Source organism: Lentilactobacillus kosonis, assembly GCF_003864335.1.
Classification (GTDB): Bacteria; Bacillota; Bacilli; order Lactobacillales; family Lactobacillaceae; genus Lentilactobacillus; species Lentilactobacillus kosonis.
In genome coordinates this window covers 403,700-461,370 of the sequence record NZ_BEXA01000002.1, presented here as the reverse complement: position 1 = coordinate 461,370, position 57,671 = coordinate 403,700, and the positions used below count along the sequence as shown (strand labels likewise).

Sequence of the window (57,671 nt, the reverse complement as noted above, 5' to 3'; positions counted from 1 at the left end):
AGGTGGGCATGATTACCTGAACTGCAATCAAAAAGATACCGGATAAGACTACCGAAAGGACGGCTCCAGTAAACTGGCTATTTTGGAACAGTTCCATTGGAATCATTGGTGACTTAGCCTTTCGTTCAACAAATATAAAGATAATCAAGCTGATGATACTTGAACTGAATAAACCCAAAATTGCGAAACTGTGCCATCCCCACGAACGGCCTTGAATTAATCCTAAGGTCAGTGAGAATAACATAATCATTGATAATAGCATTCCCAACCAATCGATTTTTGCTGGAAAGCGAACTTCATTTTTAAAGTTCAAAGTTTTTAGGCATAGTATTAAGGCCATGATTAGAAGTGGTATGTTGATAAAGAAGACCCAGCGCCAACCAAGAAATTGGGTGATCACTCCACCAATAGTTGGCCCTAAGGCGCTAGCCATTCCTTGAGTGATTCCTAATATTGTCAGTGTAACCTTTCGTTGGCTCATTGATGATTCAGAAATGCCAATATTCATACTAGCGGGGAAAACGATTGCGGCACCGATACTTTGGATACCTCGACCGATAATCAGCATGCTGATGTTTAGACTAAAACCAGAGATGATTGATCCAAGGGCAAAGGCAATCAAACCAATTATGTAGAATCGATAACGGCCGTAAATATCGGCCAGCTTGCCTAATGGAATGGTCAATACCGCAAATGTGATTGTATAAATATTAAGGGCCCATGAAAGGGTGCTTAATTTAACATTGAGGCCAGTTTGAATGGCTGGTAATGCGATATTCATAACGGTAGTATCAAGCATACAGACAAAAATTCCGATGACCATCGCTGTTATTAATAATTTTTGCTTTAATTTCAATTTAATTTCCTCCAATATTGTTACTTAATTGCTGAAATGAATACTAGCATGCAGTAGAATATGGGGTAAATATATGGTTGACAGAAAGTTGGTAATTTGTAAACTATGACGCCACAAGAAGTAAAAAAACAAAAGTTAACCGACATTTTTTATGCATTGATGGAACTTGGTCGAGATAAGCCAATAATGGATATTGGAGTAGCTGAATTATGTCGGAATGCAAAGTATCAAGGACATACTACTACAAACGCTTTAGCTCATTTGAACAAATTATTACCGATTATGAGTTCATGAAGATGTCAAAGTATTTAAGAGAATTACCTAATCGTCAGACTATTAAAACTAGTGAGTTAATGAAACATTATTTTCAAATGGTCAGCTTAGATAAGGAAATGCAAATTGGAATGTCTGAAACTGCTAATACCGATTTGTTGATTTCAGCTTTTAAAACCACCCAGATGTATTTAGCAAAGGTTGGGATTATTGGTAAGATTAGGGGCAGTCTTAGCAATGTTAATCAAAGCTATTGGGATGACTTTTTGAGTGGAGCCGTGGTTAATGTGTCTTTAAAATGGCTAAATGATGGGATGAAAGAATCTCCTGAGTATATGGGAAAATTAATTGCCAGTTTTGTTAGTCATCAAGATGCGATTGGTTAATACTCAACAGGGTATGAATACTAATTAGCTCCTGTCCTTGAAACAAGCTGTTTAATTTGGTAAACTCATAGGGTATGTAAACAGTAATTAAATTAAATTCAGAAAAGAGTTGTTAAGGAAATGTCAGGACATTCAAAATGGCATAATATTCAAGGTCGTAAAAACGCTCAGGATGCAAAACGTGGAAAAATCTTCCAAAAGATTTCTCGTGACTTGTACCAAGCCGCTAAAGCAGGTGATCCTGATCCAGACAATAACCCACAACTTCGTTTGGTAATGGATAAGGCTCGTGCAGCCAACATGCCTAAAGATAACGTTCAACGTGCTATTGACAAGGCTTCTGGTCTTGGTGGAGCTAAGTTTGAGGAAATCACTTATGAAGGATATGGACCTGGTGGTACTGCAATCATGGTTTCTGCATTGACAGATAATAAAAACCGGACTGCAGCAGCCGTTCGTTCAGCCTTTACTCACCATGGCGGTTCTCTTGGAGCTAGTGGTTCAGTTTCTTACATGTTTGATCGTAAGGGAATTATCGAAATTCTTCGTGAAGACCTTGATACTGATGAAGACACTATGCTTATGGATGCTTTAGATGCTGGTGCTGATGATATGCAAACAAGTGACGACATGTTTGAAATTTTCACTGACGCACAATCTTTAGCAAGTGCTCGTGATGCGCTTCAAGAAAAAGGTTACAACTTGGAAACAGCAGAAGTTCGTTTGTTCCCTGAAACCACTACTGAAGTTCCGGGTGACAAGATTTCACAATACACCGGTTTGATTGACGAACTTGAAGAAAACGATGATGTTCAAGATGTGTATGAAGCCGCTGTTTTACCTGAATCAGCAGAATAAAAATTAAAATGTTCTAAGCCAACCTTGAAAAAGGTTGGCTTTTTTGTCGGGTTTTAAAAATTTTTTTCGTAATTAATAACTACGAGGTGAAATTATGAAGATTGATAAGTATATAAAAGAAATGTTTACGGTTGCAACCGGTAACCGAAGTTCTGACATTTACTTTCTTTGTCAAAATAGAAAATATCAAATTGTTATGCGCACCAACAAAGGTATAACGGAATACGACACAATTAGTATGAACTTGGCGAGTCAAATTATTAACAGTCTAAAATACTCTGCTGAAATGGCGGTCAGTGAAAAGCGACGCCCTCAGACAGGTAAAGTATTTTGGCGAGATTATCCATTAAGGTTATCGACAGTTGGCGATGTAAATGGTAATGAATCATTGGTAATCAGAATCATATATGATAATGAATCATCAAAATTAAATTTTCAATGGTTGTGAGTACAGTAATATTCGAAAGTTATGTAGAAAACGAGGAATGGTTGTCTTTGCCGGACCAACTGGGTCTGGCAAGACTAGTACCATCTATAAACTAGCTTCTGAATTGAGTGAGGACCAGATAATTATGACAATTGAAGATCCAATTGAAATAAGTAGCGAATCTTTTTTGCAATTACAGATTAATGAAGCAGCGGGCTTGAATTACGCAGAACTGATTAAAGTTGGGTTACGACACCGACCTGACGCTTTTATCATTGGTGAAATTCGCGATTCTAAAACCGCTAATGCGGCAATTCAGGCTGCATTGTCTGGGCATTTAGTCTTAACTACAATTCACGCTCAAAGCCCATCAGGGGTTATCAAGCGACTAAAAAATTTAGGCATTGATAATGAATACATTGACCAAGCATTAACTGGAGTTGCATACCAAAGACTTGTTACTACAAAGAATGATGATCAGCAAGCCTTATTAGTCAGTCACCCAGCTTCTGAACTTAATCAGGGCGAATATGATTGGAGTAGATGGCAATTGTATTTAAAGGGAGGAGTCGATGATGGTTAAATTGACAGCTCTGAAGCCAGCCGCTATCAATTCGGATAGGTGGTCAATTAAAGTCAAGACGCAATTCTTTAAAAGCGTAGGAACTTTAATTTGTTCAGGATTTTCACTCAACCACGCTTTGCTATTCATCTCTGAAACTGAACCGCAATTAACAAGAGCAATTGAAAAAATCACCGCCAATTTGGCTAATGGCGAATCATTTGCGGGCAGTGTCAGACAATTTTTGGACATTGAAACGTATCAACAGATTCTCGTGGCTGAAAAGCATGGCCAATTATCAACAACCCTGAAGGAGTTAGCCAAATTTTTTGATGCTAGGGAACGGCAAGCCAAAAAGATTCAAGAATTATTAGCCTACCCGATTTTTTTGATTGCAATCCTGACATTGATTGTTATTGGAATTAAAGTCATTATCATGCCAAGCGTTTCAGATATTACAAATACTGGAAGTCATGCTAGTAGCAGAAACCTGTTTGGTTGGTTAATAATTCTGGTGGGGATTGTTGTCTTTGGAATGATAGTCGTGTTCATTAGGAAGAAAAATAATTTACAAAGAATAACCATATTGGTGAAATTGCCAATCATGGGCAAAGTGGTGCGGGCATATCTTAATTACTACCTTTCAGGTAATCTGGCCGTGTTATTAAAAAACGGTTTATCAATTAAGAAAATAATTGAGTTACTTCACACATTTGACCAGCAATCATTGTTATATAGTTTGGGTGCTTCATTGAATCGTGATCTGGTCGGTGGAACAGATATTATTGTAGTGGCTTCCCAATATCAATTTATTTCAAGGGAAATGATCAATTTTTTAAATAGTGGAATGACTACTCCTCAAGTGGCACAATCAATGTCCGCATATTCTCAAAATTGCTTTGCTGAGTTTGCTAATCAAATTGATCGTTTGATAAATCTGGTTCAACCAGTAATGTTTTGTGTAATTGGAATCGCGATTGTTGCCAGCTATTTTCAATTACTAATGCCAATTTATGACTCATTAAAGGAGATTTATTAAGGTTGAGAAAGATAGATATACGAAAACAAGTTAATAAACAAAGACAAGGATTTACTTTAATTGAAATGACAATTGTTCTTTTTATTCATTTCATTGTTAATTCTCATTATCATCCCAAACTTATCTACTCAGCGAAAACATGCCCAAGGAATTCATTCGAACGCAATGGTATCAGTTGTGCAATCACAATTGGATGCTTATGTTAGTGAGTTTCCTAAGCAGGATAAGATTACATTTGCTGACTTACAACAAGAAGGTTATTTAAGTAAAAGACAAGTTAAAGAAGCTCAGGACAATGGCATCAAAATTAAGGCAAGCAAAGTTGTCAAGTAGAGCGGGATTTACTATGGCGGAAAGTATTATTGGATTGATGATTTTCTCGATGATCATTGGATTGACCGTTAGTTTAGGAGTAGGAATTAAGAACCAGCATCTGGATAGCAAGACGTTTTTCGAAGAATACAATCGTTGTTTTAAGTCGGCTCAGAATCGTAGCTTACTAAACCATAAGAAAATAAAAATTCAAGTGAATAGAAAAAATCATGAAATTAAATTTTGTGATTTTTATTCAGACAAGAATAACTTTACGATTTCTTATCCAGAAATAATTCAGCCTAATAAATACCAGGAAATTATAATCACGGAAGGTGGATTTACCAGTCCTCGAACAATTCATTGGTTAGATAAAAACGGAAATATAAAATATTCTCAGAAAATACAACTGGGGTGGGGAGGATTTGTCGTTGAAAAGAATTAATCATGATGGATTTACATTGGTGGATTCATTAGTTGGATTGACGATTATCACGCTATTTAGTTGCTTGTATTTATTGGTTAATCATCAAATGTATGTTCAGAATCAGCAAGACCACGTTCGACTGGAACATACTAGAACTAAATTTGAGGTAGCTAGGGATGATAATCAAGAATGATCAAGACCATGGCTTTGTTTTAGCAGAAGCAATTATTAGTCTGATTATTATTTTGTTTGGTTGTAACATTATGCTAGCAAGTTTGAAGGTCGTTAATAAACCATCAAACTATCAGCAAATTTCTTTCTATCGATTAGTTAGCTTACTTGAAAGCGATAAGTTTAATTTCAAGTTTAAGACAGCCAGCAAAGATGCCATTATTTTATCAAGTTCAGTAACTAAAAAGAATTATCGCCTCAGAAAGGTCAATGATGTTGTGTTTCTGGCAGGACATGAGAATGGTTATGTGCCTTTGCTGAATAATGTTAAGGTTATAAAATTTTATGAAGTTCAGCGGGACATACGCCTAAATGTGGAGTTTAACAATGGAGAAGAGTGTCATGCGCAGTTGGATCTGTAAATTTAACAAGCAACCGGGTGGATATTTAACAATAGTAGCAATTATATTTGCGACAATTATTACTTTTTGTTTGGTTATTCAAGTTAACGGATTTTATCAACAACATGCTAATGTCAGTGATTTGATCAAATCATATCAAGGAAGGTAAATGTTTGTGAACTATTATCTTTCTTGAATTAAGTACCCCTTTTCTGGTAGTATTTAACAGTACAAACACTTGTGAAAAGGGGCTGACTAAGCTGAGTGATGAACAGATTACCAAAATTTTTAATGTATTTGACACAATAACTGAGGTTGTTAGAAATACAAGAGATTCATCATGGATAGATGGTTTAATTGAAGCATTAAGTGATATTCTCGAAGGAGAGCCTCAAGGTGGGGAGCTTAGTGATTCTGATGCTAAAAAGATTCAAACTGAAATTGATAAGTTTGATGAAATTGAATATGAACCTAATACCTTGCGAAAAGCTTTGCAAATGATGATCCTAAAAGTATCAAAATCGGATCGATTACAAGCTAATTATCAGTTAACTCCAGATACGATTGGGGATGTAGTTAGCTATATTGCTTCTGGATTATTGGAAAATCGCCAGTCCCTGAGTATCTTAGATCCCGCAATGGGAACGGGTAATTTATTAACCACAGTAATTAATGGTTTAACAAATAATATTGATGTGAGCGTTCATCCATATGGGTTAGAAAATGATGATGCAATGTTTGAAATAGCTGCTGGATCATTTGAACTTCAGCAAATTCAAGCTGATTTATACCATGAAGATGCGATTACTGACGTAATGGTTCCAAAAGTCGATTTGATCGTTTCTGATTTACCAATTGGCTATTATCCAATTGATGAAAATGTTACTAACTTTGAAACCAAAGCAGAAAAAGGGCATTCATTTGTTCACCATTTATTCCTTGAAATGGCAGCTAATCATCTAAGTGATGGCGGAATTGGAATTTTTCTTGTTCCATCTGCAATTTTTAAGTCCGATGAGGCCAAATCTTTGCTAAAATGGATGCAGGGTAAAGTTTATCTACAAGGCTTGTTAAATCTACCGAAGGATTTATTTGCTAATGAAGCGGCTCAAAAGTCGATTTTGATTTTGCAAAAATTGGTGGCAGTGCTAAGCAAGCTGAACCAGTCATGTTGGGTGAATTTCCGTCATTTAAAGATGCTAAGGGCGTTCAAGCGTTTCTTACTGAAGTTGATGACTGGCGGAAAAAGAATATGAATAAATAGAATTGAGGAGTAATTATTGTTATGGGAAAATCGATCGCAATTAATGCTGGAAGTTCAACATTGAAATTTAAACTTTTTGAGATGCCAAACGAAAAGTTATTAGCTCTTGGAGCAATCGAAAGAATTGGATTAGGTAATTCTGACGTTGAAATCAAATATGGTGACGGTAAAAAGTATACTGATACTTTAGATATTAAAAACCATGATGAAGCAATTCAATTGTTGCTTGATAAGTTAATTAGTTTAAAAATTCTTGAAAGTTTTGATGAAATTACTGGTGTAGGTCATCGAGTAGTTGCTGGTGGTGAATACTTTACTGATTCCGTAATCATTGATGACAAAACTTTACAAGAAATTGAATCATTAAGAGAATTTGCTCCACTACATGAGCCAGCTAATGTGCTAGGAATTAAAGCATTTAAAAAAATCTTGCCTGATGTTATCAGTGTGGCAGTATTTGATACGTCATTCCATACCACTTTGCCAGAAGTAAACTATATGTACAGTCTTCCTTATGAATATTACGAAAAGCACAAAGCAAGAAAATATGGTGCTCATGGTACCAGTTACCGTTATGTATCACAAAGAGCTGCTGACATGCTTGGAAAACCTTTGGAAGATCTAAAACTTGTTGTGCTTCATCTTGGTGCTGGTGCATCAATCGATGCCATTAAGGATGGTAAGTCGTATGATACTTCAATGGGCTTTTCACCCGTTGCGGGAATTACGATGGCAACACGTTCAGGTGATGTGGATCCTTCGGTACTTCAATACGTTATGGACAAAGAAAACATTACGAACTTTGATGATATGATTGATATTTTAAATCACAAGTCAGGATTGATTGGAATTTCTGGTGTTTCTGCCGATATGCGTGAGGTCGAAGAAGCTCAGACCGAAAACCACCGTGCTCATTTAGCTCGGGATATGTTTATGAACCGAGTAGTTCGTTATATTGGTAGTTATGTTGCTGAAATGGGCGGAATTGATGCCCTAGTATTTACAGCCGGCATTGGTGAAAACAGTATTACTCTACGCCAAGAATTGACAGATCAATTATCATACTTTGGTATTAAAGTTGATTCAGAAAAGAATAATATTCGTGGTGTTGAACGTGACATTAGTACAAATGACGCTACCGTTAAGACATTGTTGATTCCAACCGATGAGGAATTAATGATCGTCCGTGATATCGAAAGATTACGTAAATAGAATAATTAAGAAAGTCGTGAGGAAATCTCACGGCTTTTTTGATATTTATTAAATATAAATGATACAATGGATTGGTAACTTTAAGTAGCTTATAATTTCGGAGGTGGATTTTTGCAATCTAAGGGTGAAGGTGAACAGCTGTCGCGAGGTTTAAAGAACCGACATGTTCAGTTGATTGCATTGGGTGGTACGATTGGTACCGGACTTTTTCTTGGAGCTGGTCAGTCGATTCAATTAGCTGGGCCAGCAATTATATTTTCATACATAATCGCTGGAATTGCGTGCTTTTTATTGATGCGGGCGCTTGGTGAACTATTAATTTCAGATGTTGATAGTAATTCATTTGTCCACTTTATTAAAAAATATATGGGTGATCGAGCTCATTTTGTGATCGGTTGGACTTACTGGACATGCTGGATTGCTATTGCAATGGCCGAAGTCACTGCATCAGGTTTGTATATTCAGTATTGGTTTCCCAAAATGCCAGTTTGGCTAACCGGGTTGATTATATTGGTTGTGTTATTTTTGATTAATATCTTTGCTGTCGCAGCCTTTGGTGAAACCGAGTTTTGGTTTGCAATGATCAAAGTTGTGGCAATTATCGCATTGATTGTTGTGGGAATTGTATTAGTAGCTATTAACTACAAAACTCCATATGGTTACGCATCATTGGGCAACATCTCTAAGGGAGGCATGTTTCCTCATCATCTTTCTGGTTTTCTTCTATCATTTCAAATGGTATTGTTTAGCTTTGCTGGAATTGAAATGATTGGGATGACTGCTTCTGAAACGCAGGATCCAGAAATAATTATTCCAAAGAGTATTAATGAAGTTCCAATGAGGGTGATTCTGTTTTATGTTGGTTCGTTATTAGCGTTAATGAGCATTTTTCCATGGCAACATGTTTCGCCCACGAGTAGTCCGTTCGTTCAAGTGTTCTCTGGAATTGGGATTAACTCTGCCGCAATGATTATCAATTTTGTGGTTTTGACTGCTGCACTATCGGCATGTAATAGTTCCATTTTTACAACTGGTCGAATGTTGTTTTCGTTAACGTTCGAGAGCAAGTCAAAGTTTGGCCGAAAGGTTGGTAGCCTATCTAAACGTCAAATTCCGGTTAACGCCATCGTATTTTCAACGCTTGTGATTGCGTTAGTGGTGATTATTAGCGTGTTTATGCCTGGAAATGTGTTTAGTTTTATTTCAAGTGTAGCTACTACTTGTTTTTTATTTGTCTGGGGATCCATTGTGATTGCTCATTTAAAATATCGTAAAGAAGTTAAAGCCAATAATGAAGAAAAGTCCTTAAAATTTAAAATGCCTCTCTATCCGTTATCTGATTACTTTGTCTTGGCATTTTTAGCGTTCGTGGGAGTAATTTTGTTCTTTAAGACTGAAACTTTGATTGCCTTGATTGGTTCAGTTGTTTGGTTATTGGCGCTTTATCTTTTTAAAGTATTTTCTGATCGGGTAAAGCAAGATGATGAATAATGGGTTGAATAAAAATAAATGATAACTAATGAGGTACTCGAGGGATTATTATTCACTCCTGTACCTCATTTTTGTATACCTTATCAGGCGAGTGGTGTTTTAGATTACAGCTAGCGTAATCAGGTGGTATCATTATCGTATGAAATAGCATTGGAGACGATAAAATGCAATACTTTACATCGGACACACATTTTTTCATGAACAATTATTGGGAATGAGTGATTTTGCACCTCGACCGTTCTTAAATATTGAAGAAATGAATGATACAATTATTCGTAATTGGAATCAAGCTGTGGGAGAAAATGATATCGTATATCACCTGGGTGATATTGCCATGCTGCATACTCGACCAGCTAAAGCTGCATATGAGCAAATATTTGAAGTCTTAGACTCTCTTAATGGGAGATTAGTTTTGATTAAGGGTAATCATGATTCTCGTGATCTATTTAAATATTTAAATCAGCATAACCATCCAGTTGGTGATGGAATGAAATTTGAATTTCATGACGTTGGGGCGTTAATTAAGATGAATCACCGTCAATATTATTTAACTCATTATCCAATGATGATGGGAATAGTAAAACAAATTATTAATTTACATGGTCATATTCATCACTATGCGGTTCCAATTAAAGAAAATATCAATGTGGGAATCGATAGTCCAGAACTTGATTATCTTTCTGAAAAAGTGCCTTTCGGCGCACCACTATCATCTGCCCAAGTTGAAAAGATAGTAGAACAAAAGGCGATTGATTTGCTAAGAGAGGGTGATCGTTAAGATGAAGGAACAGTTAACCATATTACACACCAATGATCTGCATTCACATCTTGAAAATTGGCCTAAGATTAGACGCTTTTTACTTTCTGAACGAGATACTTTATTGGCAGGTAAGGACAATCACTCGGTAATCACAGTAGACTTGGGAGATGCTTTGGATAGGGCCCATCCATTAACTGAAGTGACCAACGGGCGTGCAAACGTTGAATTGTTAAATCAGATTCATTATGATGCTGTGACCATTGGTAATAACGAAGGATTGACTAATAGTCATGAACAGTTGAATGAATTGTATACCGATGCCAATTTTGATGTGGTTTTGGGAAATATTTTGGATAACCAAAATAATACTTATCCAACGTGGGCAAAACCTGATAAAATTATTACAACTACCCAAGGAACGCGAGTATTGATCTTGGGTATGACCGCACCGTATATTCTCACTTATCCAATACTAGGTTGGCAACCAATCAGTGCGGAAACGGTCATTCCTAAGTTGTTAGAGCAAAATCGTGGTCAATATGATATGGTAATTTTACTAAGTCACTTAGGAATTAATGAAGATCGCATTTTAGCCCGTAAGTTTCCGGAATTAACCGTGATTATCGGTTCTCATACCCATCATCTATTAGTTCATGGCGAGGTTGTTAATCAGTCGCTCTTGGCTGCTGCCGAAAAATGGGGCCACTATATTGGTGAAATCACTTTACAACTTAAAGATCATCAGGTGATTTCAAAAGAGGCTAAAGTGATTAAAACTGCTGAGTTACCTGAATTATCAGATGACGATGCCGAAATCAATGGGTATGAGCAGCAAGGTGAACGGTTATTAGCAAAAAATAAAATTGCCAGGCTTTCGACTGACATGGATACCCATCTGACTGGTCATTCTCGGTTAGTAAATGAAGGGTTATATGCATTGATGGAGAAAGCGAATACTAAAGCGGCAATTTTAAATTCTGGTTTATTCATAACTAACTTGCCAGCAGGGGTTATCGACCGTAATCAATTGCATAAGATGTTGCCGCATGCAATGCATGTAATGAAGGTGACGTTGGATGGTTATAATCTGTGGAGATTGATGAAGGAAATGGAGAAAAATCGTAATTTCTTAGTTAAATTTCCACAAAAAGGCATGGGCTTCAGAGGTAAATATTTTGGCTTGCTTCACTATGGTGGCTTGAGGTTTGATGACGGCGGTCGGCTGTTATTTCATGAGGAACCTGTGTCACCAATTAAAACTTATGAGATAGCAATGCCTGATCACTACTTATTCATACCATTTTTCCAACATTAGATATCATTGGAAAAACGAAATTTTATATGATGAAAATTTACGGGATGTTTTTGGAGATTACTTAGCAAAAAATTACCCATTAACAAAGTAAGCATATTATTTATGGAGGTAAATTATTTGGAAAAAAGTGCGCTAGTTGAACTGCTTGCTGAAAAAAATGATCAGCAGGCTCCAATGGCCAAAATTATTCGTCAGTTCGATACTGAGTTTACGGTTAACGATCACCAATATGAAATTGATCCCAAATTTTTAGAATCGTTTGATTTTGAGGATTTCCGTCATCGATATAATCCAGCTTTAAGTCAATATGATTATATTGTTGGTGATTATAGTTATGATCAGTTAAGAATGAAAGGCTTTTTCGAGGTTGATCGTGCTAACGTTGATGGTCCGTTTGCTAATCAAATTACGGATTATGTATTAGAAATGGTCAACTTTGGGGCCAAATATTTTGTTGTTCATAATTTGGAAGCTCGGCCAATTACTCGGCGGAGCAATTCTGGCCATCAGGATAGTCAAAAAAGAAAGAGAAATAATAATTCTAACAAGAACAACCGACGAAAAAATGCACAAAAAAAACGGTTACGTTAAGCAGAAGGTGACTGCAAAAAAAGCTCCTCTTAACAAACGAAAGAAACGTTACTGTGAGCCAAGAAAAGAAATCATCCACCAAGCATAAGTTTGTGATTAAAGAAAATAAGGATTAACTCAGGAGATTAACATGAATAAGTATAAGGGTTATTTCATCGATTTAGACGGAACAATCTACGCTGGTAAAAAAAGAATTCCTGCAGCAAAGCGTTTTATTGAATCATTACAACAGCAATCGATTCCATTTTTATTTGTAACAAACAATTCTACCAAATTGCCTAAGGATGTTGTCATTGATTTGGCTGATAATCATGACATTCATGTGAGTGAAGATAATGTTTACACATCAGGAATGGCAACGGCTGATTATATCGAAGGTCAAACTGATAAACCTGCTAAGACTTCAGTTTATATTGTTGGTGAAATGGGATTATATCAAGCAATTCTGGCTAAAGGCTTTAAATTAGACAAAGTTAATCCCGATTTTGTTGTAGTTGGTTTGGATTCAGATTTAACCTATGAAAAGTTAACCGAGGCCGTGCTGGCGGTAAGAAATGGTTCCGCATTTATTGGCACTAATCCCGATACGAACATTCCTAAGGAGCGCGGCATGCTTCCTGGGGCAGGAACAGTGGTTAAATTCGTAGAACATGCTACGCAACAAGAGTCAGTGATGATTGGTAAACCAAATGCAATGATTCTTAATAACGCATTGAAAAAAATTGGATTAACTAGAGATGAAGTGATCATGGTTGGTGACAATTACAATACCGATATTATGGCAGGAATTAACGCTGAAATTGACACTTTGCTAGTTTATTCAGGATTATCAACTAAGAATGAAGTTAGTAAGCAATCCATTTTGCCAACCTTCCAAATTGATTCGCTTGATGAATGGGAAGTTTAAAGAATGCAGAATATTTCTAGCAAGCAATGGCTGATTGGTATTTGTATTATATTATTTTCACTTTCATTGGCGATATTTTTAACTGTTAATTCGGTATGGCTTTTTACAATTAATATGCACAGTCAAAATCTGGATGAAGTAACTGGGTTATCATTTTCACAAATGCATCAGGACTATGTTCGAATAGTTAATTATTTGCAGAATCCAATTGTAAGTCATTTAAAATTTATGTATTTTCGAAGTTCTGCAGCGGGAATGTTACATTTTAGAGATGTCAGACATTTAATAATGCTCAATAATATTGTATTGATAATTTTGATTCCATTAACTATTAAATGTCGCCGGCATTTATTGAAGAACAACCTGGGGTGGTTAATTATGAGCCCGATTAAAATCGCCGTGACCGTTTCTGGAATGCTGATAACTTTAATGGCAATTAATTTTGAACAAACGTTTATTTGGTTTCACGAAGTCTTATTTAGAAATGAGGATTGGATTTTTGATCCTAATAAAGATCCTGTTATCAATATGTTGCCCGAAAGTCTATTTCTGCAGCTGTTTTTACTTTTTTTTGGTTTTGTTTTTTGTTTTTCTTAGCAATTTGGTATTGGTGGGCAAAACGCCAATTAAAAAACGCCCAACTTGGGCGCTAATTGATTGGCTATTCTGGATCACGCATTAAAATCCATAGGACTAAGTAAGCGATAATTCCCGGAAACATTGGAGTAATTGCTAGTAATACAAATAAAATTCGAACTAGATTTGAATTCCAATTATACTGTTCGCTAATTCCGCCGATGACACCGGCAATCATTTTATCATTAGCTGAACGGTGAATATTAATTTTCATAAGTTTATCCTCCTAATGATATTTTATAATTTAAGTTTAAAGCTTAGCTAGGGTTATAGCAATTATTGAGTTCCTATGATATATTATTAAACTAGAAAACGATTGGTAGGAGATTAGATGTTAACTTTATATGTAGATGGTAATTTAGGTAATCAAGAGGTAGAACTTTCAGACGGAAGCACTGGTCAATTGTCGGGTGTTAGAATTGGCGGTTCTGTTCTCGGGAATAATGGACTAACTGTTCAATGGACATTTGTTTCAGTTGGTGGGGTCCACGAAGGATTTGTTTATGCTGGTATGTTCAGTGACGGTATGACAATTGAATCAATTAGTGGTAAAGAGAAATACCAAATTAAGATGAAAAAGTAGTTGTTTAGGTACATATGCTGATAAACTATGGTGAGTGGGTTAAACCTTCACCATAGTTTGTTTTATTTTTGGAGGAACCAGTATGAATGTGGGAATTGAAAAAATTGGGTTCTATACGGCACCTTATTACATTGATATGGTCGATTTAGCTAATGCAAGACGGCAAGATCCAAACAAATTTTTGGTTGGAATTGGCCAAAAACAACAATCGGTGATTCCGCCATCTCAAGATGTTGTCACGATGGCGGCGAATGCCGCCGCTGATATTTTGACATCCGATGACAAGGAACTAATTGATATGATTATTTTTGGTAGTGAGACAGGCATTGATAATTCTAAAGCAGCATCGATGTATCTGCAGTCTTTATTAGGTATTTCTGGTAGCGCTCGGGCATTTGAAATTAAGCAAGCGTGTTATGGTGCCACGGCTGGATTGCAGATGGGAATTAACTATCTAACGTTGCATCCTAAGCGAAAAGTGTTAGTTGTGGGAGCTGATATTGCGCGATATGGTTTAAACACTTCTGGTGAAGTTACCCAGGGTGGCGGGGCTGTAGTAATGCTACTTTCAAACAATCCTAAAATCATATCTTTTGATGGTCAAAGCACATTTTATTCAAAAAATATAATGGATTTTTGGCGTCCTATTTACACAAAAGAAGCTAAAGTTGATGGCCATTATTCAAATGATGTCTATATTGATTTCTTCAATCGAACATTTAAGCAGTATTTAGAACGTTATTCGTTAAAGCTTAATGATTTTGCTGCTTTAGTTTTTCACGTGCCTTATCCTAAAATGGGCATTAAGGCCCTTAGAACGGTTGCTGATCAGCATGATCCGCAATATAAATCAATATGGGGCGAGTTTGCCAATTCAATCGTTTATAACTCCAGAGTGGGTAATTTGTATACAGGTCGCTTTACTTGAGTTTGATTTCATTGCTTGCTAACTCAGAAACTTTAACTTCTGGTGATAGAATCGGATTGTTTAGCTATGGCTCGGGTGCCCAAGGCGAATTTTTACGGGCAAATTAAATGACTTTGATAAATCACAATTGAAATCAACAATGGATCAGATTATTGAGTCGCGAGTAAAACTGACAATTAAAGAATATGAAGAGCTGTATAAACAAGGTTTGTTTGATAGCTCAGAACTAACAATCGATGTGTCAAAAGACAGGTCCCAATTTGTTTTAACTGGTAGGTTCAATGATAAGTTGACATATCGCGATCAAGTTAATGATATTAATTTTTAAAAAAGAGGAATGAATTATTAATTCATTCCTCTTAATTAGCTAGTAGATGTCTCCTCTAAATAAGCTTACTACTTTGCCTAATATGCTTACGCGGTTTAAAATAATCGGGGCCATGGTATCATTTTCAGGTTGTAACCTGAAGTGGTCACTTTCCTTGAAAAATCGTTTACAAGTGGCCTCATTTTCATCGGTCATAGCGATCACAATATCACCATTTTCTGCTGAAGATTGTTTTTGGACAATGACGTAGTCGCCATCTAAAATACCAGTATTAATCATACTTTCACCGCGAATTTGTAACATAAATAACGGTTGGTCATAAGTATTTAATGAACTTGGTAATGGAAAATAATCAGTTGCTTCTTCAACTGCCAAAATTGGCTCACCAGCGGTGACGGTTCCTAAAATGGGAATCTGCTTTTGATTAGGTGTAATGCCTAATTCATCCATTCCGGCTGGAGTGACTTCAAGAGCTCTAGGTTTCGAGGGGTCTTTGACAAGATAGCCTTTACGTTCTAATCTAGCAATGTGCCCATGCACAGTTGAAGTCGATGATAAATTCACAGCCTCACCAATTTCACGAACTGTAGGCGGATAGCCATGTTCGTTTACTTTTTCCCATATGTAATGTAAAATCTCTATTTGTTTGCTTTGGGTTGCTTTCATTGAAGACACCTCATCGTTCTTTATTATTGCATTAATCGTAACATAAACCACTAAGGCTTTCAAACACATGTTCGTATGAAGAAGGCCCGTTTAACATTGGAGGAATTAAATTGACTAAAGATAACACTAAGAAACACTCAGTTGAAGAAATCGGCGACGAAGTTTTAAAGAAAATCGTTCCCCGAATTAATGAATTAGCTAAGAAAGCTAAGGCCGAAGGCTTAACTGAAATTGAAAAACTGGAACAGTCTGATTTAAGAAAGAAATACGTTGCTAGATTCAAGGAAAACTTTAGAAGCCAAATCGAAATGATGAAAGTCTATGATGATAATGGTAAGGAAGTTACTCCCGATAAAGTTAAGAAAATTCAACGCAAAAAGGGATTACGAGACGACTAACTAATATATTAAATTCGTTTTTGTACTAAATTATCTTTATATTTTCACGTTTTTTGTGTAAGATTATTGATGATACGTAAATAAGGAGGCCGAAACATTGGCAACTTGGCTTTGGATTTTAATTGTAATCGTTGCGTTAATTGCTGGTTTGTTTGGTGGATTTTTCATTTCACGTCGTTATATGGAAAGATACTTGAAAGAAAATCCTCCATTTAGCGAAGATCAATTACGTCAAATGATGCTTCAAATGGGACAAAAACCTTCCCAAAAGAAACTTCACCAAATGATGAACGCGATGAAGTCACAAAATACTAAAAAATAAAAAGCGGGATGAGTTTTACTCATCACGCTTTTTATTTTTTGACATATCAATGTATTTAAAATCAGGATTTACTTCTTTATCTAGACTATCAAATGCTTGCTGCAATTGTTGCTCAATATTTTTTTGAGCAGCATCATCTAGCTTAGTTTTACGATCGATATAAATTGGCTCACCGAAAGAAATAGTGACTTTTTTTCTAGAAAGTAGATGCTTAAAAGTTAAGGGTCCCTGGTAAACGGTTGGTACGAGTGGCACATTTGCCAATTGGGCAATTAAAGCAGCGCCACCTTTTAAATCGTTGGAGTGTCGAGTTCCTGACGGAAATAAGATTAACGATAAATCTTGTTTTCGCAAGATCCTAACTGGCTGTTTAATTGCAGATGGGCCGGGATTTTCACGGTTAACCGGAAATGCATTAGCATGGACTAAAATGTATTTTAAAATGGGATTTTTAAATAACTCTTTCTTAGCCATAAAACTAAATTTTTTGGGGCTCGCAGCAACTGCGTAATAAATTGGATCAAACCAAGTTCGGTGGGGACCAACTAGAATGTAGTTTCCCTTAGGTAGACGATTTTGTTAATATAATGACCGTTACCATTAATGATGAACAAAATAATTTTGACCACCACACGAGCAAATGAATAAAACAAATCCTGTCTCCTTCTTTCTTGCTATTTTAATAGCCTTATTTTACGTAAAAAGACATGGTTTGGCAAATTAGTATAGGAAATCTAACAATTAACATATAAAAGGAACTATGATTATGAACTCTTATTTAAAAGCAGATGAACGAATTGATCAACTTTACAGTAAAAATATCTCAATAATTCAGAGCAGCAACGTGTTTTCCTTTTCATTAGACGCAGTGTTACTGGCTGAGTTTGCAACGGTGTCAAAAAATAAAACTAAAAAAGTCGTTGATTTATGTGCTGGCAATGGGGGCGGTGGGGTTATTCATAAGCGATCGCACAAATGCTCATATTTTTGAAGTAGAGATTCAGGACCGTTTGGCTGACATGGCTAGTCGCAGTGTGAAACTAAATAATTTAAAAAACCAGGTTACTGTGATTAATGACGATTTAAAAAATACGACGAAATATGTCAAAAAGGATTCAGTGGATGTGGTAACCGTTAATCCCCCATATTTCTTAAATTACGAAACTTCCGAAAAAAATCCAAATGAATATTTGGCTATTGCTCGTCATGAACTGACCACAAATCTATCCCAAGTAGTAGAAACTGCTGGTAAATTATTAAAAATGAATGGTAAATTTTTTTATGGTGCATCGTCCTGACCGGTTAACTGACATTCTAGTTACAATGCGAGAGCAGAGGATTGAGCCTAAATCACTGCAATTTGTCAGGCCTAGCAATGGCAAATTAGCTAATATGGTCTTAGTTTCAGGGATTAAGGATGGTCACTATAATGGTGTTAAAATTCTTGATGACATTATTGTTCATGAGGGTGATCATTATTCTAAGCCAATCGAGATGATGCTGTATGGAGAAAGATAAGTCTTTTTACATGTATGTGCTTTTATGTGAGGATAACACCCTTTATACGGGCTACACTGATGATGTTATACGTCGTTTTAAAACCCATCAAGCGGGTAAAGGTGCCAAGTATACTCGAGCTCACAAACCAGTTGAAATTTTATATCAAGAAGAGTTTTTCACTAAGCACGATGCTATGAGTGCAGAATATCATTTTAAAAAATTGACGCGAACTAAAAAAATGCTGTACATTGAGAATCATGAATGAATTGAGTTGGTTTTGAATACGGTTTCAATGATATAATAATGGCAATTACGTAAGGAGGTAGTTTTTGTGAAAATTATTGCATATGGTATTAGAGATGATGAAAAACCATATCTTGATAAATGGAGCGATGAAAATCCAGACGTTGAGGTAATCTCAACCAGCCAGCTACTTGATGAATCAACGGTTGAATTAGCAAGTGGGGCCGATGGCGTTGTTGCATACCAACAGAAACCATACACTAATGAGGTGCTTGATAAGTTGGGGAGTTTTGGCATCAAGTTCTTATCCCTTCGAAATGTTGGATTTGATAATGTTGATGCAGAAGCTGCCAAACGTAATGGAATTAAAGTTTCTAATGTGCCAGCTTATTCACCAGAGGCCATTGCTGAACTTACGGTAACCCAGCTAATGCGGTTGTTAAGAAAAACGAATATTTTTGATCGAAAGCAAATAAATGGCGACTTGACCTGGGCACCAGATATTGCTGATGAACTAAATCAAATGACCGTTGGAGTGATTGCAACTGGTAGAATCGGCCGGGCAGTAATTAAAATCTATGAAGGTTTTGGGGCTAAGGTTATCGCATATGACGTTTTTCATAACCCAGAATTAGAAAAAAGAGGAATCTATGTCGATACTTTAGATGAATTATTTGCTAAGTCCGATGTGATTTCACTTCATGCACCAGCCACAAAAGATAATGAACATATGCTTAATGCTGAAACCTTTGCCAAAATGAAAGACGGGGTTTATGTCTTAAATCCTGCCCGGGGATCATTGATTGACACAGATGCACTAATCAAAGCACTCGATTCAAATAAAGTCGGCGGAGCTGCAGTCGATGTGTACGAAGATGAAGTTGGGATTTTCAATACTGATTTTGGTAGTTTTGAAAACATTCCTGATGAGCGTCTTAAAAATTTAATGAAGCGGGAAAATGTTTTGGTGACACCGCATATCGCTTTTTATACTAAACGAGCTGTAAAAAATATGGTTTACTTTGCAATGGATGCTAACAAGTCATTAATTGAAACAGGTGAGTCTGATAAATTAGTTGACTTATAATAAAAAAGAGTGAGAAATAAATTCTCACTCTTTTTTTATGACTGTTCTGCAGCTAATTCGGTTAATAATTCTTTCAACTCATCAATATTAGAGACTGTTTGGTCAGGAATCGCAGTTGGATCGCTAATAGTTCCATTAAAGGGGTTATACCATACAGTTTGCCACCCGGCTTTTTTTGCGGGTACAATATCTTCATCAAATGAACTACCAACGTATAGCATCTCACTACCACGAAGATCGAACTTCCGATTCATCATGGTAAAAATCACTGGGTCTGGTTTAGCAACCTTGGCATCCTCAGAGGTGATGATTTGATCCCTGTCAATCCAGTGTTGAAGTTTCAACTTCATAATTTTGGCTAATTGATCCTTATTAGATCCATTAGTGATGATACCTAGCTTATATTTGGCTGATAGTTGATTGAAAATAGTTGACAAGCCATCTGCCAACTGGATGTTGTTACGGTTGTTGAGAAATTCTTCTTCAAATTTGTCGGCCGTTTCTTTAGTTAATCCATTAAGTTCAAATTTCTTGAAGGTGTGGTGCAAACTGTGAAGTTGGCCTCACTATCAGTTAAATTTAAGTTTTCTTGGCAGGCTTTTGATTGAACTTGGTAGAATTGGTTTTGATAGTTAATGTAAATCTTCTTTAGCAAATCGTTATCAATATCAGCATTGAATACTGATCGAAAAGCCTCGTTAAAACTAGGCTCCTGATTGTAAAGGGTATCGTCAACGTCAAAAACGATGGCTTTTATCATTTATATGTTGCCTCCTTGTTTCGAAACAATATTGTAACATGATTAATCAAAATTTAAAAATTTCGCAGGATTTTATCATCAAATCAATAAATAAAGGTTGATTTAATGGCGAATGTTAGATATAATTTTCTAGGTATTTTAAATACACACTCAAAGTAATGAATCGGTTAGTGCCAATTTGGTGTCTGATTCAGTTGATCTTTGAGGAGGAAAAAACTAATGGAGGCTATATCATGGCTGTTATTTCTATGAAACAATTATTGGAAGCCGGAGTACATTTCGGTCACCAAACTCGTCGTTGGAACCCAAAGATGAAGGAATATATCTTTACTGAACGTAATGGTATTTACATCATCGACTTACAAAAGACTGTTAAGCTTATCGACACTGCTTACAACTTTGTTAAAGACGAAGCATCAAAGGGTGCCGTTGTATTGTTTGTTGGTACTAAGAAGCAAGCACAAGATGCAATTGCTGAAGAAGCAACTCGTGCAGGTCAATATTTTGTTAACAATCGTTGGCTTGGTGGTACTTTAACTAACTGGAACACTATTCAAACTCGTGTTCGTAGATTAAAGGAATTAAAGAAGATGGCTACTGATGGTACTTTCGAACGTCTTCCTAAGAAGGAAGTTTCATTGTTAATGAAACAACAAGACAAACTCGAAAGATTCCTTGGCGGTATTGAAGATATGCCAAGAATTCCAGACGTTATGTTCATCGTTGATCCTCGTAAAGAACAAATTGCTGTTAAGGAAGCTCAAAAATTGAACATTCCTATCGTTGCTATGGTTGATACTAACACCGATCCTGATGATATCGATGTTATCATTCCATCAAACGATGATGCAATTCGTGCCGTTCGTTTGATTACTGCTAAGATGGCTGATGCTATCATTGAAGGTAACCAAGGCGAAGACGACGTTAACGAAGAAACTTTTGGTGACAATGCCAAGAGTGATGATTCAATTGAATCAATCGCTAACGAAGTTGAAGGCAAATAATAAATAATTAAGCACTCAGGCTGACTCTATCGCTTCAGACCAATTTGGCCTAGTGTGGAGTCAGTTTTTATTTGAAAAGGGAGGCCAATTAAATGGCAAAGATTTCTGCAGCTCAAGTAAAAGAATTACGTGAAAAAACTGGCGTTGGTATGATGGACGCTAAGAAAGCACTTGTTGAAACTGAAGGCGACTTCGATAAGGCTATCGAAGTATTACGTGAAAAAGGTATTGCTAAAGCTGAAAAGAAGAGCGGCCGGGTTGCTGCTAACGGTTTAGCAAATATCGCTATCCATGATAATACTGCAGCCATCGTTGAAATCAACTCAGAAACTGATTTTGTTGCTACTAGTGATCCATTTAAGGATCTTGTAAACAAAGTTAGTGATGCTATCGCTATTGAAAAGCCTGCAACTGTTGAAGATGCATTAAACATTAAGACAGAAAAAGGTACTGTTAAGGATGATATCGTTGAAACAACTCAAGTTACTGGTGAAAAAGTTACGTTGAGACGTTTCGAAATCGTTGAAAAGAATGATAACGAATCATTTGGAGCATATCTTCATAATGGTGGTTCAATCGCTGCTTTGACTTTGATCGATGGTGCTGATGAAGAAACTGCCAAAGACGTTGCTATGCACGTTGCTGCAATCAACCCAGAATATCTTAACAAGGAAGAAGTTCCTGCTGATCGTCTTGCTGAAGAAAAGAAGACTCTTACTGAAGAAGCTCTTAATGAAGGTAAGCCTGAAAAAATCGTTGAAAAAATGGTTGAAGGACGTTTACACAAGTTCTTGGCAGAAATTTCTCTTGAAGACCAAGAATTTGTTAAAGACCCAGACCAAACTGTTGGTAAATTCGTTGCTTCAAAGAACGGTACTATCCGTAAATTTGTTCGTTACGAAGTTGGTGAAGGAATCGAACAAAACAAACAAAGTTTTGAAGATGAAGTTCGTTCACAATTGAAATAGTGATTTAAAAGACGCCCTTAGAGGCGTTTTTTTTATCGACTAAATTAGTTGATTACTGAGAAGAGTAAAATTAAACAATCCTAAGAATTTCTGAAATTACCAGATGTGTTGTTGTTACCCTTCAGATTATGCTAAAATTATAGTTAACGATTAACAATAGGAGGCACTTTGATGTCTGATATAAAATATAACCGAATCGTGTTAAAGCTAAGTGGTGAAGCTTTAGCAGGTGAAGCAGGATTTGGAATAAACCCACCAGTTATCAAGGACGTTGCAGCTGAAATCAAGAATATTTATGATTTAGGAATTCAAATTGGAATTGTTGTTGGTGGTGGTAACATGTGGCGTGGTGAATCTGGTGCCGCTATGGGTATGGAACGTGCTCAAGCTGACTACATTGGGATGCTTGGTACTGTTATGAATGGACTAGCATTACAAGATAATCTTGAATCATTAGGGGTACCTACTCGAGTTCAAACTTCAATTGAAATGCGCCAAATTGCCGAACCATACATTCGTCGGAAAGCTGTCCGACATTTGGAGAAGGGTCGCGTAGTAATTTTTGCCGGTGGTACAGGTAATCCTTACTTCTCAACCGATACTACTGCTGCATTACGAGCCGCAGAAATTGATGCAAATGCAATTTTGATGGCAAAAAATGGGGTTGATGGAATTTATTCAGATGATCCAAGAACTAACGAAGATGCAGTTAAGTATGATACGCTAACTTATATGGATATTATTAGTAAGGGATTAAAAGTAATGGATTCAACTGCTAGTTCATTATCTATGGATAATCATATTCCATTAGTTGTATTTAATTTAAATGAACCTGGTAATATCCGCAAGGTAGTTACTGGAGAAAATATCGGAACAACCGTTAAGGAGAAATAATTTATGGCTGATGCTAAAACAATTATCAACGAAGCTAAAACAAAAATGCAAAAAGCCCACGAAGCGTTAGATCGTGATTTGGGTGGAATTAGAGCTGGTCGTGCAAATGCCAGTTTATTAAATCGAGTGATGGTTGATTACTATGGTGCCCAAACACCTTTGAATCAAGTTGCCTCAATTTCAATTCCTGAAGCCAGAGTTATCATGATTACTCCATATGATAAGTCAGCACTTGAAAATATTGAAAAGGGAATTTACGAGGCTGATTTGGGAATCAGTCCTACAAACGACGGTAATGCTATCAGACTTGCTGTACCAGCTTTAACTGAAGAACGACGTCAAGAAATTGCTAAGCAAGTTAAGGCGACTGGTGAGCAAGGAAAAGTTGCAATCAGAAATGTTCGTCGTGAAGCTATGGATGCTCTGAAGAAGAGTCATAAAGCGGAAGAGATTACTGATGACGAACTTCATAAATTTGAAGATGAAACCCAAAAGGTAACTGACGACGCTATTAAAGTGGTTGATCAAAAAGTCGCTGAAAAAGAAAAAAGAAGTTGTATCTGGATAGGAGAAATTAATATGGCTGATGATAATCAAGTAGAAGTAGTTCCTGGCACTGATGAATTTGAACATATGTTGTTCAAATTAAATATGGAAGTTACTCCTAATGAAATTACGACTTTAAATTACAATGGTAATGAATTACAACAGGTTCAAGATGGATTGTTTGCAATGCCAGCATATGTTCAGGAAGATTTTAACTTATTCTTTATCGTTTCTAAATTAGTTGAAGATGACTGGGTAATGGCATTTTCAACTGCAACTATCGAAAATGATAATGAAATCACTGATTTATCAGAACCAATGACTACTGGTAAAGGACTTAACGTTTTAGGTGGCGTAAGCCCCGAAGATGCTAATAACCTATTGAAGTACTTTAATACGCTTGCGGATGCTGGTCGTGGCGAGTGGCGAATGGTTGATCGACCTGAAGATGCCTCAAATGAAGAATAATAATTATTTAGGATGAGCAGGCACTCATCCTTTATTTTTGTTGAGTTTTAAAGGTGAAATTATGGATAGAGAAAATAAGCAACAATTAGTTACAAAGATTGATAAAGATAATGTTCCTAACCATGTTGCCATTATTATGGATGGAAATGGTCGCTGGGCTCAAAAACGCCATTTACCACGAATTGCTGGTCATAAAGAAGGTATGCAAACAGTTAAACGGGTGACAATTGCTGCTAGTGATTTAGGTGTTAAGGTGTTAACTTTATATGCATTTTCAACAGAAAATTGGAAACGACCTGATAAGGAAGTTAGTTTCTTAATGAAGCTGCCGGTGACTTTCTTTGGCGATTTCGTTCCAGATCTGATTAAGAATAACGTTAAGGTTCAGGTTATGGGACTAATCGATCAATTACCCAAAGCAACTCAAAAGGCAGTGGCAGATGCAGTTGCACAAACCGCTAATTGTACGGGAATGATTCTTAATTTCGCTCTCAATTATGGCAGTCGAATGGAAATCATCGACGCAGTTAAACAAGTTGCCTCGATGGTTAAACAAGATGAACTGGCCATTGGTGATATTGACGAAACTGTATTTAGCGATAAGTTAATGTCTGCTCCACTAGGAGAGTACGCGGATCCAGACTTGTTGATTAGAACAAGTGGCGAAGAGCGGATATCTAATTTCTTGTTATGGCAAATTGCTTATAGTGAGTTAGCCTTTGTTGATACGTATTGGCCTGATTTTAGTGGTGAAACATTACAAGCAGAAATTATTGAATACCAAGGTCGCCATCGACGTTTTGGCGGACTTGAAACCGAATAGGAAGTGCGTTAATTTGAAGCAAAGAGTTATTACTGCGGTTGTTGCGTTAATTATTTTTATTCCGATAATCATCGCGGGTGGAATTTGGACCGATTTAGCCGCCCTGGTTTTGGGAATCGTCGCAATGTCTGAAATTTTAGTTATGAAGAAAAAGTTACTAATCTCATTTGAGTCAATTCTAAGTTTTTTAGGGGTTAGTACGTTAATCATCCCCGATACATGGTTAAATATGCTACCTGATCATATTGATCGAATGTTCCTGTTTTATATTTTCGTACTACTTTTACTATTGTTAACAGTGTTTTCAAAGAACAAGTTCACTTTTGATGATGTAGGAGTTTTGACGTTAGGAATGATTTATATTGGATTAGGTTTTCACTACTTCACATTAGCTCGTGATTTATCGTTAACTACATTGTTATATGCGTTGTTCATCGTTTGGGTTACTGATAGTGGAGCATACTTATTTGGTCGCTCATTTGGAAAGCATAAATTGGCTCCTCATATTAGTCCTAATAAGACTTGGGAAGGCTCAATATTAGGGTCATTAAGTGCAATTGTGTTATGCTCCTTGTTCTTGATGGTTTATCCAATTAACTCAATGAGTATCGTGCCAATTGTTGTTGTAACGGCATTGTTATCAATTGCTGGTCAATTTGGCGACTTGATTGAATCTGCACTAAAACGGTATTATGATGTAAAAGATTCAGGAAAAATATTACCCGGCCATGGTGGGATTTTAGATAGATTTGACAGCTTATTATTAGTGCTACCTATTCTACATCTAGTCGGAATTATATAAAAAATGGAGGACAACCTCTTTGATAACAACTATCATTGCATTCATTATTGTTTTTGGGATCATTGTTATTTCTCATGAATTTGGGCATTATTATGCAGCGAAAAAGTCAGGAATTTTAGTTCGTGAATTTTCTGTTGGAATGGGGCCTAAACTATTTTATTTTATTAGAAATCACACGACATTTACACTACGATTGTTGCCACTAGGTGGATATGTGCGAATGGCAGGAGATGCTGATGATGACGAAGAAATTAAACCTGGAACTCCGGTTTCCTTGAGATTAAATGATGATGACTTGGTTACCTCAATTAATACTAGTAATAAAAACTCATTGTTCCAGGGAATTCCAGTCACAGTTGTCAAAACAGATTTAGAGAATGAATTATATGTAGAAGGATACGAAAATGGTGACGAATCAGAGCTTAAGCGATATTCGGTTGCTCATGATGCTACAATTATTGAATCAGATGGAACTGAAGTGCAAATTGCTCCAGTCGATGTTCAATTTCAGTCAGCGTCATTGCCACATAGAATGATCACTAACGTTGCTGGTGTATTTAATAATTTCATTTTAACAATCTTAGTTTTTACAATTTTGGCATTTATTCAAGGAGGAGTTGCGAATAACTCAAATCGAGTTAACGTTACACCGACTGATTCAGTGGCCCGTGATGCTGGAATTAAAAATGGCGATAGAATTTTGTCAGTTAATGGAGTTAAGACTACTAACTGGAATGATTTAGCTACTAACATTCAGGATAAAGCTGGCAAAAAGGTCGACCTTAAAGTTCAAAACGATAAGCAGACCAAAAACAATTTCCTTAACCCCTAAAACTGTGACTACTAGTGGCAAAAAAGTTGGTGTTATTGGTATAACTGAGCATTTAGATGATAGTTTTCAAGCTAAAATTTTAGGCGGCTTCACGCAAACTTTCAACCTAGGTGGTCGGTTGCTATCCGCTCTTTGGTCGATGGTTACGGGACATTTTAGTTTAAATGATTTGGGCGGGCCAGTTGCCATCTTTGCCACTACTTCTCAAGCAACGCGAGGTGGAATTGCTGGGGTTATGTACTTCTTAGCGTTCTTATCATTGAACTTGGCAATTATTAATCTAATTCCCATTCCAGGATTAGATGGAGGAAAATTTTTACTGAACATTATCGAAGCAATTAGACATAAGCCAGTTTCTGAAAAAACAGAAACGGTAATTACTTTAATTGGTTTTGCCTTTTTAATGTTACTAATGATCTTAGTTACATGGAATGACATTTCCAGATATTTCTTGCACTAATATCTGAAGGAGAAAAGATAAAATGAAACAATCAAAAGTTTTAATTCCAACCTTAAAAGAAACACCAAGTGGTGCTGAAGCATTAAGCCACCAGATGTTGTTAAGAGCTGGTTATATTCGCCAAGTATCTGCCGGGATGTATGCCTATTTACCGATGGCTTATCGCGTAATCGCAAACATTGAACAAATCGTTCGAGAAGAGATGGAAAAAGCTGAAGCATTAGAAATGCTCGTTCCTGGCGTGTTACCAGCTGATTTATGGCGTGAATCAGGTCGTTATGAAACTTACGGTCCGGAATTATTTAAATTTAAGAACCGTCATGATACAGACTTTATCTTGGGACCTACTCACGAGGAAACTTTTACTCAACTCGTTAGGGATGCAGTTAAGTCATATAAACAATTACCATTTATGCTTTACCAAATTCAAGCTAAATATCGTGACGAAGATCGACCTCGTTATGGTTTATTACGAAGCCGTGAATTCATTATGAAAGATGCTTATTCATTTTCTGCTAACGAAGGTGATTTGGACAAAGCATATCGAGCAATGGAGAAAGCTTATATCAATATTTTTGATCGAATTGGTCTAAACTACCGAGTAATTATTGGTGATGGTGGGGCCATGGGTGGATCTGATTCGAAGGAGTTTTCTGCGTTAGCAAGCATCGGTGAGGATACTATTGCTTATTCAACTAATAGTGATTATTCAGCAAATTTGGAGATGGCAAAGTCCAAAATCTCTGATCGCACTTCACACGCCGAAATCGCTAATTTAGAAAAAGTGGCTACTCCAAATGCAAAAACAATCGAAGAAGTTGCCGAACTGCTTAAGGTGCAACCAGAACAAATTGGCAAATCAATGTTATTTATCGCTGATGAAGAACCTATTTTGGTTGTGGTGCCTGGTGACTATGAAGTTAATGATGTTAAGGTTAAGAATTACCTTAAGGCTGATTTTCTTGAACCAGCAACTGATGAGCAAGCTAAGCAACTAATTGGTGCTGGATTTGGCTCATTAGGACCCGTTGATCTTAATGAAGATGTTAAGATATTGGTTGATCAGCGAATTAAAGGTATGCGTAACATTGTGGTTGGTGCTAATGAAGATGGTTTTCACTATTTAAATGCTAACTTTGATCGTGATTTTAATTCAGATGATATTGACGACTTCGTGTTTGTTAAAGAAGGCGAGACTTCTCCTGATGGTGAAGGAACCCTTAAGTTTACTCGTGGAATCGAAATTGGTCATATCTTTAAGCTTGGTACTAGGTACTCTGATAGTTTAGGTGCCACGGTGCTTGATGAAAATGGCCGAGCAACACCAATCATTATGGGTTCATATGGAATTGGAATTAGTCGTTTACTATCAGCAATTGCTGAACAGTACGGTGATGAAAACGGCCTTGTATGGCCAAGTCGGTGGCCCCATTCATGGTTCACGTTATTCCCGTCAATATTAAAAATGATGTGCAACGAGAATTAGCTGACAAGATTGAAGCTGAATTAACTGAAAGTGGCCTGGCTGTCTTAGTTGATGACCGCAAAGAACGGGCTGGAGTTAAGTTTGCTGATTCAGACTTACTAGGAATTCCAGTTCGGGTAACTGTGGGTAAGAAGGCAGAAGATGGTATCGTCGAAATTAAAATTCGAAAAAATGGCGAAACACTTGAAGCTAAAGTTGAAGAACTTAGTGGTATGGTTAAGATTCTGCTTAATAATTTAGAAGATTAATACAATAGGTTTATAAAAAACTGGGGAACCCCAGTTTTTTCTGGTTAGTGAGGAGGAAGAAGTTTGGCGCTAAATCAGAATGAAATGTTTCAAAAACTTCTTGAACAGTTAAAGTGGTTTGAAATGAAAGATGATCCAATTTTTGAAAATGCTCGTTTAAATAAATTGGAAGTTCATGAAAAGAGTCGCAAGTGGCAATTTGACATTAGCACTAATAATATTTTACCGTTTGAGGTCTTTGATCAGTTTAATGACAGATTACAGGCGGCTTTTAATAATATTGCTAATGTTTCGTTTATTATTCAGCCCGATAGTCAGTCGTTTGATGAACCGTTGCTTAGAGACTACTGGGAATGGATTGTTACCAATTCTGGCGTTACCTCACCGCTGTTGAAAGAGTTGTGTGATAATCATTTGCCAGATTTACAAAATGAACGTGTTCAGTTCGTGGCTGAAAACGAAATTGTTAAAAATTTCATGGCCAATACTGCGCTTGGTCCAATCGAAGATCTTTACCGACGAGCTGGATTTCCTAATTTCACGATCCATACAATTGTTGACGAAACTGCTTCGCAAAAAAATATTGAAGCATTGCGCAAACGGAATGAAGCCAACGGGGTGGAATTGGTCAAGAAAGCTAATGAAGCGATGAAGCTTAATGATTCAAAGCCTAAGAAAAGTAATTCTAATAGTGGTTCAAGCTCAATCGGTAAGAAGATTAATGGTGATATCCCAACGATTAGGATGGATGAAATCGTTGATGAAGAACGTTCAGTTGTCGTTGAAGGCTACGTGTTCTCAAAGGAAATTCGGGCACTTCGTTCGGGTCGGGAATTATTAATGTTAAAAGTTACTGATTATACGTCATCGATTTCAATCAAGAAATTCTCTGGAAAAAATGAACAAGGAGCATTCGATGGAATTGAGGAAGGTAACTGGATCAAAGCTCGAGGCAGCGTCCAGGAAGACAACTATTCTCATGAGCTAACTTTGATGGCCAATGATATCAATGCCGTTAGTCATCCAATTAAGCAAGATAAAGCACCAGCAGATGAAAAGCGGGTTGAACTGCACTTACACACTTCTATGAGTCAAATGGACGCAACTAATAACATTACCGATTTTGCCAAGCGGGCTAAGAAATGGGGACATTCGGCGCTTGCAATTACTGATCATGCTGGAGTTCAAGGATTTCCTGATGCCTTTCATGCTGGCGAAAAGAATGACCTTAAAATGCTTTATGGAGTTGAGGTTAATCTAGTCGATGAAGGGGAACCGATTACTTATAATGACGCGCACGTCCCCTTAAAGGATGCCACATACGTCATCTTTGATGTTGAAACTACTGGATTGTCAGCGATTTATGATCGGGTGATTGAGTTATCAGCAGTTAGAATGGAAAACTCTAACGTGATCGATCAATTCGAGGAATTCATTGACCCAGGCTTTCCGTTGTCAGAACAAACGACTAATTTAACTTCTATTACAGATGACATGGTTAGAGGTTCTAAATCTGAAGAAGAAGTATTCAAACTATTCCGAGAATTTTGTGGTGACGCCATTATTGTTGGCCATAATGTTACCTTTGATGTTGGCTTTATGAATACGGGCTACAAACGACATGGAATGTCAGAAATTTCGAATCCAATCATTGATACTTTGACGCTAGCAAGATTTTTGTATCCTCATTTGAAGGGTTACCGTCTAAATACGCTAGCAAAAAAGTTTGATGTTAGTTTGGAACACCATCACCGAGCGGTCTATGATGCGGAAACAACTGGGCATTTAAATTATCTCTTCTTAAAAGATGCGGAGAGCAATTATGATATTAGATACCATGACCAGCTGAATGATCATATGACAGATAATGATGCTTATAAGCATGCTCGGCCAAGTCATGCGGTTTTACTTGCTCAGACTCAAGCAGGACTTAAAAATATGTTTAAAATCGTTTCATTATCCAATGTTGAGTACTTCTACCGAGTTCCTAGAGTACCACGGAAACAACTGGAGAAGTATCGGGAGGGAATCTTGGTTGGCTCGGGTTGTTCTGGCGGAGAAGTTTTTACTTCGATGATGCAAAAAGGAATGGAACAAGCCCGTGAAAAAGCCAAGTTCTATGATTATCTTGAAGTTCAGCCTCCTCGAGTTTATCAACCATTAATTGACTCGGGTCTTGTTGCTGATGAATCAAAACTACATGAAATTATTCAAAATATTATTGATTTAGGTCAAGAGTTGGAGAAACCAGTTGTAGCAACTGGTGATGTTCATTATTTAGATGAGCATGATTATATCTATCGAAAAATATTAATTAATTCTCAGGGTGGCGCCAACCCGCTTAACCGGCAAACTCTTCCAGATCAACATTTCTTAAGTACTGATGAAATGTTATCTGAATTTGCATTCTTAGGCGAAGAACAGGCTAAGCAAATTGTTGTTACGAATACTAATGCGATTGCTGACAGCATCGATGAAGTTCATCCGCTTAAGGATAAATTGTATACCCCTAGAATGGATGGGGCTGAGGATGAGATTCAAAATAAAACTATGGATACTGCCCATGCAATGTACGGAAATCCATTACCTGAAATCGTAGAAAAGCGACTTGAAAAAGAGCTGAAAAGTATTATTGGAAATGGTTTCTCCGTAATTTATCTGATTGCTCAGCGTTTAGTTCATAAGAGTAATAAAGATGGATATTTGGTAGGATCACGTGGGTCGGTTGGATCCAGTTTAGTTGCAACATTAACGGGAATCACAGAAGTTAATCCCTTACCACCGCATTACCGTTGTCCTAACTGTCAACATTCTGAATTCTTTACTAAGGGTGAGTATAGCTCGGGATATGATTTACCTGAGAAACAGTGTCCTGAATGTGGTACGGAAATGATTGGCGATGGTCATGATATCCCGTTTGAAACATTCCTAGGTTTTACGGGTAACAAAGTTCCTGATATTGATTTGAATTTCTCGGGTGATTATCAACCAATTGCTCATAACTACACCAAGGTGTTGTTTGGTGAGAAGAATGTATTTCGGGCCGGAACTATTGGTACTGTTGCTGATAAGACCGCATATGGTTATGTAAAGGCATATGAACGGGACACTGGAAAAGTATTTCGTTCCACGGAAGAAGATCGCCTATCTAAGGGAGCGACTGGAGTTAAGCGAACGACGGGACAACATCCAGCGGGAATTATCGTTGTGCCGGATTATATGGATATTTATGACTTTACGCCCATTCAATTTCCCGCTGATGATCGGACTGCCGCTTGGAAAACGACCCACTTTGATTTCCATTCGATCCATGACAATATTTTAAAAATTGATATTTTGGGTCATGATGATCCAACGATGATTAGAATGCTTCAAGACTTATCTGGAATTGAACCTAAATCGATCCCAATGGATGATCCAGGAGTGATGTCATTGTTCTCCAGCCCTGAAATTCTTGGGGTAACGGAAGAACAAATTAATTCAAAAACTGGAACCCTTGGAGTCCCTGAATTTGGAACGCGGTTTGTTCGCGGCATGCTTGAAGAAACTCATCCAAGTAACTACTCTGAATTGCTACAAATTTCCGGACTGTCTCATGGAACTGATGTATGGATTGGTAACGCTGATGAGTTAATTAAGAACGGTACCGCCACTATTGCGAATGTTATCGGTTGTCGTGATAATATTATGACCGATTTAATTCATTGGGGGTTGGATTCAGAGATGGCCTTCCAAATTATGGAACATGTGCGTAAAGGTCGGGGAATTCCTGATGAATGGCAAGCAGCCATGAAGGAAGCTGACGTACCGGATTGGTACATTCAGTCTTGTTTAAAGATTAAGTACATGTTCCCTAGAGCGCATGCGGCCGCTTATATTTTAATGGCTTTGCGAATTGCTTATTTCAAGGTATATTTCCCATTGGTATACTATGCTGCCTACTTTTCGGTTCGGGCTGATGACTTTGATATTGTGTCAATGGCTAGGGGTAAAGATGCTGTTAAAAATGCAATGAAGGAAATCAATGACAAGGGAATGGAAGCGTCAACTAAAGAAAAAAACCTATTAACGGTCTTGGAACTTGCTAATGAAATGCTTGAACGGGGTTATGAGTTTAAGATGGTGGATTTAGATAAGTCTGATGCTTCGGAATGGTTAATTGATGGTAATACATTAATTGCTCCATTTGATTCAGTTCCTGGTCTTGGGTTGAACGTTGCTAAGCAGATTGTGGCAGCTCGTGAAGATCGGCCATTTATTTCAAAAGAGGATTTAGCAAAACGTGGTAAGGTTTCAAAAACTTTAATTGAGTTTATGACTGAAAATAATATTTTAACTGGACTACCTGATGAAAACCAACTTAGTCTGTTTGATATGATGTAATGATTTGCTAAACTAGGTATTTTGTGATACATTTATATTACTAAATAACTTGGAAAAGGAGTGAGCGGAGACGCTCGCTCTTTTTATTGGATTTTTTAGGAGGAGAATATTTGAGCAACGTTGTTGAGACAGTAAAAGAACTTGTTGAGCCAATTTTAGAGTCACATTCTTTTTACTTATTTGATGTTGAATTTGTTAAGGAAAACAAAAGCTATTACCTACGAGTTTATATTGATAAACCCGGTGGCGTAACTATTGATGACTGTGTATTGGTATCTGATGAATTGAGCGAAAAAATCGATGCTTTACCGGAGGATCCAATTCCAGAGGCTTACTTCTTAGAAGTCTCATCTCCAGGTGCTGAACGTCCGCTAAGAAATGATAAAGAGCTTAAAGAGGCTGTTGATCAATATATTCATGTGTCCTTATTTAAAAAGCTAGATAATCAAAAAGCCTATGAAGGTACCTTACTAAAGGTTGATGAAGAATCTATTGAACTTAAACTAGATGATGCTAAGCAGACTGTTATTGAAGTACCCCGTGAATTAATTGCCAAGTCAAGATTAGCAATCAAATTTTAAAAGGAGAGTAAAATAATGAGTAGTGAACTTTTAGGTGCACTCTCTTCTCTAGAAGAAGAAAAGGGTATCAAAAAAGAAGTTGTGATTGAAGCTTTAGAAGCAGCTTTAGTTTCAGCTTATAAACGTAATTATGGTCAAGCTCAAAATGTAGAGGTTGAATTTGATCCTAAAAAGGGTAATATGCATGTCTATGCAGTTAAGACTGTAGTTGAAGATGTTCTTGATCCTCAACTACAAGTTTCACTGGAAGACGCATTAGCCATTAATCGTGGATATGAATTAGGTGACGAAATCAAGTTGAGGTTACTCCTCAAACTTTGGCCGAATTGCTGCCCAAACTGCTAAACAAGTTATTATGCAACGCGTTCGTGAAGCTGAGCGCGAAATTGTGTTTAATGAATATAGTAAGTACGAAGACGAGTTGGTAACTGGAACGATTGAACGCCAAGATACCCGATTCGTTTATGTAAGTTTAGATAAGGTTGAGGCTGTAATGGGTGTGAGAGATCAAATGCCTAACGAAGTGTACCGTCCTCAATCAAGAATTAAGGTTTATGTATCTAAAGTTGAAAATGCTACTAAGGGACCTCAAGTTTTTGTTAGTCGGACTGAACCAGGAATGCTTAAGCGATTGTTTGAACAAGAAGTTCCTGAAATTTATGATGGAACTGTTGAAATCGTTTCAATTGCTCGTGAAGCGGGTGATCGGGCAAAGGTTTCTGTAAGAACTAACAACGCTGACATTGATCCGGTTGGTACTGCAGTTGGTCCTAAGGGTCAACGTGTCCAAACTATCGTTAATGAATTAAACGGTGAAAATATGGATATTGTTGAGTGGGATGATGACGATGCAAGATACATTGCTAACGCTTTGAATCCTGCTGAAGTTGTTGACGTAATCTTTGATCCTGATAATGAACGGGCATGTACAGTAATTGTGCCAGATTATCAATTGTCATTAGCTATTGGTAAGCGTGGTCAAAACGCCAGACTAGCTGCTAAGTTAACTGGATTCAAGATTGATATTAAGTCTGAGTCAGAAGCAGCTGCTGAAATGAATTCTGCAACTGAAGAATTCAATGATAATGGTGCAGATGTTGATTCTGATAATGAAACTTTAAACGAAACCGACACAGATTCAACTAACGAAGAATAATCTTTTGTTTGGAGGCGAACTTTTATGAAAAAAAGAAAAATCCCAATGCGAAAAGATATCGTATCTGGTGAAATGGCGCCCAAAAAAGAATTGGTCAGAATCGTTCGTGATGCTGATGGAACAGTTTCAATCGATGAAACTGGTAAAAAATCTGGCCGAGGAGCTTATATTTCAATCGACGTTGACCGAGCTAACCAAGCTAAGCGGGAACACGTATTTGAAAAAGCCTTTTCAGTTAAAATTGACGAGGCATTTTATGATGACCTAATTGCCTATATTGATCATAAGCAAGCTCGAAAAGAGTTGTTTGAAAATGGACAATAAAGAGGCATTATTGAACTTTCTCGGTTTGGCTCAACGAGCACGGAAGACAGTATCAGGTCAGGAAATTTTATTAAAAGAACTCCGGGCGAATAACTTGAAGTTTTTATTTATTGCTAGTGATAGCGGTAAGGATACTTTTAAAAAGTTTACTGATAAGTCCAATTCTTATAATGTTCCTACTAACAATTTGCTTACCAGCGAAGAACTAAGTAATGCTGTTGGCGTAAAACGCAGTATAATTGGTATTAGTGATTCAGGTATGGCGAAGAAAATGATTCAATTAACCAACAAAATCAAGGGAGAGTGATTATATGGGGAAAAAGCGAATTTATGAATTAGCTAAAGAACTCAATGTCTCCAGTAAAGCGATTTTAGATAAAGCTGCAGATGCCGGTTATGACATTAAGAATCACATGTCGACGGTCGACGATCATCAAGAGCAACATTTACGACAAGTACTTGGTGGATCATCACAAGCTAAAAGTCAACCATCAGCTAAGCAAGCAACTAGTAATAAACCGGCTGATCGAAAGGCTCAATCTACAAGTTCAAGCCATTCGAATAATGGTACACGAACTAGTAATAATGAATCAAAGCACCAACAAAATAATAACAATCACTCGACAAATAGTCGTAGTGGTAATTCTGTTAACAATCGGAGTAATAATTTGAATAACAACCATAGCCAGAATTCTAGTAATAATCGTAGCAATGGCAATACTCAAAATGCATCACAAAGCCAAGCTAATAAAACAAATAATCAAAGTAAACCTAAGACTACTCAAGGAAAGTCGAGTAATACTCAAAATAAACCAAGTACCACTCAGTCAAGCTCTAACAATGCTCATCGGAGTAATAATAGTGGTAGCGGTCGTTTTGGCGGTAGCTTAAATCCTTCGAGAGGTAATAATAATTCTCGTAAGGCTAACAAAAAGCGTCAAAAGAAACAACGGAAGCAAAAAATCAACGGATGCGTGAAGTAGAACATCATGGTGCGCCTGAACGTAAGGAACGTCCATTACCAGAAGTATTGATGTATTTTGATGGCATGAACGCTCAAGATTTAGGTAAAGCATTGCATAGAGAACCAGCTGAAGTTGTTAAGAAATTATTTATGTTGGGAGTTATGGTTAACCAAAACCAATCTCTTGATAAAGATACCATTGAAATCTTAGCTGCTGACTACGGTATTAAAGCTGAAGAAAAAGTTCAAGAGGACGTTTCTGATATTGATAAAATTTTCGATACTGAGATGGCTAATGATGAACATTTAGAATCACGTCCACCAGTTGTTACTATCATGGGACACGTTGACCATGGTAAGACAACCTTGTTGGATCATTTGAGACACTCACACATTACCGCAGGTGAAGCAGGGGGAATTACTCAAGCAATTGGTGCTTATCAAGTTCGTCATGGTGAAAATGTCATTACTTTCTTGGATACACCAGGACATGCTGCATTTACTGAAATGCGGGCCCGTGGAGCAAATATTACAGACATAACTGTTTTAGTTGTAGCTGCTGATGATGGAGTTATGCCTCAAACTATTGAAGCTATTAACCATGCCAAGGCTGCCGGCACACCAATTATCGTTGCTGTGAACAAGATTGATAAGCCAGACGCTAATCCAAATCACGTTATCGAACAACTTGCTGAATACGGACTGATTCCTGAAGACTGGGGTGGCGATACCATCTTCGTTAACATTTCAGCTAAATTTGGTAAAAACATTGATGAATTGTTAGATATGATTGTCTTACAATCAGACATGTTGGAACTAAAGGCGAACCCTGATCAACCAGCTGTAGGCTCAGTGATCGAAGCTCGACTTGATCAAGGCCGTGGCTCAGTTGCAACCTTGTTAGTTCAGCAAGGGACACTACACGTTGGTGATCCAATCGTGGTTGGTAATACTTTTGGTCGGGTTAGAACGATGAATAATGAACGTGGCCGTGACTTAAAGAAGGTTACACCATCGATGCCAGTTGAGATTACTGGTATGAACGATGTTCCAGAAGCTGGTGATCGATTTGTTGTCTTTGATGATGAAAAGACCGCTCGTGCTGCTGGTGAAGCTCGTGCTAAGGAAGCTCAAGTTGAAGAACGTCGTAAGACTACACACGTAACTTTGGATAATTTATTTGATTCTCTAAAAGAGGGTGAAATGAAGCAAGTTGATGTTTTAATTAAGGCCGATGTTCAAGGATCCGTTGAAGCATTAGCAAATAGCTTGCAAAAAATTGACGTTTCAGGTGTTAAGGTTAACATTATTCATGCCGCGGTTGGTGCCATTAACGAAAGTGATATCGCACTAGCTGAAGCAAGTAATGCAATCGTAATCGGTTTTAATGTGCGTCCTACACCACAAGCCAAAGCACAAGCTGATAGTGATAATGTTGATATTCGTCTCCATCAAGTTATTTATAATGCGATCGATGAAGTTGAATCAGCTATGAAAGGTATGTTGGAACCAACATACAAAGAAGAAATTACTGGATCAGTTGAAGTTCGTGAAACTTACAAGGCTTCTAAAGTTGGTACCATTGCTGGTGGGATGGTAGTTGACGGAGTAATTAAGAAGGACAGTAAGGTTCGCTTAATTCGTGATAGTGTTGTTATTTACGATGGTGAGTTAAATAGTTTGAAACGTTTTAAGGACGATGTTAAAGAAGTTAAACAAGGTTTCGAATTAGGACTTACAATTCAAGATTATAACGATATCAAAGTGGGCGATGTAGTTGAAGCTTACGAGATGAAAGAAGTTCCTGTAGAATAAGGAGGAATTATCCATGGCTCAATACAGAGTTGGTCGACTTGAACAAGAGATTCAAAAGAAGTCACTGATATTTTGCTGAAGCGAGTTCGAGATCCTCGAGTTCAGGGCGTAACTGTCACTGGAGTAGATGTTACCGGTGACTTACAGCAGGCAAAAATTTATTATAGTATCTTGTCAGATAAAGCATCTGATAAGGAAAAAACTCAAACCGGAATGGAAAAGGCAACAGGCTTAATTAGAAAAGAACTTGGTGCCCGTTTGAGTATCTTTAAAACACCAGAAATTACTTTCGAACAAGATGATTCAGTTCGTTATGGTGACAAAATTGATCGCTTAATTAATGAACTAAATTCAAAACAATAATAAATTTAGAGATTTGGCAGATACATTGGTCAAATCTCTTTTTGATACATATTAATAAAGTAGCGTGGTGCTATGCTATAATTTATTGAATTAAAGCTTATGGGAGAATTACTAATGAACGGTGTATTACCACTTTTTAAAGAAAAGAATATGACCAGCTTTGACTGCATTAGCCAGTTAAGGCGAATTTTGCATACTAAAAAAATTGGACATACTGGAACCTTAGATCCTAACGTCGATGGAGTGTTACCAATTTGTGTTGGTCCAGCCACTAAAATTTCCGAGTTATTAATGCAGTCAGGAAAGGCTTATCGTGGATCAATCACATTTGGCGTTGCTTATGACACTGAAGACCTAGATGGCAATATTATCGATTCAAAGCCAGTTGAAGAACCGCTGACTAATCAGCAAATCAACGATGCTCTTAGCAGGATGGTTGGCGACATTGAACAGATTCCACCCATGTTTTCGGCAGTGAAAGTTAACGGTAGAAAGCTGTATGAATATGCACGTGAAGGAATTGAGATTGAGCGTAAGGCCCGGATAATTCACGTTGATTATTTTAAACAAATAGAACCAGCGACTTATGATCAGGATAATAAGCAACAAACAATTTATTTCGAGGTTGGCTGTTCTAAAGGAACTTACGTGAGGACACTTGCCGTTGATTTAGGAAAGCAATTAGATTGCCAGCAGTTATGTCTTCACTAACCAGAATTAAAGTGCTGGATTTACAATCGATCAATGCGTGAAATTATCCGAGGTTGCAGAAGCGATGGAGGCGGGAATCGTTGATAAATACTTCGTATCACTTGATGATTCACTAGCACAATACCCTAGTATTGACTTATCTGATAAACTTTGGCAGTTGGTTGGTAATGGAGTCTTTTTAGATATTGATGAGCTACAATCTACTGAGAACGTGGTTAAATTAAAGTATGACGGTGAGGTTAAAGCTCTTTATCAGTTTGACGAGCAAAAGAACCAGTATCGACCTTATAAAATGTTCTTAAATTAATTGAAGGTGAATTAAATTGGAAATCGTTAAGTTACATTATCCACTAGCAGAAAATGTTGGTAGTAAAGAAAAAATTGTATTAGCAATGGGATTTTTTGATGGTGTTCACTTGGGACATCAAGATGTATTGCATCAGGCTAAGCAAAAAGCTCAAGAACTTGGAGCTAAGTTTTGCGTGCTAACGTACGATCATCATCCTGCAATTGTTTACAAACAATTAAATGCTCATGAAAAGCGGTATTTAACGCTTTATGATGAAAAAATGCGAATTTTTGAATCATTAGGTGTCGACCGAGTGTATTATACTAACTACACTTATGCATTTCAAAATCAGACAGAACAAGAATTTGTTGATAATTTTATCAAGCGCTTTAATGCCGTAGCAGTTGTTGCAGGATTCGATCACACTTATGGCGGTACTAACACTGCTGATATGAAACATTTGCCCAAATATAGTGATGGCAAATTTGAAGTCATTACGGCTAAGCCAGTTGAATTAGCTGATGAAAAAGTTAGTTCAAGTAGAATTCGTCAAGCACTTGATAATTGTAATATAGAATTAGCTGATCAATTGCTTGGCCGTCCATTTCGTTCTAGTGGGGTAGTCGTGCATGGCCGTGAAGTTGGTCGTCTGTTGGGTTATCCAACTGCTAATGTGGAGCATTCGGAGCTTCAGTGGCTGCCTAACGTTGGTATCTACATCGTTCGGGTTGAAGTAGCTGGTAAACAACACATTGCGATGGCGTCTGTTGGCCATAACGTTACATTTTCTGATACTTTACCAATGACCATAGAAATAAATATTTTAGATTTCAATCAAAATATTTATGGCGAAACATTGATTGTAGATTGGTTATCTCATATCCGGGATGAGGTTAAATTCGAAACAACTGAACAACTAACTGAGCAATTATACGCTGATGAAGTCTTTACTCGTGACTATTTAAAGTTACATCCAGAAATTATTAGCACTCATTAGAATTGTTTGCTAAAAAATTTGCTTGATGTCTTGACTAATAGTTATGGGTTTGATAGATTATATATGTGCCTTAGCACTCGATAGTTATGAGTGCTAAAAAGAGGTGATTTCAAATTGTTAACTGATAGACAAAACGAGATTTTGCAAATTATTATTCGTGATTACACGAAGAATGGAATGCCTGTGGGATCTAAAGTCCTCTCGGATGAATTTCCGACACATGTTAGTTCCGCGACCATCCGAAATGAGATGGCGACTCTAGAAGCTAAAGGCCTGATTACTAAGACTCATTTTTCTTCAGGTCGTATTCCCTCGATGGAAGGTTATCGTTACTATGTTGATAATTTAGTTCAGCCTGATCCATTAGATGATAGTTCTGAAGATTTCATCAAGAGTTCATTTAACGGTGATTTCAACAGGATTGATGAGATAATCCAAGAGTCTGCTAAGGTATTATCAGATTTAACTAGTTATATGGCAGTTTCCTTTAACCCTGAACAAGATAAAACAATCAAGTTATCAGGATTTAGGTTGGTCAAACTTGACGAACGTCAGGTAATGGCAATTATCGTGATTGATAATGGTCATGTAGTTGATAAAGTAGTTAGGTTACATGATGTCACGCCGGAACAGTTGCAAACAATTGTTAATATTATTAATGAAGAGTTAGTTGGTAAGCCGCTTAATGAAGTTGTTAATAAGCTTCAGTTTGAAATTCCAGCGTTAATTGCAAAGTATGTCCAAACGCCAGAAGGTTTCTTGAAAATATTTGATGATATGATCAATGAAGTTGGGAAAGATCGGGTTCACATTGGTGGCAGATTGAATTTACTCCGTTTCGCTGATCGTCAAGATATTGACTATTTGAAGCCGCTGTATAATTTGTTAGATACTGGTGATGGAGTAGCCCAATTAGTAAATCCTGATTCTAGTGATGTTGAGGTTAGGATTGGTAATGAGTTACGAAATGATTTATTGAGAAACTATAGTTTAATTACCGGTACTTATGATCTTAAGAAATATGGACGTGGTGTAATTGCGGTAATTGGACCAACGAGAATGCCATATGCTAAGGTAATTGGAATCGTGGGTGCTCTTAGGGAAGAAATGACTCGCAAGATTCTTGGATACTATGATAACGATGATAATTAATTTAAAGGAGGCGATTTTTGTCAGAAGAAAAGCATGATTCAGCTGAAGAACCAGTAGAAAATAGTGACGCTGTCAATGATGATTCCCACGAATCAACTGATGATCAAGCCTCTGAACAAGAGAGTTCTCCGGAAATTGATCAAGTTGATCAGTTGAAAGCTCAATTAGATGATATGGAAAACAAATATCTCCGAGCTGAAGCTGAAATTAAGAATATTCAGAATCGCGCCAAAAAAGAGCAAGCTGACTTGATTAAGTACGATGGACAGCAATTAGCTCATGATATTTTACCAATTGTCGATAACTTACAAAGGGCTTTGAGTGTTGAAGTTACCGATGAAAGTGGGAAACAATTAAAGCAGGGAGTTCAGATGGTATCTGATCACCTTGAAAAGGCGCTGCTAGATAATAAAGTTGAGAAAATTGATGCTCAGGGTGCAGTTTTTGACCCTAAGTATCATCAAGCGATTCAAACGGTTGATGCAAATGATGACCATAAGGCCGACACAGTTGTTCAGGTTCTCCAAGAGGGATACCGGTTAAATGACCGTGTGTTACGTCCCGCAATGGTTGTCGTTGCAAAAATAATTTAAAAAAAGGATACGATAAAATATGGCAAGTAATAAAATTATTGGTATTGATTTAGGAACTACTAACTCAGCTGTTGCTGTTCTAGAAGGTAGCGAACCAAAGATTATTCCTAATCCTGAAGGTGCAAGAACAACTCCTTCAGTTGTTGCATTTAAAGATGGCCAACCACAAGTTGGTGAAGTTGCAAAACGACAAGAAATTACTAATCCTAACACTGTAGTTTCGATTAAGAGTCATATGGGTGAAGAAAATTACACTGTTGATATCGAAGGCAAGAAGTACACTCCTCAACAAATTTCTGCAATGATTTTACAATATATTAAAGGTTTTGCTGAAGACTATCTTGGTGATACAGTTGAAAAGGCTGTTATTACTGTTCCTGCTTACTTTAATGATGCTCAACGCCAAGCAACTAAAGATGCTGGTAAAATTGCTGGTCTTGAAGTTGAAAGAATCATCAATGAACCAACTGCTGCTTCTCTTGCATATGGTTTGGACAAGCAAGACAAGGATGAAAAGGTTCTTGTTTATGACTTGGGTGGTGGTACATTTGATGTTTCTGTACTTGAATTAGGTGATGGTGTTTTCCAGGTGCTCTCCACAAATGGTGATACTCACCTTGGTGGTGACGACTTTGACCAACGAATCATTGATTGGCTCGTTGCTGATTTTAAGGCTACTAATGGTGTTGACTTAGCCAATGATAAGATGGCTCTTCAACGTTTGAAAGATGCCGCTGAAAAAGCTAAGAAAGACCTTTCAGGAGTTACTGAATCGGAAATCAGCCTACCATTTATTTCTGCAGGTGACAATGGACCACTTCATTTACAAACAACATTAACTCGGGCTAAATTCAATGAATTAACTGCTGATTTAGTTGATAAAACAAAAGTCCCATTTGATAGCGCATTGAAAGATGCTGGTTTATCTGTTAATGATATTGACCAAGTAATCTTAAACGGTGGTTCAACTCGAATTCCTGCTGTTCAAGAAGCAGTAAAGAGCTGGACAGGTAAGGAATCTAACCATTCAATTAACCCTGATGAGGCGGTTGCTTTAGGTGCTGCTGTTCAAGGTGGGGTTATTACTGGTGATGTTAAGGACGTTGTTTTGCTAGATGTTACTCCATTATCATTAGGTATCGAAACGATGGGTGGCGTGTTCACTAAGTTAATCGACCGTAACACAACTATCCCTACTAGCAAGTCACAAGTGTTCTCAACTGCAGCAGATAATCAACCAGCTGTTGATATCCATGTTCTTCAAGGTGAACGTCCAATGGCTGCTGACAACAAAACCTTAGGCCAATTCCAATTGACCGACATTCCTGCTGCTCCTCGAGGAATTCCTCAAATCGAAGTTACATTTGATATCGATAAAAACGGTATTGTGAATGTTTCTGCTAAAGATAAGGGAACTGGTAAGGAACAAAAAATCACCATTAAGGATTCATCTGGTCTATCTGATGATGAAATTGAAAAGATGATGAAGGACGCTCAAGCTAACGAAGAAGCTGATAAGCAACGTAAGGAAGCTGCCGATCTTAATAATGAAGTTGATCAACTATTGTTCTCGACTGACAAGACTTTAGAAGAAGTTAAGGACAAAGTTTCTGAAGATGAGATTAAAAAGGCAACCGATGCTCGTGATGCTTTGAAGAAGGCACGAGAAGATAATAATATTGACGATATGAAGGCTAAAAAGATGAACTTACTAAGATTACTCAAGATCTAGCAGTTAAGTTATATCAAGATCAAGCCCAAGATGGTCAAGCCGCTGATGGGTCCGCAGATGCGGGTTCTGCAGATGGTAACAAAGATGACGGTACTGTTGATGGTGACTTCTCAGAAGTTGACGATGACAAAAAATAATTAATTGTCCAAAAAGTCAAGGCTAGTGAGCTTTGGCTTTTTGTTAAAATATGGTATTCTGTCAAGGATGATAAAGTAACTAAGACGGGAGTTTAGCATGGCTAACAAAGATTATTATGATATTCTTGGGGTATCCAAGGATGCTTCTGACGACGACATTAAGCACGCCTACAGAAAGCTTTCAAAAAAATACCATCCAGATATTAACAAAGCACCAGATGCTGAGCAAAAATTTAAGGATATCACTGAAGCTTATGAAGTATTAGGTGATTCTCAAAAACGAGCTAACTATGATCAATATGGTTCTGCAGAAGGTCCTCAAGGATTTGGTGGCGGTGGCTACTCACAAGGTGGCGCAGATTTTGGCGGCGGTTTTGGATTTGATGATATCTTTAGTCAATTCTTTGGCGGTGGTGGCGGTCAACAAACCGTTGACCCAACTGCACCACGACAGGGTCGAGATTTGCAGTACCAGATGACTTTGGAATTTGAAGAGGCCATTTTTGGAAAGAAAACGCGAATCAAATATAATCGTGAAGCTCAATGTGACACCTGTGGTGGAACTGGTGCCAAACCTGGAACTTCTCCGGTAACGTGTCATAACTGTGGTGGTCGAGGATTTGTGACCGTTGAAACTAATACACCACTTGGAAGAATGCAGACTCGTCAAGAATGTCCAGTATGTAACGGAACTGGTAAAGAAATTAAAGAAAAATGTCCAACTTGTGGTGGTAGTGGTCACGTTGATCAAAGCCATGAGATTGAAGTTACTGTTCCAGCTGGTGTCGACGATGGTCAACAAATGCGATTGCAAAATCAAGGCGAAGCCGGGGAAAATGGCGGACCTTATGGTGATTTGTATATTGTATTTAAGGTTAAGCCTTCAAAGATCTACCAACGTGACGGTGCAACAATTTACATGAACCAAGACATTAGTTTTTCCAAGGCTGCACTTGGTGGTAAAGTTAAAGTTCAAACAGTTCATGGTGATGTTGACTTAACAATTCCCGCGGGAACCCAGAACGGCACAGTATTTAAATTACGTGGTAAGGGTGCCCCACACCTACGTGGTAAAGGAAATGGTGATCAACGAGTTACAGTTAACGTTGTCACACCAAAAGCTCTAAGCAAGGAGCAAAAGGTTGCGCTTGAAGCGTTAGCTGCTGCTTCAGGTGAAGGAGATTTGGGATCAGGTAAGTCAGGAAACCTGTTTGATAAATTAAAGGATGCTTTTGACGGTAAGAAGTAAAGTTTTACAAATTAATTAGCAATTAAAATTGTGCTAATTTAATTCGTCGTTGGTATTTTAGAATGAATAAAGAGACTGCTAGTGATAAACATTTCTAGCAGCCTCTTTTCTTTTGGTGGTTCAATCACTTATAATTGAACTAGTTAGTAATTTGAACGAAAGCGAGATATCAACATGGATATTGAAAAAATGAAAGAGCATCAAAAGTATATCCGTAACTTTTCCATTGTTGCGCATATTGATCATGGAAGTCGACACTGGCGGACCGAATTCTTGAAATGACTGACACCGTGTCTGAACGGGAAATGAAAGATCAACTATTAGATAATATGGATCTTGAACGTGAACGAGGCATTACCATTAAATTAAATGCTGTGGAACTGAAGTATCACGCTGATGATGGAAATGACTATGAGTTTCATTTAATTGATACACCAGGACACGTCGATTTTTCATATGAAGTTTCCAGAAGCTTGGCAGCTTGCGAAGGAGCCATTTTAGTTGTCGATGCTGCTCAAGGGGTTGAGGCGCAAACCTTGGCTAATGTATACTTAGCTTTAGACGACGATTTAGAAATTGTGCCAGTAATCAATAAGATTGACTTGCCATCAGCTGAACCTGATAAAGTTAAAGAAGAAATTGAAAATGTTATTGGGATTGATGCTTCCGATGCCGTTATGGCTAGTGCTAAAAAAGGAATTGGAATTAAAGAACTACTTGAACAAATCGTTGCTAAGGTGCCAGCGCCAACCGGCGATGTCACAGCACCATTGAAAGCTTTGATTTTTGATTCCATTTATGATGATTATCGTGGGGTGGTCCTTAGTGTTAGACTTGAAGACGGAACTGTTAAACCGGGTGATCGAATTAAGTTAATGAACTCTGGCTCAGAGTATGAAGTGACTGAGGTTGGCGTCAATTCACCACACCCAGTTAAGCGTGATTACTTGATGTCTGGGGACGTTGGTTATATTACGGCTAGTATCAAGGACATTACCCAAACTCGAGTGGGTGATACGATTACTAATGCTACTAATCAGGCAGATAAAGCCTTACCTGGTTATCGAGAAATGAATCCAATGGTTTATGCCGGGCTTTATCCAACTGATAATGCTAAATTTGAAGACTTGCGAGAATCCTTAGAAAAATTAAAATTAAATGATGCGGCTTTAGAATTCGAACCAGAAGTTTCACAGGCGTTAGGCTTTGGATTCCGCTGTGGGTTCTTAGGACTCCTGCATATGGATGTTGTCCAAGAACGACTAGAACGAGAATTTAATTTGGACTTGATCACGACGGCACCATCGGTTACGTATAATGTTAATAAATCTGATGGTACTGAGATTGAAGTCGAAAACCCCTCTGAAATGCCAGATGCTTCTGAAATTAAGTCGATTTTAGAAACCCTTTGTCAAGGCTACAATTATGGTTCCAAATGAATATGTTGGGGCAGTAATGGAACTTTGCCAACGACGTCGAGGAATTTTTGAGACTATGGATTATTTAGATGATTATCGGGTTAACGTGATTTATCACATGCCATTATCTGAAATCATCTTTGATTTTTTTGACAAGCTAAAATCAAGTACACGTGGATATGCATCCCTGGATTATGATCTCGAAGAATATCGCCCAAGTGATTTAGTTAAGGTCGATATCTTGTTGAACAGTGATAAAGTCGATGCTTTGAGCTTCATTACGCATAAACAATTTGCTGATAGTAGAAGTCGGGACATTGTGACTAAATTAAAGGGTATTATCCCTCGACAAAACTTCGAAATTCCAATTCAAGCCGCCATCGGTTCCAAGGTGATTGCTAGAACTAACATCAAGGCATATCGAAAAGATGTTACTTCTAAAATTCATACTGGTGATCCAGACCGACGAGCTAAGCTGTTGGATAAACAAAAGCGAGGTAAGAAACGGATGAAGTCCGTTGGTAAGGTCGAAATTCCACAAGCTGCATTTATGGCAGTCTTACAAACCGGCGAAGACGAACAAAGTGATAAATAAAAAAATGGAACTATAATGAAGTTAGTAACTTCTAGTTCCATTTTTTTAGTGTTAACCAATTCGTAGTTCCGTAATTAAATTAGTGTCGATAATAATTTTATTTTCGGCATCTCGGTGATATTTAACCCGGCTAAGTAAGTTGTGTTCAATGACATAATCATTGAATAAATTTTTAGGGGGAACTTGTAGAATTCCAGGATTATGGGAAGCTTCAAAAGCTACCTGTCTAAGGACATATTTATCAGGGATGGCTTTGAAGATAGTGTCCAATGCATCAAGAGCCGCGACTCCAGTTTTTAGTAAATCGGGCTGTAAGTGATCACGGTAAAAAATTTGTTGTCCCTCATAAATTGTGGGACTTAAATTGTTTTCTAGAATTGATGTATAACCAATTCTAATTGTTTCATCAGTGATGCGGTTAATAAATCGGACGCGAAACATTTCCATGTAGGTTCATCTCCTTAGAACTATCATTACAAACAAATTGGAAAAATTCAAATAAATCGTTTGCGTTTTTAGCCGCGTTACATTAGTATATATATTAATTGTTTTTTTATGAAGAGTTTAACAAGCAACAAAAAGCATGCAGGAGGTGTTCATTATTCTCAGTCGCACTAAACAATTTCTTAGAAAAAATGGCTTTTTCTATAAAAAAGAGTATATGCGCCCCTTGTTGACACCCGAAAATATCTATATTTTTAAGTTTGGAAAAAAGCAACTTGATAATAGACTGATAGTTAGGTACAGTCACAAGTGGACTGGAAGACAGCGGATTAAAGAAATCGATTTACGACTTCATAAACAAAAGCATCCGCGTGTATTCCGCACAGAAGCCGAATTATTAGAATACTTAAAATCTCGTCTACTTAACCACGATGCCAAAGTGCATGATGATTTTGATGAGGAAGAAGAAGTATCAAATGGCGCATCCAAATAGGATGCTTTTTTGTATCAGAAAGGAATTTATTTATGAATTGGACACAGGTTTCTGTATTAACAACTAGCGAGGCCGTTGAAGCGGTTGCCAACATTTTTATGGACTTCGATGCAAGTGGCGTTAAAATCGAGGACGCTGAAGATTTTAAGCAAATTAATCCGCAAATTGAGGCGGAACACGGTCGATTATTTGATATTAAAGATATTCCGCATATTACTAATGGGGCTATTGTAAGCTCATACTTTCCTGATAGTGAAAAGATTGCGGCGAAGATTCCGCTAATTGAGGAACGAGTTAGAAATCTAAGCAGTTTCGGCTTAAATCCTGGACCAGCTGAAGTTAAGTCTAACCTGGTCGCAGATGAAGACTGGTCTACGGAATGGGAAAAGTACTATCATCCAGTCAGACTTACCAGATACTTAACGATTGTTCCAAGCTGGGAGGGTTATAATCCAACTACTGGTGATGAACAAGTAATTCGTCTTGATCCAGGTATGGCCTTTGGCACGGGTACTCATCCAACTACCCAGTTATCATTGCAAGCCCTCGAAACGGTCATTCGTGGTGGTGAATCAATGATTGATGTTGGAACCGGCTCAGGAGTTTTGAGTATTGCTGCTAGACGTTTAGGCGTTGGTGATATTTTTGCAACGGATGTCGATGATATCGCAGTTAGATCAGCTAAGGATAATGTTCGGCTTAATTTCGATGAGGATTCTATGGAGATCGTTGCGAATGATTTATTAAACGGGATTCATAAGCAAGTTGATATTGTAGTAGCGAATATTTTAGCAGAAATTCTAGTACCATTAGCACCGCAGGCATTCGAAAATTTAAAGCCAGGTGGAATCTTTATCACAGCTGGAATTATTAACTCTAAATTAGATGTCGTTCGTGAAGCAATTAAATCTGAGAACTTTAAAGTCTTGCAAGTTTTAAATATGGGTGATTGGTATTCAATTATTGCCCAAAAACCTAGTGCAGATGGAGAATAGTTATGCAACATTATTTTATTGATAGTAGTTTACCAGATGATCATAATATTGAGTTACCAGCGGATGTTGCTAAACATTTTGTCAGAGTTTTGAGAAGTGACGTTGGTGAGCAAGTAGAATTAGTTCTAAACGATCATCGTGTATACTTAGCTGAATTAAGTCAAATTAAGGAACAACGAGCAATTTGCCACATTATTCGTGATTTAAATCACAATGTTGAATTGCCCGTTAAAATTTCGTTGATTTGTGGATTACCTAAACAAAGTAAGCCAGAAATTATCGTTCAAAAGGCAACTGAGTTGGGAGTATCCGAAATTGTTTTTACGGAAATGCAAAGATCGGTGGTTAATTGGAATGATAAAGCCCCTAAGAAGTTAGTCGGCTCCAAGAAATCGCTAAGAGTGCTGCTGAACAATCGCATCGGAATATGATTCCAGAAATTAAGTATGCGGATAAAATTACAGATATTTCGGTTTCTGGCTATGATGCCCGTGTGGTAGCATATGAGGAATCCGCTAAGCAAGGGGAACAATCAAAATTAAGTAAAGTATTTGCAGATATGAACATAGGACAATCCGCGGTATTTGTAATCGGACCTGAAGGTGGTGTTTCTGACGATGAAATTAACCAACTAACGGCACACAATTTTATTTCCGCGGGATTAGGTCCACGAATTTTGAGGACCGAGACTGCCCCATTTTACGTGTTGGCAGCCGCATCATATCATTTTGAATTGAGTCATTAATCAATTAATTGTAGAATAGGGCTAAGTATTTACCAAGAAAGTAAGTGATTTTATGGCCACAAAAATATGGACTGCCGATGAAGTTATCAAGCAAGCAGCCGAATATATGAACGATGAGCATGTTAGAGAAGTAGAAAAAGCATATCAGTTTGCTAAAGTTGCCCACGCCGATCAACAGCGACAATCCGGTGAACCATACATCACGCATCCAATTCAGGTCGCCGGGATCTTGGCTGATCTTCATATGGATCCAGCCACTGTTTCGGCTGGCTTTTTACATGATATTGTCGAAGATACGGGAGTAACCTTGGCCGACGTCAGGGAACTGTTTGGCGATGATGTTTCGCTTATCGTGGATGGAGTTACTAAGTTATCTAAAATTAAATATAAATCTAGCCAAGAAAGATTAGCTGAAAATCACCGAAAGTTATTATTAGCAATGTGCCAAGATATACGAGTTATGCTTGTTAAGCTAGCAGATCGTTTGCATAATATGCGAACGCTTAAATCGTTACGTCCTGATAAGCAACGGCGCATAGCTAAAGAAACGCTAGAAATATATGCACCAATTGCTGATCGTTTGGGGATTGGAACGATTAAGTGGGAGCTAGAGGACATTAGTTTACGTTACTTAAATCCGCAACAGTACTATCGAATTGTTCATTTAATGAACTCACGGCGAGATCAACGAGAAGATTATATTCAAAAGGCGATTAGTCAGATTGAGGACTCAATTGCTGATTTACACTTAAAAGTCGATATTTATGGTCGGCCTAAGCACATTTATTCTGTGTATCGAAAAATGGTCGATCAGCATAAGCAATTTAGTCAGATTTATGATTTATTGGCAATTAGGGTAATTGTGGATTCAATCAAAGACTGTTATGCAGTGCTGGGAGCTATCCATTCGGAATGGAAACCCATGCCTGGTCGGTTTAAAGATTACATTGCGATGCCTAAGGCCAATATGTATCAATCTTTGCATACCACCGTCATTGGTCCTGAAGGCAAGCCGTTGGAAGTGCAAATTAGAACTCAAGAGATGCACCAAGTTGCTGAATTTGGTATTGCTGCTCATTGGGCATACAAGGAAGGCATTAAAGATGGTGTGGATGGTTCAAACGATAATAATAAACTAAATTGGTTTAAAGAAATAATTGAACTTCAAGAAGATACCGATGATGCTGCTGACTTCATGGATGGCGTTAAAGGTGAATTATTCGGTGACCGAGTATATGCATTTACCCCTAAGGGAGACGTTTTTGAGTTACCTAAGGGCGCTGGACCATTAGATATGGCATACATTATTCACACCGAAGTTGGTCACCATACTACTGGGGCAAGGGTGAATGGTAAAATTGTGCCGTTGGATTTTGAAATCTCAAACGGAGATATCGTTGATATAATCACTTCACCTAATTCAACTGGTCCAAGTCGTGACTGGCTACAACTAGTGCAAACTAGACGGGCGCGGAACAAAATTAAACAATTCTTCCGTCAAGAAGATCGAGAACAAAATATCGAGACGGGTCGGGATATGTTAGTTCGTCATCTGCAAAATGCTGGATTTAATCCTAAGATGGTTTTAACGGATGGTAAATTGGATTCAGTTGCCAAAGGTATGAATTATCAGCATGGTGATGACTTATTGGCAGCAGTCGGTTTTGGTGATTTACAACCAACCGGAGTTGTTAATCGAATTACTGAGGATATTCGGGCGCAACAAAAGAAAGAACGTCAAGATCAGGCTGAACGAGAAGTGTTGGAAAAACATCAGACAATTTCTGAGAAAACCGAAACTAAGCAACAAAAGAGTTCTCGGCAAGCATCATCGTCTAGTAGGGTCATTATCGAAGGCGTTGAAAACATGTTGGTTCGCTTAAGTCACTGTTGTACCCCAGTTCCGGGTGACCAAATTGTTGGTTATATTACTAAAGGACGGGGTGTTTCAGTTCATCGGGTCAATTGTCCCAACATCAAAAAGGCCGAAGAGAATGGTGAACGTCTAATTGAAGTGTCATGGGAAAATCCTGAGACAGGCAAAGAAACATACCCAGCAAACCTATCAGTTTCTGGATATAATCGTTCTGGAATGTTAACTGATGTTTTAAATGCGGTTGGGAATGTTACCAAGGATGTTTCTTCAATCAATGGCCAGGTTGACCATAATAAGATGGCTACGATTTCAATTTCTGTTGGAATTCATAATTTGGAGCAGTTAGATCGATTAACGAATACCATTAAAAATATTCCAGATGTCTACGTAGTTGAAAGAATCTTTAGATAGGGGTCATGTAAATTGAGAATTGTTCTTCAAAGAGTTAAGCATGCGACAGTTAGAATCGATGAGCAGATCTATAATCAAATTGCTAATGGGTTTGTATTACTCGTTGGTGTCAATGATAACGATGGTGATACAGAGATTGATTATTTAGTTCATAAAATTAGTAAATTACGGATTTTTGAGGATGATAATCAAAAGCTTAATTTAGATATTAAGCAAGTTGGCGGAGCAGTTTTATCGATTTCACAATTCACGTTATTTGCTGATACGAAAAAGGGTAATCGCCCTAGCTTCACTTCTGCAGGTGAACCTGAGCACGCAAAACAGGTCTACGAGCAATTTAATGAACAGTTAGCGTCTACCGGTTTAACGGTTAAACCGGGGATATTTGGAGCAGATATGTTGGTCAGTATTGAAAATGATGGACCAGTAACGATTTTGTTTGATACTGAGAATAAATAGTTGCTAGGAGTTTAGAATGATTAATAATTTAATTTGGGATTTTGATGGTACTTTGTTTGATACTTATCCCCAAATGGTTCAAGCCTTCACGAAGGCACTAAATGATTTGGATATTGATAGCGTTGAAATCGATGAACACGATATTTATGTGGTGATGAGACAGCATTCAGTTGGTGCCGCTTTAAAAAAGTATGCAGCTTTTTATGGCATTAATGAAAGTGAATTAGCGGAAATTAATGCGCAATATCAAGCTGAGATGGTTACTGCTTCAAAACCGTTCATTGGGTCAAAGGAGTTACTAGATTTCGCTCTGGATCATGACGGAGGAAATTATTTAGTAACTCATCGAAATGAACAAGCTAAGACACTATTAGCTAACTACGGTTTGCTTGATAAATTCTCGGGATTTGTTACTTCTGCCAATGATTTCCCAAGAAAACCAAAGCCTGATTCGTTGAATTGGTTAAAGCAAACGTACGATTTAGTTTCTAATCAAACAATGATGATTGGCGATCGGCAGTTGGATGTCGAGGCCGGTAATAATGCAAATGTTAATACAGCTTTATTTGATGTTGATCACACGATTCTGCATACAGGGAACCCGGATATTCGAGTAACATCATTACCAGAGCTACTAGATTTTTAACTGGTAAATAAAAAACGCCAAGGATATCAATTTATCCTTGGCGTTTTTAATTGCTATTAATTATTATCTTTAAAGTAATCATTGATGCCACCAGTTACGTCGTTAGCATACTGCCTTTGATAATTTGCAGATGTGATCTGTTTAAAGTCATCATCGTTATTAATGTAGCCCCCTCAATCAATATTGAGGGAATTGAAATATCGCGTATAACTAAAAAGTTTCCAAATTCAGCTCCTCGATTAGGTAATGGTAAATTGGTTAGCCGCTTATTCACATCCTTAGCTAAATTTTTAGATTGGCCAGGATGATAGTAATATGTGGTAACTCCAGTTGCGTCATTAGCAACATCAGATGAATCAAAGTGAATACTAATAAATAGGTTTGCTGAGTTTTTAGTGGCGATTTTTGGCCGGTCTGCTAACGCAACTGTCTTATTGCTATCTCTAGTCATAATTACCCGCGCGCCTTTAGCACGTAAAGTTCTAGCGAGTTTTGTGGCAAAAATTAGTGTATATTTTTTTTCTTCTTGACCGGTGGTGGATAACGCACCAGAATCACTACCACCGTGCCCAGGATCAATTACAATCGTTGCTTCAGCCAAGCTAGAAACATTATTGGTCTTGGGATTATCAACCAGCCAGGAAGCAACCCAGCCGATATCTTTATGATGAGCAATAACTTTAATCCAGTCATTTTTCCGGTCAATTACTTGGAGGCGTTCTCCTTGATGAATCTTTTCCTTAACGGAATATGTAATTGCGGGTCCAGTTCGTAAATTAAGTGAAGTGACTTTAACCGTCACAGAGTTAGCATACAGGGCAATTAGCATAATTGCTAAGGTGGTAATAATAGTCAATGTGGTGATTATCCAGCTACGATTTTGTATAATTTTTTTCAATGTCTTTCATCCTATTCATTCAGTAATTCTATTATAAAGTAAGCCACCGTTTAAGCAATTGATTTATCATCTTGACATTAATGAAAATCTCGACTAAGGTTATATTTAGTTAAATAAACAACCGATGGAAAGAACAGTAAGGCTTATATTGTTTGCAGAGAGCGTCTGGGTGGTGCGAAGACGTAACAAAAATCCTGAATGACACTTTTTAGTTAAGGTTAATGGTGTAACTACTATTCGCGCGAGCGTTATTCTTGAGTTTTATTAAGGTGGTACCGTGCGAAGAGCACCCTTGTCGATGACAGGGGTGCTTTTTATATTTAGGAGGGCTTATTCATGAGATATCAACGACCAAAAGGAACGGCCGATATTTTACCAGATGAAGCGAAAAAATGGGGTTATATTGAAGAAACTGCCAGAATGATCTTCGATAATTACCGTTATCGTGAAATTCGAACGCCAATGTTCGAAAATTTTGATGTGTTTTCAAGGACTAGTGGAGATACATCTGATGTTGTTACTAAGGAAATGTATGACTTTCACGATAAAGGCGATCGGCATATTAGTTTACGTCCTGAGGGAACAGCTGGCGTTGTGCGGGCATTCGTGGAAAATAAATTATATGGTCCAGAGCATCAAAAACCCGTTAAAGTATTCTATATGGGTTCGATGTTTAGATATGAACGTCCTCAATCTGGTCGACAACGTGAGTTCCATCAAATCGGGGTTGAAGCTTTCGGTAGTAATGAACCAGAATTAGATGTAGAAGTAATCGCAATGGCGATTACTTTCCTTAAACGGCTTGGTTTGACTGGCTTACGGCTGGCTATCAATACTTTAGGTGACCAAGAAACTCGGGATAATTACCGTCAAGCGCTGATTGATTACCTTGATCCATACTTTGATGATTTAAGTGATGACTCAAAGTCAGATTGCACAAAACCCACTACGAGTTTTGGATAGTAAGGATAAACGGGACCAAGAGATCGTTAAGGGGGCCCCTTCAATTCTCGATTATCTTTCAGATGATTCACAGGCCCACTTCACTGCGGTTAAGCACTTGTTAGATACATTGGACATTGAGTATGATGTTGATGAAACAATGGTTCGAGGGCTTGATTACTATACACATACCATCTTTGAAATCATGGTTGACTCAAAGTCGCTGGGTGAAGGATATACTACGATTTGTGCTGGTGGTCGCTATAACGGGTTAGTTGAGGAACTTGGTGGACCAGAAATGCCAGGAATTGGATTTGGGCTAGGAGTTGAAAGACTAATGGTTCTCTTAGATGCTCAAAACATCGAGTTACCAATTCTTGATCAGTTAGATGTTTATGCAGTTGGAATTGGTGAGGGCACGAGCGAAGTTACACTAAAAATAGTACAAGCATTGCGAGATGACGGCTTTTCTGCAGATCGGGATTATCTTGATCGGAAGCCCAAAGCGCAGTTTAAAGCAGCTGACAAACTAAATGCTCAATTTACCATTACCATTGGTGATCGAGAATTAGAAAGCCAAACCGCTAATGTTAAGTCGATGGTTTCGGGTAAAGAAGTTAGTGTGCCAATTAGTGAAATCATGACCAACTTTAACACTGTAATTACCAATAATTTTGATGAGTAAGGAAATGACAAAATGAAAAGAACAACATATGCAGGATTAGTAGATGAAAATTTAATCGGCGAAGAAGTTGTCCTTAAGGGATGGGTTCAAAAGCGTCGGGATCTCGGTAGTTTAATTTTTATCGATCTTAGAGATATTAAAGGAATCGTTCAACTTGTGTTTAGCGAAGAATATGGTCAGGAAGCTTTAAAGGTGGCTGATCAGCTTCGTGGCGAATACGTCATTGAAGTTCGAGGTAAGGTTGTTGCTCGGTCAGAAAAAGAAGTTAATGATCGAATGAGAACTGGAAAAATTGAGGTGGATATTGTGGAGGCTAAGATTCTGGCTACTGCCAAAACTCCACCATTCTATATTCAAGATAATATCAATGTTTCTGACGAGCTAAGATTAAAGTACCGTTACTTAGATTTACGTCGTCCAGAAATGCAACGTAGTATTTTGATGCGTAATCGTATTATTCAATCTGTTCACAGCTTCTTTGATTCACAAGAATTTATTGATATTGAAACTCCAACGCTGACGAAATCAACTCCAGAAGGGGCTCGAGATTACTTAGTGCCATCAAGAGTTTATCCTGGTTCCTTCTATGCGTTACCTCAGTCACCTCAACAATTTAAGCAATTGTTAATGGGAGCTGGATTTGATAAATACTACCAAATTGCTCGGTGTTATCGTGATGAAGATTTACGTGGTGACCGGCAACCAGAATTTACCCAAATCGATATGGAAATGTCATTTGCCGATCCCGAAGAAATCCAAGAAGTTACTGAAGGCTTAATTGCTAAAGTAATGAAGGATGCTTTAGGCGTTGAGGTTAAATTACCATTTACTAGAATGAGTTGGGATGAATCGATGGCTCGCTTCGGAACCGATCAACCAGATGTTAGATTTGGTATGGAACTAAAGGACCTCTCTGAAATCATGAAGTCAGTTGACTTTAAGGTATTCTCTTCGGCTGTTGAAAATGGTGGTCAAGTTAAAGCAATTGCCGTTCCCGGGGGGGCAGAGCTTTACTCACGAAAAGACCTTGATGCGTTTGGTAAGTACGTTGAAAGATTTGGGGCCAAGGGACTTGCATGGTTGAAAGTAACTGATGATGGTTTCTCAGGACCAATTGCTAAATTCTTTACTGATGACAGTGTTAAAGACCAAATTCTAGCAACTACTGAAGCAAATGTTGGCGACCTATTATTATTTGCTGCCGATAATAGCCGCGTCGTGGCTAACACTTTATCTTACTTACGGGTTCAAATTGCTAAGGAACAAAATATGATTGATGAATCTAAGTTTGCTTTCCTTTGGATTGTTGACTGGCCATTATTCGACTACGATGTTGATTTAAAGCGTTATGTTGCTGCCCATCATCCATTCACAATGCCTAATG

At 37.6% G+C, this 57,671-nt stretch carries 47 protein-coding genes and 18 pseudogenes (2 of these 65 running past the window's edge); 57 read left to right on the top strand and 8 right to left on the bottom strand.

Annotated elements, in window-relative coordinates:
* Positions 1 to 823 (bottom strand): annotated as a pseudogene (locus NBRC111893_RS12295) (MFS transporter); it reaches 832 nt to the left of the window's first position.
* 138 nt (positions 824 to 961) lie between these two features.
* On the opposite strand from NBRC111893_RS12295, the gene NBRC111893_RS05250 reads away from it, so the two are divergent.
* From NBRC111893_RS05250 to NBRC111893_RS05170, 20 genes and pseudogenes are all read left to right on the top strand, one after another.
* Positions 962 to 1,150, top strand: a complete 189-nt coding sequence (locus NBRC111893_RS05250) for a hypothetical protein (protein WP_125008250.1) — start codon at positions 962 to 964, stop codon at positions 1,148 to 1,150.
* Positions 1,147 to 1,515, top strand: a complete 369-nt coding sequence (locus NBRC111893_RS05245; RefSeq protein WP_160114449.1) for a TetR-like C-terminal domain-containing protein — start codon at positions 1,147 to 1,149, stop codon at positions 1,513 to 1,515. Before NBRC111893_RS05250 ends, NBRC111893_RS05245 begins: the two co-directional genes overlap by 4 nt.
* Positions 1,516 to 1,635: 120 nt before the next feature.
* Entirely contained in the window at positions 1,636 to 2,373 is a 738-nt protein-coding gene (locus NBRC111893_RS05240) for a YebC/PmpR family DNA-binding transcriptional regulator (RefSeq protein WP_125008248.1), read from the top strand.
* Positions 2,374 to 2,467: 94 nt separating this feature from the next.
* Positions 2,468 to 2,821: an ATPase, T2SS/T4P/T4SS family gene (locus NBRC111893_RS11810; RefSeq protein WP_261341427.1), complete on the top strand. Its 354-nt coding sequence runs from the start codon at positions 2,468 to 2,470 to the stop codon at positions 2,819 to 2,821.
* Between the two features lie 37 nt (positions 2,822 to 2,858).
* Positions 2,859 to 3,383: a GspE family protein gene (locus tag NBRC111893_RS11805; RefSeq protein WP_261341426.1), complete on the top strand. Its 525-nt coding sequence runs from the start codon at positions 2,859 to 2,861 to the stop codon at positions 3,381 to 3,383.
* The gene (locus NBRC111893_RS05230; RefSeq protein ID WP_160114448.1) at positions 3,376 to 4,401 is read left to right on the top strand and encodes a type II secretion system F family protein; all 1,026 of its coding nucleotides are present in this window, start codon (positions 3,376 to 3,378) and stop codon (positions 4,399 to 4,401) included. The genes NBRC111893_RS11805 and NBRC111893_RS05230 overlap by 8 nt, the downstream gene beginning before the upstream one ends.
* Positions 4,402 to 4,403: 2 nt before the next feature.
* A pseudogene (locus NBRC111893_RS12290) lies at positions 4,404 to 4,469 on the top strand (hypothetical protein); the annotation flags it as partial.
* Between the two features lie 25 nt (positions 4,470 to 4,494).
* A complete protein-coding gene (locus NBRC111893_RS05225) occupies positions 4,495 to 4,734 on the top strand; it encodes a competence protein ComGC (RefSeq protein WP_439957177.1) in 240 nt (79 codons plus the stop codon).
* A gap of 13 nt (positions 4,735 to 4,747) precedes the next feature.
* A complete protein-coding gene (locus tag NBRC111893_RS05220; protein WP_125008246.1) occupies positions 4,748 to 5,158 on the top strand; it encodes a hypothetical protein in 411 nt (136 codons plus the stop codon).
* Positions 5,145 to 5,333, top strand: coding sequence for a type II secretion system protein (locus NBRC111893_RS05215; RefSeq protein WP_125008245.1), 189 nt, complete (start codon positions 5,145 to 5,147; stop codon positions 5,331 to 5,333). The genes NBRC111893_RS05220 and NBRC111893_RS05215 overlap by 14 nt, the downstream gene beginning before the upstream one ends.
* Positions 5,317 to 5,733 carry a ComGF family competence protein gene (locus NBRC111893_RS05210; protein ID WP_125008244.1) on the top strand — a complete coding sequence of 139 codons (417 nt, stop codon included), beginning with the start codon at positions 5,317 to 5,319 and terminating at the stop codon, positions 5,731 to 5,733. Before NBRC111893_RS05215 ends, NBRC111893_RS05210 begins: the two co-directional genes overlap by 17 nt.
* A 161-nt stretch (positions 5,734 to 5,894) precedes the next feature.
* Positions 5,895 to 6,164 (top strand): annotated as a pseudogene (locus tag NBRC111893_RS12115) (hypothetical protein); the annotation flags it as partial.
* 27 nt (positions 6,165 to 6,191) lie between these two features.
* The gene (locus NBRC111893_RS05205; RefSeq protein ID WP_225417598.1) at positions 6,192 to 6,968 is read left to right on the top strand and encodes a class I SAM-dependent methyltransferase; all 777 of its coding nucleotides are present in this window, start codon (positions 6,192 to 6,194) and stop codon (positions 6,966 to 6,968) included.
* Between the two features lie 29 nt (positions 6,969 to 6,997).
* Positions 6,998 to 8,188, top strand: a complete 1,191-nt coding sequence (locus NBRC111893_RS05200; protein WP_125008243.1) for an acetate/propionate family kinase — start codon at positions 6,998 to 7,000, stop codon at positions 8,186 to 8,188.
* Positions 8,189 to 8,299: 111 nt separating this feature from the next.
* On the top strand, positions 8,300 to 9,679 hold the full coding sequence (locus tag NBRC111893_RS05195) for an amino acid permease (protein ID WP_125008242.1): 1,380 nt from the start codon (positions 8,300 to 8,302) through the stop codon (positions 9,677 to 9,679).
* Positions 9,680 to 9,843: 164 nt separating this feature from the next.
* Positions 9,844 to 10,457: pseudogene (locus tag NBRC111893_RS05190) on the top strand (metallophosphoesterase).
* 1 nt (position 10,458) lies between these two features.
* Positions 10,459 to 11,754, top strand: a complete 1,296-nt coding sequence (locus NBRC111893_RS05185; protein WP_439957173.1) for a bifunctional metallophosphatase/5'-nucleotidase — start codon at positions 10,459 to 10,461, stop codon at positions 11,752 to 11,754.
* Positions 11,755 to 11,871: 117 nt separating this feature from the next.
* The gene (locus NBRC111893_RS05180; protein ID WP_160114447.1) at positions 11,872 to 12,345 is read left to right on the top strand and encodes a YutD-like domain-containing protein; all 474 of its coding nucleotides are present in this window, start codon (positions 11,872 to 11,874) and stop codon (positions 12,343 to 12,345) included.
* A gap of 130 nt (positions 12,346 to 12,475) precedes the next feature.
* Complete coding sequence (locus tag NBRC111893_RS05175; RefSeq protein WP_125008240.1) at positions 12,476 to 13,252, top strand: TIGR01457 family HAD-type hydrolase; 777 nt, start codon at positions 12,476 to 12,478, stop codon at positions 13,250 to 13,252.
* A gap of 3 nt (positions 13,253 to 13,255) precedes the next feature.
* A complete protein-coding gene (locus NBRC111893_RS05170; protein ID WP_225417597.1) occupies positions 13,256 to 13,849 on the top strand; it encodes a TIGR01906 family membrane protein in 594 nt (197 codons plus the stop codon).
* Between the two features lie 64 nt (positions 13,850 to 13,913).
* Here NBRC111893_RS05170 and NBRC111893_RS05165 read toward each other — a convergent pair whose 3' ends face one another.
* Entirely contained in the window at positions 13,914 to 14,102 is a 189-nt protein-coding gene (locus tag NBRC111893_RS05165; protein ID WP_125008239.1) for a PspC domain-containing protein, read from the bottom strand.
* Between the two features lie 117 nt (positions 14,103 to 14,219).
* Between NBRC111893_RS05165 and NBRC111893_RS05160 the strand changes: the two genes are divergently transcribed.
* Positions 14,220 to 14,471, top strand: coding sequence for a hypothetical protein (locus NBRC111893_RS05160; RefSeq protein WP_125008238.1), 252 nt, complete (start codon positions 14,220 to 14,222; stop codon positions 14,469 to 14,471).
* Positions 14,472 to 14,553: 82 nt separating this feature from the next.
* Positions 14,554 to 15,727, top strand: a pseudogene (locus NBRC111893_RS05155) (hydroxymethylglutaryl-CoA synthase).
* Positions 15,728 to 15,766: 39 nt separating this feature from the next.
* On the opposite strand, the gene lexA reads toward NBRC111893_RS05155, so the two are convergent.
* On the bottom strand, positions 15,767 to 16,393 hold the full coding sequence (gene lexA, locus NBRC111893_RS05150) for a transcriptional repressor LexA (RefSeq protein WP_125008237.1): 627 nt from the start codon (positions 16,391 to 16,393) through the stop codon (positions 15,767 to 15,769).
* Between the two features lie 149 nt (positions 16,394 to 16,542).
* On the opposite strand from lexA, the gene NBRC111893_RS05145 reads away from it, so the two are divergent.
* Together NBRC111893_RS05145 and NBRC111893_RS05140 are read left to right on the top strand one after the other, a co-directional pair.
* Positions 16,543 to 16,791, top strand: coding sequence for a DUF896 domain-containing protein (locus tag NBRC111893_RS05145; RefSeq protein ID WP_125008273.1), 249 nt, complete (start codon positions 16,543 to 16,545; stop codon positions 16,789 to 16,791).
* 97 nt (positions 16,792 to 16,888) lie between these two features.
* Positions 16,889 to 17,113: a YneF family protein gene (locus tag NBRC111893_RS05140; RefSeq protein WP_125008236.1), complete on the top strand. Its 225-nt coding sequence runs from the start codon at positions 16,889 to 16,891 to the stop codon at positions 17,111 to 17,113.
* A 15-nt stretch (positions 17,114 to 17,128) separates the two neighbouring features.
* Here the strand turns inward: NBRC111893_RS05140 and NBRC111893_RS05135 are convergent.
* A pseudogene (locus tag NBRC111893_RS05135) lies at positions 17,129 to 17,766 on the bottom strand (lysophospholipid acyltransferase family protein).
* 113 nt (positions 17,767 to 17,879) lie between these two features.
* Between NBRC111893_RS05135 and NBRC111893_RS05130 the strand changes: the two are divergent.
* The 3 genes and pseudogenes from NBRC111893_RS05130 (at position 17,880) to NBRC111893_RS05120 (ending at position 19,943) form a co-directional block, all read left to right on the top strand.
* Positions 17,880 to 18,631: pseudogene (locus tag NBRC111893_RS05130) on the top strand (tRNA1(Val) (adenine(37)-N6)-methyltransferase).
* Complete coding sequence (locus NBRC111893_RS05125; RefSeq protein WP_125008235.1) at positions 18,618 to 18,878, top strand: GIY-YIG nuclease family protein; 261 nt, start codon at positions 18,618 to 18,620, stop codon at positions 18,876 to 18,878. Before NBRC111893_RS05130 ends, NBRC111893_RS05125 begins: the two are co-directional and overlap by 14 nt.
* 66 nt (positions 18,879 to 18,944) lie before the next feature.
* Entirely contained in the window at positions 18,945 to 19,943 is a 999-nt protein-coding gene (locus tag NBRC111893_RS05120; RefSeq protein WP_125008234.1) for a D-2-hydroxyacid dehydrogenase, read from the top strand.
* Between the two features lie 35 nt (positions 19,944 to 19,978).
* On the opposite strand, the gene NBRC111893_RS05115 is transcribed toward NBRC111893_RS05120, so the two are convergent.
* Entirely contained in the window at positions 19,979 to 20,491 is a 513-nt protein-coding gene (locus tag NBRC111893_RS05115; RefSeq protein ID WP_225417596.1) for an HAD family hydrolase, read from the bottom strand.
* Positions 20,452 to 20,703, bottom strand: a complete 252-nt coding sequence (locus tag NBRC111893_RS11215; RefSeq protein ID WP_225417594.1) for an HAD family hydrolase — start codon at positions 20,701 to 20,703, stop codon at positions 20,452 to 20,454. Before NBRC111893_RS11215 ends, NBRC111893_RS05115 begins: the two co-directional genes overlap by 40 nt.
* Before the next feature lie 233 nt (positions 20,704 to 20,936).
* On the opposite strand from NBRC111893_RS11215, the gene rpsB reads away from it, so the two are divergent.
* The 22 genes and pseudogenes from rpsB to lepA all read left to right on the top strand — a co-directional run bounded on the left by rpsB (position 20,937) and on the right by lepA (position 47,693).
* Positions 20,937 to 21,707, top strand: a complete 771-nt coding sequence (gene rpsB / locus NBRC111893_RS05110; RefSeq protein WP_125008233.1) for a 30S ribosomal protein S2 — start codon at positions 20,937 to 20,939, stop codon at positions 21,705 to 21,707.
* Between the two features lie 92 nt (positions 21,708 to 21,799).
* A complete protein-coding gene (gene tsf, locus NBRC111893_RS05105; protein ID WP_125008232.1) occupies positions 21,800 to 22,675 on the top strand; it encodes a translation elongation factor Ts in 876 nt (291 codons plus the stop codon).
* A gap of 171 nt (positions 22,676 to 22,846) precedes the next feature.
* A complete protein-coding gene (gene pyrH / locus NBRC111893_RS05100; protein WP_125008231.1) occupies positions 22,847 to 23,569 on the top strand; it encodes a UMP kinase in 723 nt (240 codons plus the stop codon).
* A gap of 3 nt (positions 23,570 to 23,572) precedes the next feature.
* A pseudogene (gene frr / locus NBRC111893_RS11210) lies at positions 23,573 to 24,118 on the top strand (ribosome recycling factor); the annotation flags it as partial.
* A gap of 526 nt (positions 24,119 to 24,644) precedes the next feature.
* Positions 24,645 to 25,406: an undecaprenyl pyrophosphate synthase gene (uppS, locus tag NBRC111893_RS05090; RefSeq protein ID WP_125008229.1), complete on the top strand. Its 762-nt coding sequence runs from the start codon at positions 24,645 to 24,647 to the stop codon at positions 25,404 to 25,406.
* A gap of 13 nt (positions 25,407 to 25,419) precedes the next feature.
* Complete coding sequence (locus NBRC111893_RS05085) at positions 25,420 to 26,208, top strand: phosphatidate cytidylyltransferase (RefSeq protein ID WP_125008228.1); 789 nt, start codon at positions 25,420 to 25,422, stop codon at positions 26,206 to 26,208.
* A 19-nt stretch (positions 26,209 to 26,227) separates the two neighbouring features.
* Positions 26,228 to 27,500, top strand: a pseudogene (gene rseP / locus NBRC111893_RS05080) (RIP metalloprotease RseP).
* Positions 27,501 to 27,522: 22 nt separating this feature from the next.
* Positions 27,523 to 29,234 (top strand): annotated as a pseudogene (locus NBRC111893_RS05075) (proline--tRNA ligase).
* Between the two features lie 84 nt (positions 29,235 to 29,318).
* The gene (locus NBRC111893_RS05070; protein ID WP_439957176.1) at positions 29,319 to 33,617 is read left to right on the top strand and encodes a PolC-type DNA polymerase III; all 4,299 of its coding nucleotides are present in this window, start codon (positions 29,319 to 29,321) and stop codon (positions 33,615 to 33,617) included.
* A gap of 110 nt (positions 33,618 to 33,727) precedes the next feature.
* Entirely contained in the window at positions 33,728 to 34,198 is a 471-nt protein-coding gene (rimP, locus tag NBRC111893_RS05065) for a ribosome maturation factor RimP (protein ID WP_125008226.1), read from the top strand.
* 15 nt (positions 34,199 to 34,213) lie between these two features.
* Positions 34,214 to 35,354: pseudogene (nusA, locus tag NBRC111893_RS05060) on the top strand (transcription termination factor NusA).
* 24 nt (positions 35,355 to 35,378) lie between these two features.
* The gene (gene rnpM, locus NBRC111893_RS05055) at positions 35,379 to 35,678 is read left to right on the top strand and encodes an RNase P modulator RnpM (RefSeq protein WP_125008225.1); all 300 of its coding nucleotides are present in this window, start codon (positions 35,379 to 35,381) and stop codon (positions 35,676 to 35,678) included.
* A complete protein-coding gene (locus NBRC111893_RS05050) occupies positions 35,668 to 35,985 on the top strand; it encodes a L7Ae/L30e/S12e/Gadd45 family ribosomal protein (RefSeq protein WP_125008224.1) in 318 nt (105 codons plus the stop codon). Before rnpM ends, NBRC111893_RS05050 begins: the two co-directional genes overlap by 11 nt.
* A 4-nt stretch (positions 35,986 to 35,989) precedes the next feature.
* Positions 35,990 to 38,457, top strand: a pseudogene (gene infB / locus NBRC111893_RS05045) (translation initiation factor IF-2).
* A 13-nt stretch (positions 38,458 to 38,470) separates the two neighbouring features.
* Positions 38,471 to 38,820 (top strand): annotated as a pseudogene (gene rbfA, locus NBRC111893_RS05040) (30S ribosome-binding factor RbfA).
* Positions 38,821 to 38,934: 114 nt separating this feature from the next.
* Positions 38,935 to 39,838 (top strand): annotated as a pseudogene (gene truB / locus NBRC111893_RS05035) (tRNA pseudouridine(55) synthase TruB).
* 16 nt (positions 39,839 to 39,854) lie between these two features.
* Positions 39,855 to 40,817, top strand: coding sequence for a riboflavin biosynthesis protein RibF (gene ribF / locus NBRC111893_RS05030; RefSeq protein WP_125008222.1), 963 nt, complete (start codon positions 39,855 to 39,857; stop codon positions 40,815 to 40,817).
* Positions 40,818 to 40,931: 114 nt separating this feature from the next.
* A complete protein-coding gene (gene hrcA / locus NBRC111893_RS05025) occupies positions 40,932 to 41,969 on the top strand; it encodes a heat-inducible transcriptional repressor HrcA (RefSeq protein WP_125008221.1) in 1,038 nt (345 codons plus the stop codon).
* Between the two features lie 17 nt (positions 41,970 to 41,986).
* Positions 41,987 to 42,562, top strand: coding sequence for a nucleotide exchange factor GrpE (gene grpE, locus NBRC111893_RS05020; RefSeq protein WP_125008220.1), 576 nt, complete (start codon positions 41,987 to 41,989; stop codon positions 42,560 to 42,562).
* Between the two features lie 19 nt (positions 42,563 to 42,581).
* Positions 42,582 to 44,431: pseudogene (gene dnaK, locus NBRC111893_RS05015) on the top strand (molecular chaperone DnaK).
* A gap of 97 nt (positions 44,432 to 44,528) precedes the next feature.
* Positions 44,529 to 45,680 (top strand): molecular chaperone DnaJ, encoded by a 1,152-nt coding sequence (dnaJ, locus tag NBRC111893_RS05010; RefSeq protein WP_125008219.1) that lies wholly within the window; start codon positions 44,529 to 44,531, stop codon positions 45,678 to 45,680.
* Positions 45,681 to 45,854: 174 nt separating this feature from the next.
* Positions 45,855 to 47,693: pseudogene (lepA, locus tag NBRC111893_RS05005) on the top strand (translation elongation factor 4).
* Between the two features lie 51 nt (positions 47,694 to 47,744).
* On the opposite strand, the gene NBRC111893_RS05000 reads toward lepA, so the two are convergent.
* A complete protein-coding gene (locus tag NBRC111893_RS05000) occupies positions 47,745 to 48,140 on the bottom strand; it encodes a hypothetical protein (RefSeq protein WP_125008218.1) in 396 nt (131 codons plus the stop codon).
* 136 nt (positions 48,141 to 48,276) lie between these two features.
* Between NBRC111893_RS05000 and NBRC111893_RS04995 the strand changes: the two genes are divergently transcribed.
* The 6 genes and pseudogenes from NBRC111893_RS04995 (at position 48,277) to NBRC111893_RS04970 (ending at position 53,762) form a co-directional block, all read left to right on the top strand.
* Positions 48,277 to 48,630 (top strand): hypothetical protein, encoded by a 354-nt coding sequence (locus NBRC111893_RS04995; protein WP_225417591.1) that lies wholly within the window; start codon positions 48,277 to 48,279, stop codon positions 48,628 to 48,630.
* A gap of 32 nt (positions 48,631 to 48,662) precedes the next feature.
* Positions 48,663 to 49,625, top strand: a complete 963-nt coding sequence (prmA, locus tag NBRC111893_RS04990; protein WP_125008217.1) for a 50S ribosomal protein L11 methyltransferase — start codon at positions 48,663 to 48,665, stop codon at positions 49,623 to 49,625.
* A gap of 2 nt (positions 49,626 to 49,627) precedes the next feature.
* Positions 49,628 to 50,370, top strand: a pseudogene (locus tag NBRC111893_RS04985) (16S rRNA (uracil(1498)-N(3))-methyltransferase).
* Between the two features lie 52 nt (positions 50,371 to 50,422).
* On the top strand, positions 50,423 to 52,657 hold the full coding sequence (locus NBRC111893_RS04980) for a RelA/SpoT family protein (RefSeq protein WP_125008216.1): 2,235 nt from the start codon (positions 50,423 to 50,425) through the stop codon (positions 52,655 to 52,657).
* Between the two features lie 12 nt (positions 52,658 to 52,669).
* Positions 52,670 to 53,116, top strand: coding sequence for a D-aminoacyl-tRNA deacylase (dtd, locus tag NBRC111893_RS04975; protein WP_125008215.1), 447 nt, complete (start codon positions 52,670 to 52,672; stop codon positions 53,114 to 53,116).
* A gap of 16 nt (positions 53,117 to 53,132) precedes the next feature.
* Positions 53,133 to 53,762, top strand: coding sequence for an HAD-IA family hydrolase (locus tag NBRC111893_RS04970; protein ID WP_125008214.1), 630 nt, complete (start codon positions 53,133 to 53,135; stop codon positions 53,760 to 53,762).
* Positions 53,763 to 53,856: 94 nt separating this feature from the next.
* Here NBRC111893_RS04970 and NBRC111893_RS04965 read toward each other — a convergent pair whose 3' ends face one another.
* Positions 53,857 to 54,660 (bottom strand): N-acetylmuramoyl-L-alanine amidase family protein, encoded by an 804-nt coding sequence (locus NBRC111893_RS04965; protein ID WP_369689705.1) that lies wholly within the window; start codon positions 54,658 to 54,660, stop codon positions 53,857 to 53,859.
* 336 nt (positions 54,661 to 54,996) lie between these two features.
* On the opposite strand from NBRC111893_RS04965, the pseudogene hisS reads away from it, so the two are divergent.
* Together hisS and aspS are read left to right on the top strand one after the other, a co-directional pair.
* A pseudogene (gene hisS / locus NBRC111893_RS04960) lies at positions 54,997 to 56,287 on the top strand (histidine--tRNA ligase).
* A 12-nt stretch (positions 56,288 to 56,299) separates the two neighbouring features.
* A protein-coding gene (gene aspS / locus NBRC111893_RS04955) for an aspartate--tRNA ligase (RefSeq protein WP_125008213.1) crosses the window boundary here: on the top strand, positions 56,300 to 57,671 show its 5' portion. The gene runs 443 nt beyond the window's last position; the window shows 1,372 of its 1,815 coding nt (coding positions 1-1,372); its start codon is at positions 56,300 to 56,302; the stop codon falls past the right edge of the window.

Excerpts from the sequence above, each read along its gene's own strand:
- NBRC111893_RS05250 (WP_125008250.1), top strand. The coding sequence starts at position 962 with ATGACGCCACAAGAAGTAAAAAAACAAAAGTTAACCGACATTTTTTAT.
- NBRC111893_RS05245 (WP_160114449.1), top strand. The coding sequence starts at position 1,147 with ATGAAGATGTCAAAGTATTTAAGAGAATTACCTAATCGTCAGACTATT.
- NBRC111893_RS05240 (WP_125008248.1), top strand. The coding sequence starts at position 1,636 with ATGTCAGGACATTCAAAATGGCATAATATTCAAGGTCGTAAAAACGCT.
- NBRC111893_RS11810 (WP_261341427.1), top strand. The coding sequence starts at position 2,468 with ATGAAGATTGATAAGTATATAAAAGAAATGTTTACGGTTGCAACCGGT.
- NBRC111893_RS11805 (WP_261341426.1), top strand. The coding sequence starts at position 2,859 with ATGGTTGTCTTTGCCGGACCAACTGGGTCTGGCAAGACTAGTACCATC.
- NBRC111893_RS05230 (WP_160114448.1), top strand. The coding sequence starts at position 3,376 with ATGGTTAAATTGACAGCTCTGAAGCCAGCCGCTATCAATTCGGATAGG.
- NBRC111893_RS05220 (WP_125008246.1), top strand. The coding sequence starts at position 4,748 with ATGGCGGAAAGTATTATTGGATTGATGATTTTCTCGATGATCATTGGA.
- NBRC111893_RS05210 (WP_125008244.1), top strand. The coding sequence starts at position 5,317 with ATGATAATCAAGAATGATCAAGACCATGGCTTTGTTTTAGCAGAAGCA.
- NBRC111893_RS05200 (WP_125008243.1), top strand. The coding sequence starts at position 6,998 with ATGGGAAAATCGATCGCAATTAATGCTGGAAGTTCAACATTGAAATTT.
- NBRC111893_RS05185 (WP_439957173.1), top strand. The coding sequence starts at position 10,459 with ATGAAGGAACAGTTAACCATATTACACACCAATGATCTGCATTCACAT.
- NBRC111893_RS05175 (WP_125008240.1), top strand. The coding sequence starts at position 12,476 with ATGAATAAGTATAAGGGTTATTTCATCGATTTAGACGGAACAATCTAC.
- NBRC111893_RS05170 (WP_225417597.1), top strand. The coding sequence starts at position 13,256 with ATGCAGAATATTTCTAGCAAGCAATGGCTGATTGGTATTTGTATTATA.
- NBRC111893_RS05165 (WP_125008239.1), bottom strand. The coding sequence starts at position 14,102 with ATGAAAATTAATATTCACCGTTCAGCTAATGATAAAATGATTGCCGGT.
- NBRC111893_RS05160 (WP_125008238.1), top strand. The coding sequence starts at position 14,220 with ATGTTAACTTTATATGTAGATGGTAATTTAGGTAATCAAGAGGTAGAA.
- lexA (WP_125008237.1), bottom strand. The coding sequence starts at position 16,393 with ATGAAAGCAACCCAAAGCAAACAAATAGAGATTTTACATTACATATGG.
- NBRC111893_RS05125 (WP_125008235.1), top strand. The coding sequence starts at position 18,618 with ATGGAGAAAGATAAGTCTTTTTACATGTATGTGCTTTTATGTGAGGAT.
- NBRC111893_RS11215 (WP_225417594.1), bottom strand. The coding sequence starts at position 20,703 with ATGATAAAAGCCATCGTTTTTGACGTTGACGATACCCTTTACAATCAG.
- rpsB (WP_125008233.1), top strand. The coding sequence starts at position 20,937 with ATGGCTGTTATTTCTATGAAACAATTATTGGAAGCCGGAGTACATTTC.
- tsf (WP_125008232.1), top strand. The coding sequence starts at position 21,800 with ATGGCAAAGATTTCTGCAGCTCAAGTAAAAGAATTACGTGAAAAAACT.
- pyrH (WP_125008231.1), top strand. The coding sequence starts at position 22,847 with ATGTCTGATATAAAATATAACCGAATCGTGTTAAAGCTAAGTGGTGAA.
- uppS (WP_125008229.1), top strand. The coding sequence starts at position 24,645 with ATGGATAGAGAAAATAAGCAACAATTAGTTACAAAGATTGATAAAGAT.
- NBRC111893_RS05070 (WP_439957176.1), top strand. The coding sequence starts at position 29,319 with ATGTTTCAAAAACTTCTTGAACAGTTAAAGTGGTTTGAAATGAAAGAT.
- rnpM (WP_125008225.1), top strand. The coding sequence starts at position 35,379 with ATGAAAAAAAGAAAAATCCCAATGCGAAAAGATATCGTATCTGGTGAA.
- NBRC111893_RS05050 (WP_125008224.1), top strand. The coding sequence starts at position 35,668 with ATGGACAATAAAGAGGCATTATTGAACTTTCTCGGTTTGGCTCAACGA.
- dnaJ (WP_125008219.1), top strand. The coding sequence starts at position 44,529 with ATGGCTAACAAAGATTATTATGATATTCTTGGGGTATCCAAGGATGCT.
- NBRC111893_RS05000 (WP_125008218.1), bottom strand. The coding sequence starts at position 48,140 with ATGGAAATGTTTCGCGTCCGATTTATTAACCGCATCACTGATGAAACA.
- NBRC111893_RS04995 (WP_225417591.1), top strand. The coding sequence starts at position 48,277 with ATGCAGGAGGTGTTCATTATTCTCAGTCGCACTAAACAATTTCTTAGA.
- prmA (WP_125008217.1), top strand. The coding sequence starts at position 48,663 with ATGAATTGGACACAGGTTTCTGTATTAACAACTAGCGAGGCCGTTGAA.
- NBRC111893_RS04980 (WP_125008216.1), top strand. The coding sequence starts at position 50,423 with ATGGCCACAAAAATATGGACTGCCGATGAAGTTATCAAGCAAGCAGCC.
- NBRC111893_RS04970 (WP_125008214.1), top strand. The coding sequence starts at position 53,133 with ATGATTAATAATTTAATTTGGGATTTTGATGGTACTTTGTTTGATACT.